The 52,063-nt window shown below is 66.0% G+C and carries 53 protein-coding genes, 1 tRNA gene and 1 riboswitch; of the genes, 34 read left to right on the top strand and 20 right to left on the bottom strand.

Translation table 11 applies throughout. From position 1 onward, the window contains the following. Positions 1-611: Fic family protein (locus NA11_RS35815; protein WP_069166519.1), on the top strand; the 611-nt coding region annotated here is incomplete at its 5' end. 507 nt (positions 612-1,118) lie between these two features. Here NA11_RS35815 and NA11_RS35820 read toward each other — a convergent pair. After that, positions 1,119-1,925: an HAD family hydrolase gene (locus NA11_RS35820; protein WP_069166520.1), complete on the bottom strand. Its 807-nt coding sequence runs from the start codon at positions 1,923-1,925 to the stop codon at positions 1,119-1,121. Between the two features lie 676 nt (positions 1,926-2,601). On the opposite strand from NA11_RS35820, the gene ssd reads away from it, so the two are divergent. From ssd to NA11_RS47375, 7 genes are all read left to right on the top strand, one after another. After that, complete coding sequence (ssd, locus tag NA11_RS35825; protein WP_069166521.1) at positions 2,602-3,711, top strand: septum site-determining protein Ssd; 1,110 nt, start codon at positions 2,602-2,604, stop codon at positions 3,709-3,711. Beyond that, positions 3,708-4,892, top strand: coding sequence for a TadA family conjugal transfer-associated ATPase (locus NA11_RS35830; RefSeq protein WP_069166522.1), 1,185 nt, complete (start codon positions 3,708-3,710; stop codon positions 4,890-4,892). Before ssd ends, NA11_RS35830 begins: the two co-directional genes overlap by 4 nt. 487 nt (positions 4,893-5,379) lie before the next feature. Beyond that, positions 5,380-6,171, top strand: coding sequence for a type II secretion system F family protein (locus NA11_RS35835; protein ID WP_069166558.1), 792 nt, complete (start codon positions 5,380-5,382; stop codon positions 6,169-6,171). Positions 6,172-6,609: 438 nt separating this feature from the next. Further along, on the top strand, positions 6,610-7,233 hold the full coding sequence (locus NA11_RS35840) for a type II secretion system F family protein (protein WP_069166523.1): 624 nt from the start codon (positions 6,610-6,612) through the stop codon (positions 7,231-7,233). Positions 7,234-7,370: 137 nt separating this feature from the next. Further along, positions 7,371-7,538, top strand: coding sequence for a DUF4244 domain-containing protein (locus NA11_RS35845; RefSeq protein WP_141718041.1), 168 nt, complete (start codon positions 7,371-7,373; stop codon positions 7,536-7,538). Positions 7,539-7,600: 62 nt separating this feature from the next. Further along, entirely contained in the window at positions 7,601-7,915 is a 315-nt protein-coding gene (locus NA11_RS35850; protein ID WP_069166525.1) for a TadE family type IV pilus minor pilin, read from the top strand. Between the two features lie 254 nt (positions 7,916-8,169). Beyond that, complete coding sequence (locus tag NA11_RS47375; protein ID WP_069166559.1) at positions 8,170-8,562, top strand: Rv3654c family TadE-like protein; 393 nt, start codon at positions 8,170-8,172, stop codon at positions 8,560-8,562. 314 nt (positions 8,563-8,876) lie between these two features. Here NA11_RS47375 and NA11_RS35860 read toward each other — a convergent pair whose 3' ends face one another. Next, positions 8,877-11,243: a DEAD/DEAH box helicase gene (locus tag NA11_RS35860; protein WP_084655349.1), complete on the bottom strand. Its 2,367-nt coding sequence runs from the start codon at positions 11,241-11,243 to the stop codon at positions 8,877-8,879. A 436-nt stretch (positions 11,244-11,679) separates the two neighbouring features. Between NA11_RS35860 and NA11_RS35865 the strand changes: the two genes are divergently transcribed. From NA11_RS35865 to NA11_RS35875, 3 genes are all read left to right on the top strand, one after another. Next, the gene (locus tag NA11_RS35865; protein ID WP_011206895.1) at positions 11,680-11,886 is read left to right on the top strand and encodes a cold-shock protein; all 207 of its coding nucleotides are present in this window, start codon (positions 11,680-11,682) and stop codon (positions 11,884-11,886) included. A 323-nt stretch (positions 11,887-12,209) separates the two neighbouring features. Continuing rightward, positions 12,210-15,104: a type I DNA topoisomerase gene (gene topA / locus NA11_RS35870; protein ID WP_069166561.1), complete on the top strand. Its 2,895-nt coding sequence runs from the start codon at positions 12,210-12,212 to the stop codon at positions 15,102-15,104. A 67-nt stretch (positions 15,105-15,171) separates the two neighbouring features. Next, on the top strand, positions 15,172-15,675 hold the full coding sequence (locus NA11_RS35875) for a mycothiol transferase (protein WP_069166526.1): 504 nt from the start codon (positions 15,172-15,174) through the stop codon (positions 15,673-15,675). Here NA11_RS35875 and NA11_RS35880 read toward each other — a convergent pair. After that, positions 15,672-16,217 (bottom strand): DJ-1/PfpI family protein, encoded by a 546-nt coding sequence (locus tag NA11_RS35880; RefSeq protein WP_218023444.1) that lies wholly within the window; start codon positions 16,215-16,217, stop codon positions 15,672-15,674. The two genes, NA11_RS35875 and NA11_RS35880, sit on opposite strands and share 4 nt — an antisense overlap. A 201-nt stretch (positions 16,218-16,418) precedes the next feature. Here NA11_RS35880 and NA11_RS35885 point away from each other — a divergent pair, with 201 nt between their 5' ends. Together NA11_RS35885 and NA11_RS35890 are read left to right on the top strand one after the other, a co-directional pair. Continuing rightward, on the top strand, positions 16,419-17,624 hold the full coding sequence (locus NA11_RS35885) for a DNA polymerase III subunit delta' (protein WP_069166563.1): 1,206 nt from the start codon (positions 16,419-16,421) through the stop codon (positions 17,622-17,624). 189 nt (positions 17,625-17,813) lie between these two features. Next, positions 17,814-17,889, top strand: a tRNA-Thr gene (locus NA11_RS35890). Positions 17,890-18,348: 459 nt separating this feature from the next. Here NA11_RS35890 and NA11_RS35895 read toward each other — a convergent pair. The 4 genes from NA11_RS35895 to NA11_RS35910 form a co-directional block, all read right to left on the bottom strand. Further along, positions 18,349-19,752 (bottom strand): tyrosine-type recombinase/integrase, encoded by a 1,404-nt coding sequence (locus NA11_RS35895; protein WP_167837801.1) that lies wholly within the window; start codon positions 19,750-19,752, stop codon positions 18,349-18,351. Positions 19,753-19,791: 39 nt separating this feature from the next. Next, positions 19,792-20,313, bottom strand: a complete 522-nt coding sequence (locus NA11_RS35900) for a hypothetical protein (RefSeq protein WP_069166528.1) — start codon at positions 20,311-20,313, stop codon at positions 19,792-19,794. A 13-nt stretch (positions 20,314-20,326) separates the two neighbouring features. Beyond that, the gene (locus NA11_RS35905; RefSeq protein ID WP_069166529.1) at positions 20,327-20,506 is read right to left on the bottom strand and encodes a hypothetical protein; all 180 of its coding nucleotides are present in this window, start codon (positions 20,504-20,506) and stop codon (positions 20,327-20,329) included. An 87-nt stretch (positions 20,507-20,593) separates the two neighbouring features. After that, complete coding sequence (locus NA11_RS35910) at positions 20,594-21,061, bottom strand: helix-turn-helix transcriptional regulator (protein ID WP_141718036.1); 468 nt, start codon at positions 21,059-21,061, stop codon at positions 20,594-20,596. A gap of 155 nt (positions 21,062-21,216) precedes the next feature. On the opposite strand from NA11_RS35910, the gene NA11_RS35915 reads away from it, so the two are divergent. From NA11_RS35915 to NA11_RS45230, 8 genes are all read left to right on the top strand, one after another. Then, positions 21,217-21,801: a hypothetical protein gene (locus tag NA11_RS35915; protein WP_141718037.1), complete on the top strand. Its 585-nt coding sequence runs from the start codon at positions 21,217-21,219 to the stop codon at positions 21,799-21,801. Between the two features lie 274 nt (positions 21,802-22,075). Continuing rightward, on the top strand, positions 22,076-22,396 hold the full coding sequence (locus NA11_RS35920) for a hypothetical protein (protein WP_069166532.1): 321 nt from the start codon (positions 22,076-22,078) through the stop codon (positions 22,394-22,396). Next, on the top strand, positions 22,393-24,405 hold the full coding sequence (locus tag NA11_RS35925; protein ID WP_084655351.1) for an AAA family ATPase: 2,013 nt from the start codon (positions 22,393-22,395) through the stop codon (positions 24,403-24,405). The genes NA11_RS35920 and NA11_RS35925 overlap by 4 nt, the downstream gene beginning before the upstream one ends. Positions 24,406-25,238: 833 nt before the next feature. Next, a complete protein-coding gene (locus NA11_RS44315; RefSeq protein ID WP_167837802.1) occupies positions 25,239-25,856 on the top strand; it encodes a nucleoside 2-deoxyribosyltransferase in 618 nt (205 codons plus the stop codon). A gap of 446 nt (positions 25,857-26,302) precedes the next feature. Then, positions 26,303-26,434 carry a hypothetical protein gene (locus NA11_RS47110; RefSeq protein ID WP_281197151.1) on the top strand — a complete coding sequence of 44 codons (132 nt, stop codon included), beginning with the start codon at positions 26,303-26,305 and terminating at the stop codon, positions 26,432-26,434. A gap of 154 nt (positions 26,435-26,588) precedes the next feature. Next, complete coding sequence (locus NA11_RS35930) at positions 26,589-27,209, top strand: hypothetical protein (RefSeq protein ID WP_069166534.1); 621 nt, start codon at positions 26,589-26,591, stop codon at positions 27,207-27,209. 70 nt (positions 27,210-27,279) lie between these two features. Next, entirely contained in the window at positions 27,280-27,801 is a 522-nt protein-coding gene (locus NA11_RS35935) for a hypothetical protein (protein WP_069166535.1), read from the top strand. Between the two features lie 110 nt (positions 27,802-27,911). Beyond that, the gene (locus tag NA11_RS45230; protein WP_141718038.1) at positions 27,912-28,319 is read left to right on the top strand and encodes a hypothetical protein; all 408 of its coding nucleotides are present in this window, start codon (positions 27,912-27,914) and stop codon (positions 28,317-28,319) included. A 75-nt stretch (positions 28,320-28,394) separates the two neighbouring features. Here NA11_RS45230 and NA11_RS35945 read toward each other — a convergent pair whose 3' ends face one another. Genes NA11_RS35945 through NA11_RS35955 form a run of 3 tightly spaced genes read right to left on the bottom strand, consistent with a single transcriptional unit; the run spans position 28,395 to position 30,101 of the window. Further along, positions 28,395-29,234: a helix-turn-helix domain-containing protein gene (locus NA11_RS35945; protein ID WP_069166537.1), complete on the bottom strand. Its 840-nt coding sequence runs from the start codon at positions 29,232-29,234 to the stop codon at positions 28,395-28,397. After that, positions 29,231-29,749 (bottom strand): DUF6879 family protein, encoded by a 519-nt coding sequence (locus NA11_RS35950; protein WP_069166538.1) that lies wholly within the window; start codon positions 29,747-29,749, stop codon positions 29,231-29,233. The genes NA11_RS35945 and NA11_RS35950 overlap by 4 nt, the downstream gene beginning before the upstream one ends. Then, positions 29,730-30,101, bottom strand: coding sequence for a hypothetical protein (locus tag NA11_RS35955; RefSeq protein WP_218023445.1), 372 nt, complete (start codon positions 30,099-30,101; stop codon positions 29,730-29,732). The genes NA11_RS35950 and NA11_RS35955 overlap by 20 nt, the downstream gene beginning before the upstream one ends. 181 nt (positions 30,102-30,282) lie before the next feature. Here NA11_RS35955 and NA11_RS35960 point away from each other — a divergent pair, with 181 nt between their 5' ends. From NA11_RS35960 to NA11_RS35970, 3 genes are all read left to right on the top strand, one after another. Next, positions 30,283-30,483, top strand: a complete 201-nt coding sequence (locus NA11_RS35960) for a hypothetical protein (protein WP_069166539.1) — start codon at positions 30,283-30,285, stop codon at positions 30,481-30,483. A 6-nt stretch (positions 30,484-30,489) separates the two neighbouring features. After that, complete coding sequence (locus NA11_RS35965; protein WP_069166540.1) at positions 30,490-30,690, top strand: hypothetical protein; 201 nt, start codon at positions 30,490-30,492, stop codon at positions 30,688-30,690. Positions 30,691-30,827: 137 nt separating this feature from the next. Then, positions 30,828-31,121 carry a hypothetical protein gene (locus NA11_RS35970; RefSeq protein WP_069166541.1) on the top strand — a complete coding sequence of 98 codons (294 nt, stop codon included), beginning with the start codon at positions 30,828-30,830 and terminating at the stop codon, positions 31,119-31,121. Positions 31,122-31,174: 53 nt separating this feature from the next. Here the strand turns inward: NA11_RS35970 and NA11_RS35975 are convergent, their stop codons facing one another. Then, positions 31,175-31,456 carry a hypothetical protein gene (locus NA11_RS35975; protein ID WP_069166565.1) on the bottom strand — a complete coding sequence of 94 codons (282 nt, stop codon included), beginning with the start codon at positions 31,454-31,456 and terminating at the stop codon, positions 31,175-31,177. A 774-nt stretch (positions 31,457-32,230) separates the two neighbouring features. Between NA11_RS35975 and NA11_RS35980 the strand changes: the two genes are divergently transcribed. Continuing rightward, positions 32,231-32,599: a hypothetical protein gene (locus tag NA11_RS35980; protein ID WP_245746439.1), complete on the top strand. Its 369-nt coding sequence runs from the start codon at positions 32,231-32,233 to the stop codon at positions 32,597-32,599. 140 nt (positions 32,600-32,739) lie between these two features. Here the strand turns inward: NA11_RS35980 and NA11_RS35985 are convergent, their stop codons facing one another. Continuing rightward, positions 32,740-33,702, bottom strand: coding sequence for an ATP-binding protein (locus NA11_RS35985; RefSeq protein WP_069166542.1), 963 nt, complete (start codon positions 33,700-33,702; stop codon positions 32,740-32,742). 373 nt (positions 33,703-34,075) lie between these two features. Here NA11_RS35985 and NA11_RS35990 point away from each other — a divergent pair, with 373 nt between their 5' ends. Beyond that, positions 34,076-34,495, top strand: coding sequence for a YciI family protein (locus tag NA11_RS35990; RefSeq protein WP_069166543.1), 420 nt, complete (start codon positions 34,076-34,078; stop codon positions 34,493-34,495). A gap of 15 nt (positions 34,496-34,510) precedes the next feature. Beyond that, positions 34,511-35,800 carry an RNA polymerase sigma factor gene (locus NA11_RS35995; protein WP_069166544.1) on the top strand — a complete coding sequence of 430 codons (1,290 nt, stop codon included), beginning with the start codon at positions 34,511-34,513 and terminating at the stop codon, positions 35,798-35,800. A gap of 87 nt (positions 35,801-35,887) precedes the next feature. On the opposite strand, the gene NA11_RS36000 is transcribed toward NA11_RS35995, so the two are convergent. Together NA11_RS36000 and NA11_RS36005 are read right to left on the bottom strand one after the other, a co-directional pair. Further along, on the bottom strand, positions 35,888-36,940 hold the full coding sequence (locus NA11_RS36000) for an alpha/beta fold hydrolase (RefSeq protein WP_069166545.1): 1,053 nt from the start codon (positions 36,938-36,940) through the stop codon (positions 35,888-35,890). Positions 36,941-37,132: 192 nt separating this feature from the next. Beyond that, complete coding sequence (locus NA11_RS36005; protein WP_069166546.1) at positions 37,133-37,450, bottom strand: hypothetical protein; 318 nt, start codon at positions 37,448-37,450, stop codon at positions 37,133-37,135. 76 nt (positions 37,451-37,526) lie between these two features. Between NA11_RS36005 and NA11_RS36010 the strand changes: the two genes are divergently transcribed. Both NA11_RS36010 and NA11_RS36015 read left to right on the top strand, forming a co-directional pair. Beyond that, positions 37,527-37,907, top strand: a complete 381-nt coding sequence (locus tag NA11_RS36010; RefSeq protein WP_245746442.1) for a glyoxalase superfamily protein — start codon at positions 37,527-37,529, stop codon at positions 37,905-37,907. A gap of 49 nt (positions 37,908-37,956) precedes the next feature. Next, positions 37,957-38,421 (top strand): DUF2752 domain-containing protein, encoded by a 465-nt coding sequence (locus tag NA11_RS36015; RefSeq protein WP_084655353.1) that lies wholly within the window; start codon positions 37,957-37,959, stop codon positions 38,419-38,421. 53 nt (positions 38,422-38,474) lie between these two features. Here the strand turns inward: NA11_RS36015 and NA11_RS36020 are convergent, their stop codons facing one another. The 3 genes from NA11_RS36020 to NA11_RS36030 form a co-directional block, all read right to left on the bottom strand. After that, the gene (locus tag NA11_RS36020) at positions 38,475-39,812 is read right to left on the bottom strand and encodes a M1 family metallopeptidase (RefSeq protein WP_069166549.1); all 1,338 of its coding nucleotides are present in this window, start codon (positions 39,810-39,812) and stop codon (positions 38,475-38,477) included. After that, entirely contained in the window at positions 39,812-43,729 is a 3,918-nt protein-coding gene (locus tag NA11_RS36025; RefSeq protein WP_069166550.1) for a Pls/PosA family non-ribosomal peptide synthetase, read from the bottom strand. Before NA11_RS36025 ends, NA11_RS36020 begins: the two co-directional genes overlap by 1 nt. Positions 43,730-44,077: 348 nt before the next feature. Beyond that, positions 44,078-44,725, bottom strand: a complete 648-nt coding sequence (locus tag NA11_RS36030; protein WP_069166551.1) for a LysE family translocator — start codon at positions 44,723-44,725, stop codon at positions 44,078-44,080. Between the two features lie 101 nt (positions 44,726-44,826). Next, positions 44,827-44,940: riboswitch (SAM riboswitch) on the top strand. 48 nt (positions 44,941-44,988) lie between these two features. Here NA11_RS36030 and NA11_RS36035 point away from each other — a divergent pair. Then, the gene (locus NA11_RS36035; protein ID WP_069166552.1) at positions 44,989-46,305 is read left to right on the top strand and encodes an aminotransferase class V-fold PLP-dependent enzyme; all 1,317 of its coding nucleotides are present in this window, start codon (positions 44,989-44,991) and stop codon (positions 46,303-46,305) included. A gap of 83 nt (positions 46,306-46,388) precedes the next feature. Here the strand turns inward: NA11_RS36035 and NA11_RS36040 are convergent, their stop codons facing one another. The 3 genes from NA11_RS36040 to NA11_RS36050 form a co-directional block, all read right to left on the bottom strand. Then, positions 46,389-46,940: a flavin reductase family protein gene (locus NA11_RS36040; protein ID WP_069166553.1), complete on the bottom strand. Its 552-nt coding sequence runs from the start codon at positions 46,938-46,940 to the stop codon at positions 46,389-46,391. A 182-nt stretch (positions 46,941-47,122) separates the two neighbouring features. After that, the gene (locus tag NA11_RS36045; RefSeq protein WP_069166554.1) at positions 47,123-47,599 is read right to left on the bottom strand and encodes a YbaK/EbsC family protein; all 477 of its coding nucleotides are present in this window, start codon (positions 47,597-47,599) and stop codon (positions 47,123-47,125) included. Between the two features lie 53 nt (positions 47,600-47,652). Continuing rightward, entirely contained in the window at positions 47,653-47,973 is a 321-nt protein-coding gene (locus tag NA11_RS36050; RefSeq protein ID WP_069166567.1) for a 2-oxo-4-hydroxy-4-carboxy-5-ureidoimidazoline decarboxylase, read from the bottom strand. Between the two features lie 190 nt (positions 47,974-48,163). On the opposite strand from NA11_RS36050, the gene NA11_RS36055 reads away from it, so the two are divergent. The 4 genes from NA11_RS36055 to NA11_RS36070 all read left to right on the top strand — a co-directional run. Continuing rightward, positions 48,164-48,985 carry a crotonase/enoyl-CoA hydratase family protein gene (locus NA11_RS36055; protein ID WP_069166555.1) on the top strand — a complete coding sequence of 274 codons (822 nt, stop codon included), beginning with the start codon at positions 48,164-48,166 and terminating at the stop codon, positions 48,983-48,985. An 88-nt stretch (positions 48,986-49,073) separates the two neighbouring features. After that, positions 49,074-49,580 (top strand): MarR family winged helix-turn-helix transcriptional regulator, encoded by a 507-nt coding sequence (locus NA11_RS36060; protein WP_069166556.1) that lies wholly within the window; start codon positions 49,074-49,076, stop codon positions 49,578-49,580. Positions 49,581-49,591: 11 nt separating this feature from the next. Next, the gene (locus NA11_RS36065; RefSeq protein ID WP_069166557.1) at positions 49,592-51,376 is read left to right on the top strand and encodes an MDR family MFS transporter; all 1,785 of its coding nucleotides are present in this window, start codon (positions 49,592-49,594) and stop codon (positions 51,374-51,376) included. A gap of 76 nt (positions 51,377-51,452) precedes the next feature. Next, on the top strand, positions 51,453-52,063 hold a 611-nt coding region (locus NA11_RS36070; protein WP_174567782.1), incomplete at its 3' end, for a sensor domain-containing protein.

The raw sequence follows: 52,063 nt of genomic DNA on the forward strand, positions 1-52,063 counted from the left end.
CGGTGCGCGCGGCGCGATCGTCGGCCGCCATCGACGGCGGCAGCACCGAGCTGCCCGCCGACGGGCGCGTGGCTGATCCGATCCTGGCCGGATCGCTGCGGGTCGGGCAGGCATTGGACGGGGACGCGCTGCGCAATCTGGTCGGCACCTGGCAGCGTGCGCCGCTGCAGGCGCTGGCCAGGCTGCATCTGCTCGCTGCGGCCGATCTGGTCGCTGACGAGGAGTCGCTGGGGCGGCCGCGCAGCGAGGCCGGTGTCGCGGAGCGGCTGGATCTGCTGGTGCAGACCGTGCTCGGCTCGAAAGCGCCTGCGCCCGTGATCGCCGCGGTGGTGCACGGCGAACTGCTCGCGCTGCGGCCCTTCGGCACCGCCGACGGTGTGGTGGCGCGGGCGGCGTCGCGGCTGGTCACGGTGTCCAGCGGGCTGGACCCGCATTGTCTTGGAGTGCCCGAGGTTTTCTGGCTGCGGCGCAGGCAGGCCTACATCGACGCGGCAACCGCGTTCGGGGCGGGCGAGGCCGCTTCGGTCGGTGGCTGGGTGCTGCTCTGCTGTGGCGCACTGGAAGATGGGGCTCGCGAGGCCACCTCGATCGCCGACTCGGCGGCTGGCTGAGCCCCTCTACACGTCAAAGCGGGCGGCGTTGTCGTTGCCGACCTCACCGCCCGCGTAGCACGGGAAACCCGGTTACCAAGCGTGCTGGGTGGGTTGTGTTCTGCGGCCTCGGCGATAATCCGAACTCCGGCGGTTCATCCCCGCAACCTGTGCGAGGCCCTCGCCGACGAAACCCGAATCTCGCAGGCCCACAACGCTTCTGCCCTTGTCGCGGCGCGCTCCGCGTGGGTGCCTGGTGCCCGTGCTGGGAAGGATGGCTGGGAGACTGAAACCTTCTCTTCCGGTCCTGCCTTGGCCTTCCGACCCTTCCGTAGTTACCTTTCTACTCTGTGACGGCCCTCACATCAAGAGCGGCGGGAACATTCGATAATCGGCGTGTCGATCGGCGTTTCGTGGTTAAATGCCTGGTCGCCGCAGCGTGGACATGTTTGCTGGAAGATCTCTTGGCAACCGCGCGGCTCCTGCTGGAGCAGCGCGAGTCGCCCCGCGGCATCCGGTGGCAAAACCTCAGCGGCGTCGGCGCAGCAATCGATAGCTGATCGCGCCGGCCACCAGCGCACTCAAGCCGACCACCGCAGTCGCGGCAAGGGTGGTGGACGACGGTGCTTGAAAGCGTGCCCACAGCGAAACCGGGTTGGAGAACGTAAGAATCGGCCAACCCTTGGCGAGAGCTTCGCGGCGCAGGTTGCGATCCGGATTGACCGCCGTCGGATGTCCGACCGCGCTCAGCAGCGGCACATCGGTGACCGAATCGGAGTAGGCGTAACACTTCGCGAGGTCGTAACCCTCACTGGCGGCGAGCTTTTCGATCGCGGCGACCTTGCCCTCGCCGTAGCAGTAGAAGTCGACCTCGCCGGTGTACTTGCCGTCCGCGACCACCATCCTGGTCGCCGCGGTGTGCGAGGCGCCGAGCACCTCGGCGATCGGACCGACGATCTCCTCGCCCGAGGCCGACACGATCACCACGTCGTGGCCCCGGATCTTGTGGTCGGCAATGAGATCGGCCGCCTCCGCGTAGATCAACGGGTCGACCAGTTCGTGAAGCGTCTCGGCCACAATGGTTTTCACCTGCTCGACATCCCAGCCCGCGCACATGCTCGTCAGATGTGCGCGCATCCGCTCCATTTGGTCGTGATCGGCGCCGGACAGCATGAACAGGAAGTGGGCATAGCTGCTTTCGAGGACATCGCGGCGGTTCAACAGGCCCTGTGCGTAGAACTGCCTGCTGAAAACGAACGTGCTCGATTTCGCGATCACGGTCTTGTCGAGATCGAAGAAGGCGGCGACGCGTCCATCCGCGGTGGGTGAGTCCACTCGACCAGGATAGGCGGCTAGCTCGTCTTCGCTAGATCCGGTGCTCCTGCGGCTAGCTCGACTGGGCTCGATCCGGTGCTCCTGCAGCTATCTTGCCTTCGCGCGGTCCGGTGCTACAGCGGCTGTCGCGCCTGTGCTCGATGCGGCGGTTCAGTGCCTCCGCGGAGTGGACTCGGCTCGTTGTGCCCGCGCGGCGGTCGTGCGGGTGCCGTGGTCACCTCGACGTCAGCGCGCGGTGTGCGTCTGCCCGTCCTCGGCTGTCTCGTCGGGATCGACCCCGGTGTGCGGCGGACGCGGACTGTGTGCTGTCCCCGCCTGTCCTGGTCGGTTGACCACCACCGTCGCGGGGCTGAACCGCGGGTGCGAGCGGGGAGTTTGCCCCGGCCCCTCGAGGCTCGTAATCGCTGCAAAGTTCTCCCGCCACAGACTTGCGTTGTGGGCGGGGCTTGGGTGTAGTATTGCTGACACCTGGACATGGTCCAGGCGCGTTCAGCCCGACCCCCCGGGGCTGAACCCGACGGCCCCAGCCTCCTCCCCCCCCGGCTGGGGCCGTCCTCTATTCTCAGGACGATTCCCGTCCCACCCCGGCGCTCAGAAGTTCTCCACACGCGCGAGTTATCCACAATCGCTACAACGGCTCTTCTGCCGTCGCCTGGATTCGGCAACGCTCAGCCGCATGAATCTTGAAGTGGCGCCGGACAACAGCCCGCCGCCGGCGCTCGTGCTCATCCACGACACCCGGCTGCGCGACGAAATACGCCGTGTCGCAGCCGCTGCCGAGCGCGGCCTCGACGAGCGCTCGCTGCCCATCGGCAGGCACGCGTGGACCGGCGCACCCTTAGTGATCCTCGACACAGTCACGGCGCTGGCGGCCGCTGATGCCGGATATCTGCGCCGCATCGGCGTCGTCGTCGTCACGGACGGCGAGCCGGGATTGCTCGATTGGCAGGCCGCCGCATCGGTCGGCGCCGAACGCGTCATCGCGCTTCCCGGCGCCGCCGAAAGACTTATCGAGATGTTTGCTGAGTACGGCGAGCGGCGCGCGGGAGACGGTGTCGTCGTCGCCGTGGCCGGCGCGGGTGGCGGTGCAGGAGCCTCGACGCTCGCCGCCGCCGTTGCGCTGCGCTCCGCCGCCGAAGGGTTCCGTCGCGACACCGTCCTCGTCGATGGTGCGCCCCTCGGCGGCGGCCTCGACCTGCTACTCGGCATCGAAACAGCCGCAGGGCTGCGCTGGCCGGACCTGGTGGTCGAGGACGGACGAGTGAGCGCGGCGGCGCTGCACTCCGCGCTGCCGACAGCGGCGCCCGGTGTGGCCGTCCTCGCCTGCGGGCGCTGCGGTGCGGGCCGGTTGCCACGCGAGATCGGGCCTGCCGCGGTCCGCGCGGTGATCGAAGCAGGCCGTGCCGCAGGCGATTTGGTTATCTGCGACATTTCCGGCGAACGCGGGCCGCACGCCGACCAGATGCTCGACTCCGCCGACCTCGTCGTGCTTGTCGTTCCTGCGCGATTGCGGGCCGTCGCGGCCGCCGAAGCGGTCTCCGCGCACATCGCACGCCGAAACCCCAACCAGGGCTTGATAGTCCGTGGGCCTGCCCCTGGTGGGCTGCGTGGACCCGACGTCGCCGAGGTGCTCGACCTGCCACTGCTCGCCGCCGTGCGTGCGCAAGCCGGGTTGGCGGCCCGTCTCGAACGTGGCGGGCTCACGGTGCAGCGCCGCGGCCCGTTGCGCGATGCCGCCGACGCGGTGCTCAGCGTGCTCAGTGCACCAGCGGGACAACGACGATGAGCGCACTGGTGACATCGGAGCTGCTCGACCGGGTGCGGGAACGACTGTCCGGCGGATCAGGGGATCCCGACCCCGCTCAGGTCGCCGCCGCCATTCGGGTGGAAGCGGGCGGGGTACTCGGCGACACCGATCTGCTGCGTGCGTTGCGATTGCTGCAGACCGAGATGACCGGTGCCGGAGTGCTGGAGCCATTGCTGCACGATCCCCAGGTCGCCGACGTGCTGGTGACCGGGCCGGATGCGGTGTGGATAGATCGGGGACACGGCCTCGAGCGGACCTCGATCACCTTCCCCGACGAGGCGGCGGTGCGCAGGCTCGCACAGCGGCTCGCCCTCTCCGCAGGCCGCCGACTCGACGACGCGCAGCCGTGGGTCGACGGCAAACTGTCCGGAACCGGAGCGGCGCTGGGCGATTCGTTCGGCGTTCGACTGCACGCCGTGCTCGCGCCGGTCGCCCACGGCGGCACCTGCCTCTCGCTGCGCGTCCTCCGCCCCGCAACCCAGGGCCTCGACGCACTCGCGGCCGCGGGTGCGGTGCCGGCGGACGCGAAGCGCTTGCTGGAACGCATCATTCAGGCTCGACTCGCGTTCCTGGTCGTCGGCGGCACCGGTGCGGGCAAGACCACCCTCCTCAGCGGCCTGCTGGCCACCGTGGCCCCGAGCGAACGCATCGTCTGCGTGGAGGACGCCGCCGAACTGGCCCCACCCCATCCGCACGTGGTGCGGCTCGTCGCGCGCACCGCCAACATCGAAGGCGTCGGCGAGGTGACCGTTCGTGATCTCGTCCGCCAGGCGCTGCGCATGCGTCCGGACCGAATCGTGGTCGGCGAGGTCAGAGGCGCAGAGGTGGTAGACCTCCTCACCGCCCTGAACACGGGCCACGACGGTGGTGCGGGCACAGTTCACGCGAACTCGCCCCAGGAAGTCCCCGCCCGCCTGGAAGCCCTCGCTGCCCTCGGCGGCATGGACCGTGCCGCCCTGCACAGCCAACTGGCGGCCGCCATCCACATCGTCCTGCACGTACACCGTCGACCCGACGGCTCCCGCGGCCTCCGAGAAATCGGCCTCCTACACCGCTCCGAATCCGGCCGCGTCCACATCGTCCCGGCCTGGCACGCCACCACCCCGGCCCCTGCCGCCCCCGAACTGACCCGCCTCCTCGACGAAAGGCTCACCCGATGAACGGAACTGCGTCGTGTGTGCTTCCTGGATCGCCAGGTGAGCGGGTCCAGCACGGGCATTGCCGTCCTAGACCTGAGTCGCCGGTCCGGGGAAGGGATCGCGAGGTGAGCGGAACTGCGTGTGTTCTTTCGGGATCGCGAGGTGAGCGGGTCCGGTACGGGTACTGCCGTCCTAGACCTGAGTCGTCCTTCCGGGGAAGGGATCGCGCGGTGAGCGGAGCGCCGTCGTGCGGGTCTTCAGTACCGCGGGGTGGGCCGGTATTGCCGTTGTGCCGAGGTCTGCACGGCACGCCGAGTCCTGTACGCCGATCGGGCTATTCGGCAATAACGATGTCGGCTTGCGGCCCTGGTCCGGCGGCGCGTGCCACCGGCTCCTCGTTGTACCGGTGGTCGAGCACGATCGGCCTCGCGCCTGCCCGACACGCAGCGTCGGTCTCGTCGTTGCCGCGACCTTCTGCCGAGCTGCGCAGGCCTATTGGGGCCGGCCGGTGATCACGGCGGTGGTTTGTCTCGCGGTTGCGCTGCTGGTGGCGCCGGTTTCGTCAGCACGACGTCGATTCGCCGGACTGTTCGTCGCGCCGACGGAGTCTCGAAAGATGGGACGCGAGAGGGTGATCCGGCTCGGTGTGTCGGCCGGGGTGCTGGCGGTGCTTGTTCTCGGGGTCGGTCCATTTCTGGCGGCGGCGATGGTGGCGGGGACGATCGGATTCCGCGTGCGTCGCGCCGCCCTCGATCGCCGCAGGACCATCGAATGTGCCTGTCTGCTCGACGCTTTGGAGGCGGTGATCGGCGAGTTGCGGGTCGGCGCACACCCGAGCGCGGCCGCGGAGGTAGCGGCAGGCGAAGCGCGAGGCGCCTCCGCCACGGCGTTCGCGGTGAGCGCCGGGCACAGCAGGTTGGGCGGCTCCGCGGCGGACGGGCTGCGGCAACCGGATTCGATTGTCGCGGGCGAACTCGCCCGTATCGCCGACGCATGGCAGGTCGCCGAGCGGCACGGACTAGCACTGGCCGAACTGCTGTCCGCCGCTCGCGCCGACTTGGCAGGCCGCATGCGTTTCCACGGCCGCACCACCGCCGCCCTCGCAGGCCCGCGCGCGACAGCCGCCGTCCTGGCCGGGCTACCGCTGCTCGGCATCGGCCTCGGCCAGCTGATGGGCGCCGCCCCACTCCGCGTCCTGTTCCTCTCGTCAGCCGGCGCGATCCTCCTGCCACTCGGCGCCGCCCTGGCCTGCGCCGGCCTGCTCTGGACCGACGCCATCACCCGAAAGGTCCTCGCGTGAACCAACTCCCAGCGTCAGTGCCCGCTGGCACCGCCATTCGCCCGACGCCTGCGGGCGCCCGATGTGCGACACCGATCGGTCCCGTCGCCACTCGGTGCTGCGCCTGGTCTGCACGGCAGCGATACCACCTGAAAGGTCCTCGCGTGAACCGACTCCCAGCGTCCGTGTCCGCCGGCACCGCCATTCGCCCGATGCCTGCGGGTGCCCGATGTCATCGTGCGGCACCGATCGGTCCTGCCGCTAGTCGGTGCTGCGCTTGGTCTGCCCTGGAGCGATGCCGCTTGAAAGGTTCTCGCGTGAAGGAGACCCCGGAGTTCCGTGTACGCGAGTGCGGTCATTCGCCCCGCGCCTGCGGGCGGCCGATGTCGTTGCTGGACGGGACGAATTGTGTTTTGGGCGAGGAGTATTCGCGGGTTTCGGAGTGCGGAGGGAGCAGAGATGGGAGTGGTCGTTGCGTACCCGTCGATGTCGGTGTTGCTGCTGGCGGCGGCGTTGATTCTGTTGCCTGGCCGGGTCGCGGTGAGTCGGCGGCTGAGGGCGCTCTGGCAGCCGATTTCGGCGCTGGTTGCCACGACCGTGGTGCGGCGACAAGCGGATCCGTTGGCGTCAGCGTCGGTGTTCGACCTGTTGGCGGCGTGCTTGCGGGCGGGGCTGCCGATGGCGAGCGCGGCGCGTGCGGTCGCACCGAGCGCGCCGGAGCTGTTGGCGGCGGCCCTGCGTCGCGCCGCGGATCTACTCGCTCTCGGCGCGGACGCGGCCACCGCCTGGGAGCGCGCGGCAGAAGGCAGTGTCGGCCAGTCGGGTGCGGAGGACATCGAGTCGCTGGCGCGGATGGCGCGCCGGTCGGCGCGATCGGGTGCCTCGCTGGCGATAGCCGTCGGCGAGCTGGCCGAGCAGCGCCGAGCCGCGGTCGAGGATGCGGCCGCTGCCCGAGCCGAACGGGCCGGTGTCCTGATCGGCGGTCCGCTCGGCCTGTGCTTCCTGCCCGCCTTTGTCTGTCTCGGCATCGTGCCGGTGGTAATCGGCTTGGCGGGCCGCGTGCTCGGCGATGGTCTGCTGTGAGCCGGGCTGCGGTGGAACGTGTCTGCGCGGATCGGCCGCGGAGGCGGGAGTGAGAGGGGAATCGAATGTCGATCGAACCGTTGACGAGTCGGGTAGTAGGCGGACTGGCGACCGCTCACCTGCGGCTGCGCGCACGAATGTGGCGGGTGGTGGTCGCGGACGACGGGATGAGCACAGCGGAGTATGCGATCGGAACCATCGCCGCCGCGGCGTTCGGTGCGGTGCTCTACGGGGTGGTGACCGGCGACAGCATCGTGAACGCGCTGACGAAGATCATCGATCGAGCCCTCAACACCGCCGTGTAGGAGGTCGTCCCGACGAAGTAAACCGCTGTGGTGCAACAGTTCTCAGCGATGATCAGGGCTCGGTGACGATCGAGGCGGCGATCGCACTCGCCACCATCGTCGTTGCGGTGGTCCTGTGTCTCGGGGCATTGCTGGCGGCGTCGGCGCAGGTGCGCTGCGTCGACGCCGCCCGCGAAGCGGCCCGCCTGTCCGCCAGAGGCGACGTCGCCAACGCCCTCGAGACCGCGCGCCGCCTCGCACCACCCGGAGCCGAAATCTCGCTCCGAACGGAGGGCAACCACGTCCTCGCCCAAGTGACCACCCGCACACCGCTCTTACCCCTGCTGACCCTCCAGGGCAGCGCAATCGCCGCCTGCGAGCCAGAGGCCACACCATGAGCGTTTCGGCACTGGACGGTCGTCTGGTCGGCACAGCGCGCGTCAGGTTCGGTGAGTGCATCGCCGTCGGCGAGTGCGGCGGGGTCGGCGGGGTCGGCGAGTGCTGTGGGGTTGGCGAGTGCTGTGGGGTTGGCGAGTGCGGCGGGGGCGGCGAGGAGGCCGGGGTTGGCGAGCGTGGCGGGATTGGTGAGGAGGCCGGGGTTGGCGAGCGTGGCGGGACTGGTGAGGAGGCCGGGGTTGGCGAGCGTGGCGGGATTGGTGAAGAGACCGGGGTCGGCAGTCGGAGTGCTCGGAGTTGGTGCGGCGCGGACGAAGGTGGGGCGACGGTGTTTGCGTGTCTGGTGTTGGTGGGACTGATCGGGGTGACGTTGCTGGTCGGGCAGGTTGGGGTGGGAGTGGTTGCGCGGCACCGGGCGCAGGCGGCGGCGGATCTTGCGGCGCTCGCGGCGGCGGGGGAGTTGGTGGCCGGGGTCGATGCGGGATGCGCGGCGGCGAGCATGGTGGCGCGGCGGATGGGCGCGCGGGTTCGCACGTGTGAAGTGGCTGAGTGGGACGCCACTGTGATTGTGGAAAGGAATGTACCAATGGGTCTGTTCGGCATGCGGATGGTGAGTGCGGTTGCGCGAGCAGGACCGGTTGATCAGTGAACGAGACGACCGTCCAGAACTTCCAGCTGGATGGTTGTTGCGAGTAGCGGAAATCGGTAATTCCGCAGGCCGAAAGAATTTCGGACACGCAATTGTCCGCCTCGGCGCGGATAAAGAAAAATGAATGCGCATGTCCGCAGACGTCGCCGTGGCAATAGCGCAGTTAACCTGAATACATTCCTTTTTATTCGGCGTCCTGCCTTGTGCAGCTGCACGAAGCTGACGCTACCGGGGTGACACCGCGATCATGCAGGTCAGATGGATATTCGATCACGAGCCGAGCTCGGCTCGATCACGAACCGAGCTCGGGACCTTCACCTAACGGACAACTCGGCCAGCACCGCGGTCAGCAGCCTGGCCGCACCTGCCTTGTCGAGCGGGTGGTTCCCGTTTCCGCACTTCGGGGACTGGACGCAGGACGGACACCCGGCGGCACAGGCGCAGGACTCGATGACGGCGAGCGTCGCGGAGAGCCATCGGTGCAGTTGGGCGAACCCGCGTTCGGCAAAACCGGCACCGCCGGGCTGACCGTCGTGGACGAAGACCGTCGGCAGCCCTGTGTCCGGGTGTTCGGCGGTGGAGACGCCGCCGATGTCCCACCGATCGCAGGTCGCCACCAGCGGCAACAGCCCGATCGCCGCATGTTCGGCGGCGTGCAGCGCACCAGGTACGTCCGCGGTGTCGATCCCCGCCTGCGCCAACAACTCCTGGCTCACCGTGTAGAGAACTGCCCTGGTTGGCAGCGTGTGCTCGGGCAGATCGAGTTCGACCAGGTCGAGCACCTCGCCGTTGGCGAGTGTCCGCAGATACCCGATCACCTGGCTGGTCACCCGTACCTGCGCCAATCCGGTCGTCACCTGGCCGTGGCGGCGCTGATCGGTCATCTCATCGATGGCGATCGAGGTGACCGACCGTGCGCTCGTGGTCCACCCGGGCTCGTCGGCGTGCACGAACGCCACCCCACCGTCGAGATCGAGCTCGTCGACCACGTACGTCTCGCCTTGATGCAGGTGAACGGCACCCTGATGCAGAGTCGCCGGCGCCCGGCCCGCATCGGCGGTGCCGAGCAGCCTGCCGGTCTCCCCGTCGACGATGGCCACCGGCGACCCGATGCCGCCGCGGACGTCGACGGCATCATGCGGCTGTGTTTCGGCGGTGACGTGCCAGCGCCCGTGCTCTCCGGCCCCGGTCCTGCGCCGGATCAGCCCCTTCTCGGCCAGGTCGGCGAGTAGCTCACCCGCCCCGAACTCGGCCACCTCGGCATCGGTGAGCGGCAGTTCCAGCGCGGCGCACAGTAACTGTGGGCCGAGCACATACGGGTTGCGCGGATCGGTGATGGTGGCCTCGACCGGCTTGTCCAGCAGCGCCGCCGGATGATGCACCAGGTAGGTATCGAGCGGATCGTCCCTGGCCACCAGCACTACCAGCGACCCTTGCGCCCGCCGGCCCGCGCGCCCGGCCTGCTGCCAGAACGAGGCGACGGTGCCGGGAAATCCGGAAAGCACCACCGCGTCGAGCCCGGCGATGTCGACCCCGAGCTCGAGCGCGTTGGTGGTGGCCGCGCCGAGCAGTCTGCCGTCGGAGAGCGCGGCTTCCAGGTCCCGCCGATCTTCGGCGAGATACCCGGCCCGATAGGCGGCGACGCGTTCGGCGAGTTCGGGATCGACCTCGAAGAGCAGCCGCCGCGCCTCCATTGCGGTGAGCTCGGCGCCACGCCGCGACCGCACGAAGGTCAGCGTCCTGGCTCCTTCGAGCACCAGATCCGCCATGATCCGGCCTGCTTCCGAGGTCGCCGCGCGTCGGACCGGTGCGCCGTTTTCCCCGGTCATCGTGGTGAGCAGGGGTGGCTCCCACAGCGCGACGGTGCGCGGGCCCTGCGGCGACCCGTCTTCGGTGACCGCGACACAGGGCGCCCCGATCAGCCGTGACGCGGCGGCCGCGGGCTCCGCGGTGGTCGCCGAGCAGAGGACGAAGACCGGATCGGCCCCGTACCGCGCCGCGATCCGCCGCAGCCTGCGCAGCACCAGCGCGACGTGTGAACCGAAAACGCCCCGGTAGGCGTGGCATTCGTCGACCACGACATAGCGCAGCCTGCGCAGCACCCTTGCCCAGCGCTGATGCGAGCGAAGGATGCCGAGATGCAGCATGTCGGGGTTGGTGAAGACCCAGCGTGCGTTCGCGCGCACCCACTGCCTGATCTCGGCGGGGGTGTCCCCGTCGTAGGTTGCCGGATAGATATCGCGCAGCGGTCCCTCGTGGGTCAGCTCGCCGACGGCACGCAGCTGATCAGCGCCGAGCGCTTTGGTCGGTGCCAAATAAATGGCAGTCGCCCTCGGGTCTTCGCGCAACGCTGTCAATACCGGCAGTTGATATCCCAGCGACTTGCCGGATGCTGTACCGGTGCTGACCACCACGTGCGCACCGCCGAAGGCGAGGTCGGCGGTCCTGGTCTGATGGGTCCACGGCGTGTCGACGCCGGTGTCCTGTAATGCCGCGATCACTTCCGGCGATGCCCAATCAGGCCAGGTGGTGACCGCGGCAGCACGGGCGGGCAGCTCGACGACGTGGGTCAGTCGGGGGTCCTGATCGGGCACTCCGGCCAGGACACGATTCAGCAACGATGTCCCGTAGCTGAGGCCGCTGTCGACCGCTGGTTGGGCCGTCGAGTCCGTCGGATTCATGCGGCGCGCGCCGCGACACGCTGAGAAAGTGTGAAACGTGTGCGGTTGGGAACGCCCACCTGCCATTTCGATACCAAATAGCGACCTGGGTCACAGGCTGTTTGCCATACGCCCACTCGGTTATCGAGAGGCAAACGAACCTCAAGTCTGGATTCTGGCATTCGGTCCCTCACCTGCGCATTCGCAAGATCAACTTTTTTGCAAATTGTCGGTAACTCGACTGTTGAATTGCTCGAAGACATGGTTCACTGGTTCCTGGTCGCAAGCTTCTGTGTTCGAGGGACGGATCCAAAGTCCAAACCGTCAGCAGGATCGATGTTGCGAACGGTGTGCTTGGTGCTTTCCTGCAGGGGGAACCAACAGTACAGCGGTCGGAACGGACCCGGTGGACGAACCCAGTTGTCCGCCGTTCCGGTAAGAAAAGAGAAGGAACAGAATGGCACAGGGAACTGTGAAGTGGTTCAACGCGGAGAAGGGGTTCGGCTTCATCGCGCCCGAGGACGGCTCCGCTGACGTCTTCGTCCACTACTCCGAAATTCAGGGGTCGGGCTTCCGTACCCTCGAAGAGAACCAGAAGGTCGAGTTCGAGGTCGGCCAGGGCACCAAGGGCCCGCAGGCCACTGGAGTTCGCGCGCTCAGCTGAGCGTCGCAATCCACCACTCGTCCCTCACCGCCGGTAACCGGAGGTGGGGGACGAGCTATATCTGGGGCAGGACACAACCCAGCGTGTCATGCTGGAACGCCCTGTCGAACACGCCGTGGCGCAGCCGCGGCGAAAAGACAGGGCATACTGATTCGCAATGACGCGCGTACGCTCTGTGGTTCAAGTCGCAAGCACTCGGCCACACGTAGCGTCAAGGTATAAACGTGTCTGGTGGCGACGCCCAGCCGTCGTCGCCGCTTGCCCCAGCCGCGCTGAGCGCTGAAAAGCGTCCGCGCGGGTCGACAGGAAAGGTGTATTCGCCGGTGGCAACACGAGACCGCGGTGCAGCCGACCAGGGCCGTCCCCTGCGTCGTCTCGTGATCGTCGAGTCCCCTACCAAGGCCCGCAAAATAGCGCCTTACCTCGGCCGTAACTACACGGTCGAGGCCTCGGTCGGGCACATTCGGGACCTACCGCGCGGTGCCGCGGACGTCCCGGCCAAGTACAAAGGCCAGTCATGGGCGCGCCTCGGCGTCGACGTCGACCACGACTTCGAGCCCATCTATGTGGTGAGCCCCGATAAGAAGGCCAAAGTCACCGAGCTCAAGAGCCTGCTCAAGGACGCCGACGAGCTCTACCTCGCCACCGACCCCGACCGCGAGGGCGAGGCCATCGCCTGGCACCTGCTCGAAACGCTCAAGCCGAAGGTCCCGGTCCGGCGCATGGTGTTCCACGAGATCACCGAGCCCGCGATCCAGGCGGCCGCGGCCGACACGCGCGAACTGGACAACGACCTGGTCGACGCGCAGGAGACCCGTCGCATCCTGGACCGGCTGTACGGCTACGAAGTCAGTCCGGTGCTGTGGAAGAAGGTCATGCCTCGGCTCTCGGCCGGCCGCGTGCAGTCGGTCGCCACCAGGGTGATCGTGCAGCGCGAGCGCGAGCGGATGGCGTTCCGCTCCGCCGAGTACTGGGATATCGCCGCCAAGCTCGACGCGGGCCCCGGCGAAGACGGCGACACCAGCAACCCGAGGACCTTCGGGGCGCGCTTGGTGAGCGTCGCGGGCGCACGGGTCGCTACCGGTCGCGACTTCGGCTCGGACGGACAGCTCAAGACCGCCACCGGTGTGGTCGTGCTCGACGAGAGCTATGCCCGCGCGTTGGCGCAGGCGTTGGACGGCGCCGATCTGGTGGTCTCCTCCGCGGAGGCCAAGCCGTACACCCGCAAGCCGTACCCGCCCTTCATGACCTCGACGCTGCAGCAGGAGGCGGGGCGCAAGCTGCGCTTCAACTCCGAGCGCACCATGCGGGTCGCGCAGCGGCTGTACGAAAACGGCTACATCACCTACATGCGTACCGACTCGACCACGCTGTCGGAGTCGGCGATCGCCGCGGCTCGGTCGCAGGCGACCCAGCTGTACGGCGCCGAATACGTGCACCCGTCGCCGCGGCAGTACACCCGCAAGGTGAAGAACGCGCAGGAGGCACACGAGGCGATCCGCCCGGCGGGTGACACCTTCGCGACTCCGGGCCAGCTGCACGCGCGGCTGGACAACGACGAGTTCCGGCTCTACGAGATGATCTGGCAGCGCACGGTCGCTTCGCAGATGGCCGACGCCAGGGGCACCACGCTGACCCTGCGCATCACCGGCACCGCGAGCAGCGGCGAGGAATGCGTCTTCTCGGCCTCGGGTCGCACCATCACCTTCGCAGGCTTCCTGAAGGCCTACGTGGAGAGCGTCGACGAGGAGGCGGGCGGCCAGTCCGACGACGCCGAATCCCGGCTGCCCGCGCTCGACGAGGGCCAGGGCGTCACTGCGGTCGAGCTGAACCCCGATGGGCACAGCACGAATCCGCCTGCCAGATACACCGAAGCCTCGCTCATCAAGACGCTCGAAGATCTCGGCATCGGCCGACCGTCGACGTACGCGTCGATCATCAAGACGATTCTCGACCGTGGCTATGTATACAAGCGTGGCAGCGCGTTGGTGCCGTCCTGGGTCGCGTTCGCCGTGATCGGTTTGCTGGAAGAGCATTTCGGCCGTCTGGTCGACTTCGACTTCACCGCGGGCATGGAGGACGACCTCGACGCCATCGCGGGTGGACGCGAGCAGCGCGGAAACTGGTTGTCCAGCTTCTACTTCGGCGGCGACCACGGCGTCGAAGGTTCGGTCGCGCGCTCCGGTGGTCTGAAGAAGATGGTCGGTGAGCGGCTCGACGACATCGATGCGCGCGAGATCAACTCCATCAAGCTCTTCACCGACGAGGAGGGGCGCGACGTCGTCGTCCGCGTCGGCAGGTACGGGCCGTACCTGGAGCGCATGGTCATCAATCCCGATGACCCAGAAGGGGATTCGATCTCGCAGCGGGCCAACCTGCCCGACGATCTTTCGCCGGACGAGCTGACCCCCGAGGTCGCCGAGAAGCTGTTCTCGACGCCGCAGGAGGGCAGGGTCCTCGGTACGGATCCAGGCAGCGGGCACGAAATCGTCGCCAAGGAAGGACGTTTCGGCCCGTACGTCACCGAGGTGCTGCCCGAACCGCCCGCCGAGGAAACGGCGGCGCCTGCCAAGAAGACCGCGAAGAAGGCAGCCGCGCCCAAGCCGCGCACCGGATCATTGTTCAAATCAATGGATTTGGCGACGATCACGCTCGACGACGCGCTCAAGCTGCTTTCGCTGCCGCGGGTGGTCGGCGCCGATCCTGCCTCCGGTGAGGAGATCACCGCGCAGAACGGGCGTTACGGTCCCTACCTGAAGAAGGGCACCGATTCTCGGTCGCTCACCAGCGAGGACCAGATCTTCGATGTGACGCTCGAGGAGGCGCTGAAGATCTACGCCGAGCCGAAGCGGCGCGGGCGGCAGGCTTCGGCCGCGGCGCCGTTGCGCGAGCTCGGCGACGACTCGGCCTCCGGCAAGCCGATGGTGATCAAGGACGGCCGGTTCGGTCCGTACGTCACCGACGGCGAGACCAATGCCACGCTGCGCAAGGGCGACGAGATCGAGTCGATCACCCCGGAGCGGGCGATGGAGCTGCTCGCGGATCGGCGGGCGCGCGGACCGGTGAAGAAGACGGCCAAGAAGGCGGCGGCCAAGAAGGCGCCCGCGAAGAAGACCGCGGCGAAGAAGACCGCCGCCAAGACGACCACCAAAACGGTCGCCAAGAAGACCGCCGCGAAGAAGACGGCGACCAAGAAGACCGGCGTCGGGAAATCCTGAGTTCGCGGGTCGCGCCTCGGGCCGCTAGTTTACGGTCCGAAGTGCACGACCCGCGAAAGGATTGTCCATGGCCGACCAGGAACGCGAAGACCTGATCAGCATGCTCGCCGCTCAGCGAGCACTGTTCCAGATCACGGTGCGCGGCATCGACGATCAGCAGGCGCGGCAGCGCACGACCGCCAGCGAGCTGACCCTCGGCGGGCTACTGCATCACTTGATCAGCTGCGAAGGGCACTGGGTCACGGTGCTCATCGAGCGCGACGAGAACGCGGTGGTGGAGCTCTCGCAGTTCGAGGGCGAGTACCGGATGGCCGACGGTGAGACCGTCGCAGGGCTGCTTGCCGAGTGGGACAAGGTGGCGGCGGCGACCACCGAGCTGATTCGCACGGTGGACAGCCTGGACACCTCGGTGCCGACGCCGCTCGCGCCGTGGTCGCCGGAGCGGGAATGGTGGACGGTGCGCTACACACTGCTGCACATTCTGCGGGAGATCTCGCACCACTCCGGGCACGCCGACATCATCCGCGAGGAGCTCGACGGGGCGAACACCACCTTGGCGCAGATCTCCTAACTCCTCAGCAGCCTGAGGAATTCGCGCATCCACGCCGGATGATCCGGCCAGGCGCGGCCGGTGACGATGTTCTCGTCGACGTACGCCTCGCTGTCGACGAACTTCGCGCCTGCCGCCTCGATGTCAGGGGCCAGCGCCGGATAGGCGCTGCACGCGCGGCCGACCAAAACGCCTGCGGCAGCGAGGATCAGCGGCCCGTGGCAGAGCGCGGCGATGGGCTTGCCCGCCTCCGCGAAGTGGCGGGCCAGCTGTCGGCAGTCCGGGTTGTTGCGCAGGTATTCCGGTGCGCGGCCGCCCGGCACCACCAGCGCGTCATAGGCGGCCGGGTCGACATCTTCGAACGCGATGTCGGCGGGCCAAGTGTGGCCTGGCTTTTCGGTGTACGTATCGAAGCCGTCGACGAAGTCGTGCACCACGAACTGCAGCTTCTTGACGGCGGGGGCCGCGATGTCCACCTCGTGGCCCTCTTCGAGTAGGCGCTGATACGGGTACATGACCTCGAGGTCTTCCGCCGCGTCGCCGGTGATCAACAGAATCTTCACGGTGATTCCACCTCCTTCTCGAGGATCCGCCCACCGTCCAAGACGGTCAATACCAGCGGGCGCGTCGCGCCGCTGACCAGACCGGTGGGTGTCGTGCGGGCCAGTGCGGACGGGTCGGTGTCGTGCGGATCTGTGGGTGTCGTCCGGGGGTCGCAGGCGACCCGGCGATCGGTGTCGGTGGGGGCGGCTAGGGTGTACGGCGTGGCAGGTGTCTTCGATCGGTTGGTCGGCCAGGATGCGGTCGAGTCCGAGCTGACGGCTGCCGCCATCGCGGCGCGTGCCGATGTGGTTCAGGGGGCGATGACGCACTCGTGGCTGTTCACGGGGCCGCCCGGATCAGGGAGATCCATTGCGGCACTGTGCTTTGCGGCCGCACTGCAGTGCACCGACCCTGGCTCGCCCGGCTGCGGCCGCTGCCATGCCTGCACCACCACCATGGCGGGCACGCACGGTGATGTGCGTCGGGTGATCCCCGAGGGGCTGAGCATCAGCACCAAGGAGATGCGCGAGATCGTGCAGATCGCGTCCCGCAGGCCGAGCACCGGCCGCTGGCAGGTGGTGGTCATCGAGGACGCCGACCGGCTGACCGAAGCCGCGGGCAACGTACTGCTGAAGGTGGTCGAGGAGCCGCCGGACCGGACCGTGTTCCTGCTCTGTGCGCCCTCGGTCGATCCGGAAGACATCTCGGTGACGCTGCGCTCCCGCTGCCGGCATGTGCACCTGGTGACCCCGTCGGTCCCTGCCATCGCGCAGGTGCTCCGCGACCGCGACAAACTCGACGAGAAGACCGCGAACTGGGCCGCTTCGATCAGTGGCGGCCACGTCGGCCGCGCCCGTCGCCTGGCCACCGACGAAGAGGCACGCGCCCGCCGCCAACGCGCATTGGCACTGGTCGCCGCCGCGTCGAAGCCCGGCGCCGCCTACGCCGCAGCCGACGTACTGGTGAAGGCCGCCGACGACGAAGCCAAGCAGATGAGCGCAACCCGCGACGACCGCGAGCGCGAGGAACTGGCCACCGCCATGGGTGCCGGTGGCACCGGCAAGGGCGCGGCAAGCGCCACCCGCGGTTCCGCGGGCGTACTCAAAGACTTGGAGCGACGGCAGAAGTCGCGAGCCACCCGCACCGGCCGCGACGCGCTCGATCGCGCCCTGATCGACGTCGCAGGCGTCTACCGCGACGCCCTCGCTGTCCGTTTCGGCGCCGCCCGCAACGGCTCAGGCGTCGCCCTCACCCACCCCGACATGTCCGACCAGATCCACGACCTGGCCCGCCGCGTCAGCCCCGAAAACCTGCTCCGCTCCATCGACGCCGTCCTCGACTGCCGCGAAGCCCTCGACCTCAACGTCAAACCCCGCTTCGCCTTGGCTGCCCTGGCCGCCGCCCTGATGTCCGCCCAAACCACGTAACCCCGCCGGGTCTACGTAGTAGACCGACTCGCGCGCTGTCCTCGTGCGACCGGACGGGCGCGACCTGCGGCTGAACTTCTTCGATGGCCAACCCGCCGACCACGAGCCTGCCGACCTTCCGGACCGCGATGACCACCCGTTTTCACAATCCACCCCCCGAGGCGATAGACTCGCCAGGCCGAAAGGCACGCCGCCTTAGCTCAGTCGGTAGAGCGCTTCACTCGTAATGAAAAGGTCGGGGGTTCGATTCCCCCAGGCGGCTCCATTAAAAGGGTCTCTGACATGCGCATCGTGTGTCAGGGACCTTTTTGCTGGTCGAACGAAGATTCGATGTGCGTGCAGTATGCGTGTCGGCGTCACTGAACAGGCGTTCGAGGACTGCCCAATGTCTGCATCTGATGGGTTACAGCGACGGCGGCCTTCATTGCTCGGAGCGATTGCCTGTCCCGCTTGGTGGGTGTGGGAAGGCTGTTGAAATCCACACCCGCCAGTATCGCGTCGGCGATGAGCTTGGACGGGCTCTCGATCTTGGCTCGATCTCGGAATGTCAGCATCGGGTTCGCGGCGGTCCACCATGCCTTACGTAGTGAGGTTCGCATGTTCGCATGATATGAATGTGGGTTTGACCGGCGGAGATGCTGCGCTGAGCGCGTCTGTGAACGTCTGGGGATAACTCTCGCGACAGTGTGTGTCGGTACGAACGTGCGGGCGCGTACGGACGAACCTAGACGCTCTTGCGCGTCCTCGGGATGAACGCGGTCACGTTGTCGGCGCTCGTTTGGGCTACGTCCTCGAACATGGACACGTAGACCTCCATCGTCAGCTTCATGTCGGCGTGCCCCAACGTCTCTTGAACGGTCTTCGGATCAGAGCCCGACGCGATCATGAGCGAACCGGCGGTGTGGCGAACATCGTGCAGCCGGATCGGTGGCAGGTCGGCGGCTGCGGCAAGGCGCTTGAACAGCTTGGTGAACTGGTTCGGGTCCAGGTCGCGCCCATCCTCGCGGGTGAAGATGCGGTCGGACTTGGTGTACGCCTCGCCCCATTTCAGCTGTTCGCGTTTCTGCGCGGCGCGGTAGGTCTTCAGGAGTGAGACGTTCTCTGTGCCGAGGGCGACGGTGCGGTCGCCAGCGTCGGACTTGGGCGTGTCCTCGATGACGCCGGATGGGCTGTGCACCAACTGACTTTCGATCGTCACGGCCTTGTTGTCCCAGTCGATATCCGGCCAGTCCAAGCCGAGCGATTCGCCACGCCGCAAGCCACGGGTACCCAGGATGTGCCAGAGGGCGTAGAGGCGGTCACCTTCGACAGCATCGAGGAATGCGCCCAGGTGATCGGCACGCCAGACCATGACCGTGGAGGGTGTGGGCGCTTCACGTCGTGCCTGCCTCGGGGTGCGGCCTTCCTCGATGAGCTTGGCAATGGCATCGCGCCAAGCCTTTTCGCGTGCCTTGGTCCAGACGAGCGCCTTGGGTGGCTTGCCCGATGGGAGCTTGACGAGCTTGGCGACGTTCACCGTGACCAGACCCTCACGCAGGGCATCGCTGAGGCAGCTACGGAGCATCGCGCGCATTCGCTGCATGGCAGACGGTCCGGTGACGCGAGCTTTGATCTTGCCGCGCCGGATCTCTTCGTTGCGTTCCTCGATGTGCTCGAAAGCCGCGGTGAGGTGATGGACGCGAAGGTCGTCCAGCTTCACGCGACCGATGTACAGCCCCCATCGCACGGAGTACCGGGTGTAGTGGTCGTGGGTGTTGCCCTTCAGTTCGTGCGCCTTGCCCTTGAGCCAGGTCTCCATGTACTCGGCGACGGTCTGACGCTCGGTGACGACCACGCCCCGATTCGCCTTGGCGCGCAGTTCATCAAGGGCGGCCTGTGCTTCGTCCTTGGTCGAGAATCCCGAGCGCGTGACGTTCTTCCGCTTGCCAGCCACGGTGACGCCGAGCGAGAACGCCCAGGTGCCATGATTCGCCCAATTGCCGTTGGGACGCTTGAGCTTCGGGCACTTCTGCCCCAGCTGACGCCGCTTACCGTCCGGGCCCACTTCCGTGCAGCCACACCGACGGTGGACGTATCCGGTTCCTGCCATTGTCTTGCCTTCTTTCTGGAGAAATGCGACGAGCCCCACGCATCGCGCAGGGCCCATCGGGGGTAGGTGGGTGTGGAGTCAGGCGGCGGATTGGTAACCCGGTCGGAGGCTGACGAGGGGGATTCCGTGAGTGTTCCGCAACCAGTCCTCGAAGTACGTCCAGGTGAGGTCGGCGGGCAAGCGAAAACAGCTCTCGACATCGTTCGGGATGACTGCGTAGGCGTAGTCGGGGAGCGAGCGGAGGTCGAGACTGAGCCCACATGTGGGTCCGAAGTCAACGATCTGGCAGGACCACCGCGTCGGCGTGTATCCGCGGTCTTCGTCTTTCCAGACGATCCGCTTTCCCTCGGCGAGACTGAGCCATTCGACAACGTAGGTCTCAAGGGTCGATCCGTGTTGGAAGTGCGTCAGGCGATCCCCTGCGCAGTTCCTGCAGAAGTCGCCAATCTCGATGACCTGATGGCCATTTGGGTCACAAATGATTCGGTCCGGGTGGCCCACGTCGCAGCACCCCTCGTCGTCGCAGTGGCTGAAACCCCCTTCGCCTGGACGACTGGGTATGTCGAGAAAGCTTCCATCGAGATATGCGTCGAGTGTCATTGCCGTTCTCCTCTCAGGCGGCTTGGGATCGGGACTGCTTGAGTTCGCACGGCCTGCACACCTCGTTGTGCAGTAGCGCCGTGTCGAAGAGCTGAGCGCAGGCGGTGCAGTACATCGCCCAGTAGTCGGGCTGGCCGGGGTTGCTGACGATCCACTTCTTGCGATCGGTCTTGGATTTGCGGTATGTCGGCATTGTCGTTGTCCTTCAGTCGATTTCAGGTGTCTAGGAGGCGCGTAGGGCGCCTGTCGGGATGCAGTGCGTGTGGTTGCTTGGTCGGCGTCACTCACCGCCCTCTGGGAGCGCGTTCTGTAGCTCGATGAGCTGGCTGTGGAGGGTGGTCAGCGTGCGGCGTTCTCGGGCGATCTCATCAGCCCGGCGCGAATTAGCTTCTGTCAGTTCATCAACCACACGCCCGATGTCGTACGCGACCTCCTTTGCTGGGTTACCGGGGATGTGCAAGTCGTCTAGGCCGCTCGCTGGATACTTTGTGCCGGAAGAGATTTCGATCTCGTCCACACCACTCGGTGGAGTGAAGAACGAGCCGACTGGCACGCGCAGGATCTGAGCAAATACGAACAGCTCGCTTGCGGTGAAGGCACGTTCGCCCCGCTCTGCTGCGGATATGGCTTGTCGTGGGTATGCCTTGTCGAGCGCTTCGCCGACACGTCGCCCCAACTCGGGCTGTGAGTAGCCCATGGCTTCACGGGCGATGCGGATTCGCTCACCCACTATGCGTTCGATCTTCAATCCGTCCTCCTTGTGGCTTCCGTCGCGTCTTAGGGGGAACTGTACACCGTTCGTGTAACCGGACACAAACGCTACATATTGACTTTCGATCGCGCCGTGTGCATTGTTGATGGCGACACGACATCAAAACAGCAGGTAGAAAGGTGTTTTTGAAGATGATCACGTACCCCAGGGAAGGGCTGAAACAGCTCACACAAGAGGAAGTCAACGAGCAGCCGTTGCTGCTGGGCGTCCCGATGATGACCAAGCTGTTGGGTCTGACGAAGCAGCGGATTCACATCTTGCTCAGGAAAGAAGGGATTGGCTTCAAAATCTATCGGATCAACCACACCACGCGGTTCTCGACGTTCGAGGTACTGCGAGGGCTGGGGTACGACACGACCGAGCTTGAGCGACGGCTTAGGACGAAGCCGATGTACAGCGCCGCCGAACTGGCCCGGATGTTCAGCCTGACGTACGGCCTCGTTAAGCCGCTCCTTGAGACGTCGGACATCACGCCTGTTCAGTTGGGCATGCATTCGCGTTACCCCACACCGGGCCTCGCGTCATGGCTGGGTGTGGAGCCTGATCATGCCCCACGCACACAGACGTCTACGTCGAGTGGAGAACCGGGCATCTCATCGTGTGTGAAGACCAAGCGAGGCACAGTGATTCGGCCCGGCAAGCCGTATCGCTTCTCCGGCAAGGTCTACGACGGCTCGGACGTGATCGTCATCGCTCGTGCGCTCGGTGTGGCCTGACATGCGCGCCGACAACGAATCACGCGCGAACGACGGTGCCAGGCGCTCACGGCGTCTGCTGGGCGGTGATACCGATGCTGGGTAACGGCGTGCTCGATTATGTGCTCGCGATCGTTGCTGTACCAGGTGACCAGGCGAACGAATGGCCTTATGCCGCAGCGCTTCCCATCGGTCTGGCGTTGTACCTGATCTATCCACACCGGCCCGGAGCGGGGCGAGGATGAGACGCCGCCGGTACGAACCGCCTCCGCTGCAAGGAGCGACCGAAGCGCCAGTGTCGGCGCTGGAATTCGTCGCGCTGTTCGTGTGTCCAGCGTGTGGAGGTAAGGCCGATCTGCTTGAGAGTCCGCGTAGCTGGGCCGTCGAGATCGACCACGCCGAGGACTGCGCGAATCCGATAGCTGCGCCTGAGTTCGATGAGCCGGACGTGGAGGACCCACGGGACCGGATCAGGTACCCGGAGCTGTTCGCCCCTCCACCTGTGGACCTCGATCACATCGACTGCCGTCACGGGCCGTTGGGACGGCTCTACTGCGAACGCAAGCGGCGATTGGCGGAGCGCGTCCGACGCGCAGAACAGGAAGCACAGAAATGATTGGGGAACTGGAAGTGGTTGCACGCGACATCGCTGGGCCCACACCGAGCTTCGCGGAATCGCGTAGTCATCTAACGGCCATGTGGGGCAAGCGGGCAAAGGGTACGGCGTATGCCTGCTTGGCGTTCAAGCACGCTGAGACTGAGAAGTGGATCGAAGAAGCGTACGAATGGCCGAGGCAGGCGAGCCAGGTCTGGCAGGCGATCGAGCGTCACGCAGCTGATCACCACTGCTTCTATTCGCCCAACCTCATGCGGACCGAGAGTCGCAGCAAGGGCAACTCCGTACAACGTCGCTGGGTGTGGCTTGACCAAGACCGTGCCGTAGTTGATGCCGGGTTCTTCAAGGAGTACCCAGCTACGCGCACTGTCGCGTCCGGTTCGGATGGCCACACCCAACGTTTCTGGCGCATGGATGCGCTCCTGACGACGGAGCAGCACCAGCAAGCATGCTGGGGCGTCGGTCGTACTTTGCGGTGTGGAAATGACAAGGTCACGGACAACGACCTGTTCCGCATTCCGGGCACGCTGAACCTCAAGCACAACCCACCGGTGCCGGTGCGTCTGGTCGAGGTGTTGGTGGACGCAACCTACGACGGGCGAGCCTTCAGAGACGCCGTGCGGGCTGATGACTACGCCGTGACCGACGATGAACCCGCGAACGTGCCAGACGCCGTACGTCCCTCCCAGATGCCGGCCAAGGGGTCTTCGCTATTCAATGCGCTCAGTGACGACACGACGGGTAAAGACTCGGGACGGTACAAGCTGACGTGGAACGCCGTCGCTCTGTGCCGGGAAGCTGGGTACACCGTGGCCGAAACGCTTTGGCTGATGCGAGATTACGAACCGGGCCGCGACAAGTACGAGGTGGAAAAGCACTACGTCGGCGGGCTGCCTCTGAAGATTGCTCAGTTCTACGCCGACAAGATCGCGAAGGATGAGAAGGGCATCGAACCGGAGGACGCAAGCTTGATGCCCTGGCTTGGGCGCACGGAATCGGGCGACTGGCAAAGCGGGAACGGCGAACTAGTGAACATCGCCGACCTGCTCGCGACAAGTCCACCAGTCGCCAATTTCCTCGAGCATGAGTTCATCCTCAAGGGTCACGTAGTCAAGCTGACTGCGCGTTCAGGTGCGGGCAAGTCGATCACCACTGCGGTGATGGGCTTCCACTGGGCACGAGGGTTGTCGGCAACGGACCTTGAAGAGGAAGGAACGCGCCAGCTAGAGCGACCGCTACGGGTTCTGTACCTGGACGGCGAACTCGGCGTGCACTGGTGGCACCGATACCTCGGCCTGATGGGCGCGACGGGTGAGGACATGAGCAACTTCCTCCTGAAGTGCTTCCCGACCTGGCCGTCACTCGCGAAAGATGAAGGTGCAAAACGGTTCTGGCATCTGTTTAATGCCACCACACCGGACGTGGTGATCATGGATACGCTGTCGGCATTCACCAAAGGCGAGAAGGAGAACGACGCCGATACGTGGGCGCGGTTCGATGAGCGAATTACCCTGCCCCTCAAGGTCCGTGGGATCACCTTCATCATCAATGACCACGCGGGCTATGCCGACGAAGCGCGACGTGGACGCGGCAACTCTTCGAAGCAGTCCAACATCGACATCGAGTGGGGCATCTCCGCAGACGCCAACAACCGCGACAAGCTGTACCTGACCAGAGAGAAGGACCGTACCGGGCTTATCCCGCACAAGCTGGAGCTGAGGCGGTACGACGACCCGCTACGTATCGAACGCATCGTCCATCCCACACCCACCGATGGTGTCGTCACGGTCGACCTCGGGAGAAGCGGGAGCCGAAAGGCTGGCCGCCCAGCACGTGACTTTGAGCGAGACGTCGAATCGGTGCGGGCGTACCTCGGGGCGAACCCAGGTGCATCTGCGAACCAGGTGTTCAAGAACCTGCACATCCGCAAGCAGCGCGTCTATGAGGCTTACAACTTGATCATGGGCGAGGCGTCAGAGGTCGATGATGCGCTCAGCGAGGACATCTGAGGGTTGTTCCCGAATGGTGTTCCGGAATGGTGTTCCGGAATTGTTCTGAGACTGTTCCGGCGCAGGACCGGAATCTGTTCCGGAATACTATAAAAGCGAAGCGATATAGTAATTGGAACAAATAATGAAGCGGAACGGGACCCCGACTGCGGGCCGAGGCAATCGCTCACAAGCTCAGAAGGGTTTCTTCTGTGCGCGAGAAAGGAGAAAGACAATGACGCTCGTTCTATTGGACCCGACGCCCATCTACAAACGGCACAGGTGCGAAAGGCAACACCGCACAGCCCGGACGTTCATGAAGTGCGCAATTCCACGGGCGGTGTGGATACAGGGCGAGGGAGAGTATGCGCTCATCGCATGGTGCCGGGTACCTAGCGTGATGCTTTACCCGACCCGTGGACCTGCGGAAGCTGCGAAAGGCCAAATCGACCAATCAGCCTGCGGGCACGGCTGCACCGGAAAGCACGAGATTGTCAGGGTGCCGTTGGTGGGCTGGTGACGAGGATGCCGTCTAACTAATCATTAGATGAGTGGGATTCATGCGCAGGAAGGGCGCTGTGTGATGAGACTGTGCGTGGGTCCGATTCATCTGGTGTAGCGGGCGATATGACGTCTGCGAACGGTGCGACCGTGTGATTTATCGTGCCACGGTATTGCAGACGCTGTATGGGCCTGCTGGCGCTCCCTTTGTGTGCCTGCTCGGTGCGTGATGTCGGCAACGATGCGCCGCGGGAGATAAAACCGGGACCAATGTCTGAAGAAATACAGTTGTTGAACGCTGCCCGATTGCGGGCGGTGTGGGATGAAGGGAAAAGGAAATGGTCAAAGTTACTATGAATCTGTCCGAGGGCGGGAAAAGGAAGTTTCCGCATGTCTACCTGGCTGGCAGTATCTATCAAAATGACTGGAGGCATAGCCTTGTGTCTGATCTGAGAAGTGCCAACGCCACGGACAACGGTCTGTTGAGGAAGTGGCCCGCGATGCTCGTTGAAACCAAGATCGGCGGGGAAGCCTTTAGTTGGAACTACTGCGGGCCGTATGTCGCCTCGTGCGACCATGGTTGCGCCCACGGCCCAGGCACCCATGGAACCAATCGAACCATGTGCCATCCTGACGACTACGAACAAAAGACTCGCGGATGGGTCCACGCTCATTGCTTGGAGGCGATTCGTGACTGCGACATCTTCTTCGCTTGGCTCGGGAATAGCAAGACTCCGTGCACGGCATATGGGACTCTGGTGGAGATTGGGTATGCCGCAGCTCAAGGCAAGCAATTGGTTATTGCAGGTGAATGTGTAGCTCGGCATTGCACCTGTGAATCGGACGAGTTGTGGTTCTCCCGACAGTTCCCCGACGCCTTGGTTGTGGGTGCCCCCGATCCCATCCATGCATTTCACCAGGCTATCCACCGATTGCGGCAGGATCATGGCGGAATAAACTTCTTCTTCTGATTGTGGGTTCTGTCTGAGGCTATGGCTTAGTCACGCCTGCCCGCGACGGAGAAAACTTAGGGATACGGACTCGCGGCGATTTCGTGCAATCATCCTGTCAATGGCGCGTGCCGCCGCGCATCATTCCGGAGGAAACCAGAAAGGGAAGCCAATGGGCTACCGAGCTTTTCGAGATAACCGGACCAACACCAGCGACTTTGCAGCACTTGAGGAATTCGTATTCTACCGCATTCCTGGGGTGGATCAGGTATTCCGCGTCACTGCGAAGGAACTGGCTAGGCGGACATGTCAGGACTGCTCTGTTCCCGTCCTCACGATGGCTAACAAGACCATGGGAAAGGTGTTGTGGTGGTGGCACGATGATTCATGCCCAACTGCGCCAGAGGGGTCTAAAGCCAATGCGCGGGTGCTTGCGCGTCCGAAGCGATAGGAAAGGAGGAATGGAAATGGAAAAGAAGCAATTGACACGGGCTGATCTCGCGAAGATGACGCCCGAGGAAATCGTCAAGGCTCAGAAGGAAGGTCTCTTGAGGGACATTCTGAGCGGCAAGAACAAGCATCCTGCCAGTGCGACGTAAGGCTCACGCACCGCGATAGCGGGAGTGGGTAAGGATCGACCGAAACCAGCTGATAGTGCTATCGCCGCAACGGCAAGGCGCGCAAGCGATTCGGTGAATCCGTGAACTATTAACTCAGCGGGTCTACCCGCTGTCACCGAAAGGGGAAGATCAAATGTCCGTTCTCGAAGAACTGAAGGCCCGCGTGATCGCGGGAGGTAAGGCGACGCCGAAGGAATACGCCGAGGCGCGGGCCACTGACGAGCTGGCCGAACTCAAGGCTCAGTCTGAGGCGCGCGAAGCCAAAGAGAAGGCCGACGCTGAACACCAGGCCGCCGTGGCTGAATTCCTGACCGACTACGAGGAGTTCATGACTACGGACCTCGATCCGCTGCGCGATGCGTACGCGAGGGTTGTGCTGGAGGTTGCCGACCTCCACACCCAGCTCGAGGAACACCGCAAGAAGCAGTCCGGGATCAAGGTGAGGGCTTCGCGGCTGGGCCTGCACAACCATCCCCGTACAGGAAACTCGATTCCCCAGCATGCGCCTGTTCCTGAAGATGCGGAGCGGTGGAGGACTCAGCTCGTGACCGGCGATTACCTCGAACATGCGGTGGAGGAAGGCAAGTGCGGGTTCGTGCAGAGCCGGGGCAAGGCCGTCTCCCACGTGCTCCACACGCCCGAGCGCCGGGAAGAGATTCGTTCGCTGAATGAGCCCGGAGTCAACAAGAAGCAGGTCGGTGCTGAGATGCGCGATCGGATTCTGACCGAGGCCGAGGCGCTGCCCAGCGAGTAAGACTGTGGTCCCGTGACGCCGCCCACGGGGCCAGCAAGGTATGCCGAGAACCAGAGAAAGGGGAAATATCATGCGCAGCAAGCACGATGGGGCCGACGCTCGCACGAACGTGGTCCGGGCTAAGGCACGTCGCGCCAAGGCCGTACGAATGAAGATCGAGGGCGCGAGCTACGCCGAAATCAAGGTGGCGTGTGGATACAACTCGCTCAAGTACACCCGTGAGGAAGTGCGCGACGGGCTCAAGGCGTATTGGGCTCAGGACTTCGAGGAGAAGCAACAGCTATTGGCTCTGGCGATGGGTCGTCTCGACCGCGCGCAGCGAGTGGCTATGAAGCTGATCCTGAACCCCGACGTAGACGCACGCGATCGGGCGAAGGCGATGGATTCGCTCACGGCGCTGCTGAACCGCCAGGCGCGATTCCAGGCTCTCGACGCCAAGCCCACGGCTGACGATGACGGCAACGCTGTCGATCTGTGGCTTATCGAGATTGGCGGACAGGCCGAGCGACCCACTGAGTTGTCCGACGCTGACGAAGACGAGCCGGAGTATGAGGACGGCGACGAAGACTTGGACGACGAGGACGACGAATAGACCCGGAGTGCACAACTGCCCCCGTGCACTCCGCCCAGCCCCGCGACGGGCTTCTCCCCTTCCACCGTCGCGGGGCTTTCTCGTAGCTACCCGATGATGAGGAGGAACAGATGGCCGAGCGGGCCGATGTCAGGAAGCGCCGTGCGAAAGCTCTTGCCATGCGCGAACGTGGGTCGGGTGTGGACGAGATACGCGAAGCGCTGGGTTACAGCACGAATCGTCTTGTCCGACATGACATCCGTAAGGCGCGTCAGGATATCGCGCATCCGAAGCCTGCCCAACGCACTCGCAAGCCGCGCGAGGATGACGGGTTGCCAGTAGACATCCTGACGTCTCGGGATCGTCGCGTGCATAGATTCATCGCGCAACGTACGAAAGAGCGTGAGCGTCGTCTTGAGGGCCTGCTACGCGCGTCCGGGTTGACCGTCGCGCAAATGTCGCCGGAGCGACTGGGTAAACGTGTCTGGCATCTCGAACAGTACGACGCTTTGAACTTCCGGGCAGCGCAACGAATGTGATGGAGCGAGACCGACACGACGCCTGATCACAGTCCACGCATACCGTTGCCGACGTGCGGTGTGGAACCACTCATCTCACATGTCATCAGAACGCAGTTCGTCCATGGCTGCGGCGATCATGGCGCGCGCGTCTTGTCCGTGGATGGCTTGGTCCTTGAGACGGTGGAATGCCTTGTCGTACAACGCTATCTCGCTGGGCTGGGTGATCGTCAGCTCAGCCGAGATGGTCTCGACCTGGACCATGCGGGTGTCGAACATGATGAAGTTGTTGGTGGGCGCGGTGTAGGTATGCGCCGACGGGACGATGCCCAGCACGACGCGAGGCAGAGACATCGCCGTGAGCAATCGGTCCATCTGTTCGAGCATCGTGTCTGCGGTGCCGACGCGGGTGTGGAGAACCTGTTCCGCGAGCATGAAGTAGAACCGGTGATTACCTCGGTACAGGACTTGCTGACGTTCGAGGCGCGCGGAAAGGCTCGCGTCTATCTCGGTCGCTGGCTCGTCGCAGAAGTCGAGCACGGCCCGCAACAGAGCCTCAGCGTAGGGCGGCGTCTGCAACAAGCCTGGCACAAGGACGGGCTCATACCAGCGCATGAGGCTCGTTTTGGCCTCGGATGCGATCGACTGTTTCTGCCTGTGTGGCAAGCGCATCCGTCGCCATTCGAGATAGGCGGTTTCGACGTTGCGCAGGTTGGCGATGAGGTCGGGCACTTGATCCGCGGTGCGGGTGTGGATGCACCAGACGCGCACGTCATCGTCTGTCGGCACCTGCTTGCCGTACTCGATCTTCGAGACCTTGGAAGGGGGCCAACCGGCAAGCTCGGACAGTTGCCTACCGGTCAGCCCTGCATCCTTGCGGAGGTTGCGCAGGCGCTCACCGAACGCCTCGCGGGCCTCTTTCGCGGTAGTGGTCACGCCTTGACGTATTCAGCGTGGGGGACTGCCTTGTCCCACACTCGATTCCACACCGCCCGTGCGTGTTCGACTATCACCGGGTCGTGGCTGATGCCCCACCCGACGTAGCGGCCCGATGGCTCGAAGACTGTGAACGCGAGCGCTCGGTCATCGAGGAGCCAGAAGTCATCCGTAGTCAGCTCGGAAGGGTCGATCAGGTGTCGGGGCAGGTACCGGATTTCCTCGCCTACAGCGATGTTCTGTTCTGAGACAACGAGACCCCACCGGGTGTAGTCGGTGTGTGGCTCGGTGACGACGCGGGCACGGCGAATCTCTCGGCCTGTGCTCGTGACCTCACGAATCAGGTTCCACCAGTCCGTGCCCCATGCGTAGTCGTCGGGCTCGCCGGCCAAAAACTTGCCGAACGGCTCGGCTTCCTCTGGCGTCTCGTACGTGTCGAGCACTTCAAGGTGGTAGGCGCTGTGCTCGCAGGACCGGAGAAGGTCGTCGATTTCCTCACCTTGGAGTAGCTGCATGAATCCAAATCTCCTGTCCTACGGGAACCTCGATGCTGGTCTCGTGGTCCGGGGTGTTCATCTGTGCCAACGCCTCAACGTCCGTCACCGGAGTACCCGTCAGGATGAACGTGCCACGTCCGGTGTCCTCCAACGGTGCGCCGACGCTGGTTCCTGGGCGGGTGTGGGCAAGCAGCCGGTGCGGGATCTCCACGCGGTCATCGTGCCCCTTCACCCTCCAGCTCTGAACGACGTACGTACCTCGGTTCGTGGCGAAGAGCGTTGGGCTTCCACCGTTCTGGGTGTTCTTACCGAGGAACGTTAGGCGCAAGGGTTGATCTTCTGTTGTGGCGTTTCGTGTGATTTCTTCCATGCATCAATCGTCAGACACCGGGAGAAACTGGTCAACAGAAATCGTATCAGCGAGAAATCTAGAGAAATATCGTTCAGGTTTTCGCGCTCAGGTTCTTAGGTTCATCTGCAACGGGTCGGGTGAGGTGTCCACTCCTTCACCCGGCTCGGAGCCAATCTGCGCGACATGAGGAGTCCTGACCATGAAGGACGAACTGACGAGACGGGCTGAACGCCGGTCGATGCGCATTGGTCGCTCGGCTGACGGATACGTGCTGGCAAGCCCGTTTCGGGTGCTGGTCATCGGCTCGTTGGCTGACATCGACGCATGGCTCACTGCGGCAGAAAGCCACGATCGCAACCGCAAACTCATAGTGCCGCAAGGCCGTAACGCTGACCTCTGAGTCGCCATGGTCGTAGCCGCCTTCAGTCTCGCCGTAGTCGCGGCATTCGTGCTCGGCTTCATGCTGGGCCGCCATCGCTCCACACCCCGCCAACCGGGGCGGCACAGCTTCGAGTACTACGCGATGGCCTCTGAGACGACGATGGAGCTGCCCGTCATCACCGACGACGCATCGCACGACGCGACGCATACGGTAGATGGCGTCTGAGATCGTCTGTGAGCGACTGCGATACGTGCGCTCGAGTGATCGTATGGTGGCGATTCGTCAGCGCCGCACGGGCACGCTCGGGGGAGAGTGTCAGTAGCTGTCGGTACGCTCGGATCAACACGAGCCGAGGAGGCAGCATGGCCGTCAGGCCGGGCAGTCACGTATGGGAGCGGATCGACAACGACGGGGTGGTCGAGTTCGCTTGGGGGACATCTACCGCAGGCATCTACGAGGACCTGAAGCGCGGAGACGAGACCCTGAGCATCATGCAGTCCGACCACGAACGAGGCACCGAGGGATGGTGGCTCGATGAGAACGGCTTCAAGTTCCGCGTAGAGAAAGTCATCTTCGACGCTGAGCAGCCCGATCTAGCCATTCGCGTTGTCTCGCACGAACGCCCGCCATTCGGCGAGTGGCAGATAGTCGAGTAGGGCATCCACCACAAAGCCCCGGCCGTAGCCAGGGCTGAGAGGTCGAGCGATCGTTACTCGGCGTTGGGTGTGGATTCCTCGGTTGCCTGCTTCGCGGCTTCTGCCTTGGCGACCTTCGCGGCCTCGCGGTCCTTGGCCCACTTGGTGAAACGAGTCTTCATCGGGCCGACGTCCTTCGTGGTGAACGAGTAGCGCGACCCGGCGCCCACGGCTTCGTAGTCGGTCGATGCGCGGAGGAACACGCGCAGCGTCTTCGGGTCGGTGCCCAGCGCTTCGGCGACCTGCTTCGTGGTCAGCTTGTCGGCGGTGGTCTTCTTCGCGGCGGGGGTGGTCATCGTGGGCTCCTTCGTCGGTGTCGCCTTGGTGGCGTGCGACAGCAACGTAAGAGAGGTCAGGCGCTGGTCCGAACAGATGACGGTGGACTCCGTGGGAAGTTGTGACCTTCGCGCCTGTCGTCATGAGCAGGCGAAGGTGTGTGTCGTGTGCGTGCACTGTGTCGTCTGCGATGCGTGCCGACGTCACGGTGCGAACGTTGACGCCAGGGTGCGAAAAGGTGCGCTCACCTGCGCAGGAGCGATACAGCATCGCGTACCGCGTTGACACGAACGGGCGCTACTTGGATTTCTCGTAATGAAAAGGTCGCGAGTTCGATTCTCGCAGGCGGCTCCACAAAAACCCCTGACGTGTTGTTCACGCCGGGGGCTTGTTGGTTTCGGCCGCCCATTTGCTCGGTGGCCAGGTGTGTCATCCCGTCCTATGGCTCACGAGGGGTCAACACCGCTGCGCTTTGGACTTCGGGTCCAACTAAGCTCCGACGAATTCTTCCCAGCCCTTCGGCGGCTGTCGCCGTCGCGCCGCGGGGGTGGTGTGGACGTGATCGCGGAACATCTTGCGCTGCTGGGTCATCCGATGGTCGACTGTGGCGGCGGATAGGCCGGAACTGACGCGATCAACGGCGTCGACGGCATAGGGTCATCGGGTCGGTGGGCGGTTTGGGACGCGTCTGTCGGCGGTAGATGGGCGGTGCCAGCTGGCACCGCCGTTGCTTTGGTTGTCACAGCTCGGTATCCGCAAACGATGGTCTGTTGAACCTTTCGGGAGGATTTCGAATGAGAAAAACGATGGTCGCCGCTGCACGCGTCGGCGCCGCTGTTGTGTCGGTGCTCGGCTTTGCCGCGGTGGTCGGCGCGGGCACTGCGCACGCCGCGCCGGAGGATTGTGTCGTCACGCGGGACCTGGTCAGCGCGACGGCGACCTGCCATGACGCCGATGCGCCTGCGGGCAGGGAATATGCCCTGGTTGTCGAGTGCTTCGGACTGGCGGGCGTGCCGAATGCCTTTCCGCTCATGGCTATTGGCCCTTATCGGGGCGGGTGGAGCGGTTCGTTCAGTCCGACCGGTCAAGGAACGGCATCGTGTCTGGGGCCGACCAGCATCGGCACCGCGACCAATGCCTACGTGAGGATTTACCGCGACTGATCGAATCGCGGTTCCGTTCAGCGCGACGTGCTGCACGTCGCGCTGAACGGACCGAGTCGCCGCGGCATCGCGGGCCGAGGGGCGCGGCTCAGTTCTGTTGCCGGGCCGCGGCATCGAGATCGTTGGCGCCGATGACGCGTTCAGGAACGAGTCAACGCACCGGACACCAGGTCGGGTGAAAGGACGAAGTCGGGATCGATCTGCGCGACCATCTCCGCACCAGCCCATGCGTTGGCGTTGCGCAGGTGGAATTCGACGGCTTGCCGCTGGTAGGCGACCCAGTCGCGGGTTTCGGCGTCGAGTGCCGACTTGATCTGCGCCAGCGCTTCCCGGTTCTCGGTTTCGAGGTCGGTGATCGGCCGGATGTCGCCGCGTTCGGCCGCGCGCACGTGCCCGGAGCGGCCGATCCAGCACAGCAGGTTTTCGCCGACGTGTTCGCGCAGGAAGGCCAGGTCGTCCGCGTCGCAGATCTTGTTGCCGACGACGACGATGCGGATGCCGAAGTCCTTGGCGTAGTTGAGATATTGGCGATAGACGCCGACGCTGCGCAGGGTCGGTTCGCAGACCAGGGCGGTCAGGTCGAAGCGGGTGAACAGTCCGGAAGCGAACGAGTCGGCTCCGGCTGTCATGTCGACCACCACGTACTCGCCTGCACCGTCGACCATGTGGTTGAGCAACAGTTCGGCCGCGCCGACTTTGGAGTGGTAGCAGGCCACCCCGAGATCCTCGTCGGTGAACGGTCCGGTCACCATCAGGCGGGCGCCGCCGACGTTGCGCACACAGGCGGAGTAGATGGGGTTGTCTTCGGTGACCCGCAGCAGCCGCGAGCCCGATCCCGGCGGGGTGGTCTTGATCATCGCCTCGGCCGACGGGATCCGTGGGTTGTCCCCGCGCAGGAATTCCTTGATCAGCGGCAGGTGCGCGCCCAGGGTGGGCAGCGTCAGCGACTCCTCTTCACCGGCCCCCAATGCCGCGGCCAGATGCTGATTGATGTCGGCATCGATCGCCAGGGTTGGCGCCCCGCGCTCGACCAGATGCCGGATGAACAGCGAGGACAGCGTCGTCTTGCCACTGCCGCCCTTGCCGACGAAGGCGATCTTCACAGCACACACCTCTCACATCGGTAACGATATTCATGTTCGTGATAGCGACAACAACCTACTCGACGCCTTGCCCCGATCGAGCCCATGTGGTCCTGTGGTCTGCGGGTTCCCTTCTACCGCAACATATTCCAGGCGACACGCGCACGAGGCGGCCCCGGCACGTGAAGCGAGTGTCATCGCTACGTGCCTGAGGCCCGTGCCAATTCGAATCCTGTGGTCCGATCCCGAGTGCGGGGTTGAAGACGCAGGTCAGCGTGCAGGCGGACAAATTTTCAAAAAAGTTCTCGGCCCGTGTCGATCTATCGTGCCCCCCGTTCGACCTAGGGATGAAAGGGTCCAAACGGGACCCCGGCTGAACCTAGGAGAGGGAATCATGAAGTACATGCTGGTGATGCGTGCGACCGACGAGGGCTACGCGAGCATGGGCGAGGTCGACTTCGACAAGATGTTGGAGACGATCGGGCGGTTCAACGACGAGATGATCCGGGCGGGCGTGCTGCTCGCTGCGGAAGGGCTCGAGGATCCCGCCGACGGTGTGGTGGTGGACTTTTCGTCCGAGCCGCCGATCGTCACCGACGGGCCGTACGGGGAGACCAAGGAGTTGTTCGGCGGGTTCTACATCTTGAATGTGGCGTCCAAGGAGGAGGCGATCGAGTGGGCCAAGCGCGCGCCGCTGGCCGGTCCCGGCTTCAAGACCGAGATCAGGCGGGTCTCGACGATCGACGAATTCCCGCAGGACAACGAGTGGATCCAGAAAGAGCGGGCGTGGCGCGAAGCCACCGGCCAGCTCTGAGCGGGACAGCGGGCGATGGCCGAACACTCCGGTCGTGAGGCCGTCGCCGCGGTCTGGCGGATCGAATCCGCGCGCATCGTCGGTGCGCTGGCCCGCTACACCGGCGACTTCGCGCTTGCCGAGGACCTCGCACAGGAGGCGCTGGCCGAGGCGCTGGTGACCTGGCCGCGCGACGGCGTGCCGCGCAATCCGGCGGGCTGGCTGCTCACCGTCGGCAAGCGCCGGGCCATCGACGGGTTCCGGCGTCGCTCCGCGCTCGACGATCGGTACGCGGCGCTCGCCCACCATCTGGGCGAGGGCGGCACCGTTGCGGGCGGCGATCCGGCCGATCCCGCGGCGGCCGACGAGGTGCTGTGGGATCCGGACCAGATCGACGACGACGTGCTCGCGCTGATGTTCATCTCCTGTCACCCGACGCTGTCGAGGGATGCGCGGATTGCGCTCACGCTGCGCGTCATCGGCGGTCTGACCAGCGACGAGATCGCCAAGGCGTGCCTGGTGCCGACGGCGACGGTGCAGGCTCGGATCACCAGGGCGAAGAAAACCCTTGCCGCGGCGCGGGTTCGGTTCGAGGTGCCGTCGGCGCAGGAGCGGGGCGCGCGGCTCGGCTCGGTGCTGAACGTGGTGTATCTGATCTTCACCGAGGGCTCGTCGGCGAGTTCGGGCAGCGACCTGATCCGGTTCGAATTGGCAGGCGAGGCACAGCGATTGGCGCGGGTGCTGGCCAGGCTGGTGCCGACCGAGCCGGAGGTGTACGGGCTGCTGGCACTGCTGGAACTTACAGCGGCACGGTTTCCCGCACGCACCGGACCTGACGGACAGCCGGTGCTGCTCGAGCAGCAGGACCGCAGGCGGTGGGACCGGGCCGCGATCCGCCGTGGGCGCGCGGCGTTGCAGCGCGCGACAGAGGTCGGTCGTGGTCTCGGCGCTTACGGTCTGCAGGCCGCGATCGCCGAATGTCATGCTGTCGCACCGTCGGTCGAGGAGACGGCATGGGACCGCATCGTCGTGCTGTACGAGGCGCTCGGCAGGCTCGCGCCGTCGCCGGTGGTCGATCTGAATCGTGCGGTCGCGGTGTCCATGGCGCAAGGGCCAGCGGCCGCGTTGCCGATCGTGGACGAGTTGATGGCCGCCGAAACACTCTCGGGGACACATCTTTTGCCGAGTGTCCGCGGCGAACTGATGATCCGGTTGGGCCGGACCGCGGAGGCGCGGATCGAGCTGGAACGCGCAATTGCCTTGTGCGGCAACGACCGTGAACGAACCGTGCTGTTAGGGAAGCTCGCTGCGCTGAAGGACGGCTAAAAGCGTTGTGGCGGAGCCGAATCCAGCGCTGCGGGGTGTTGCTCCTGGGCCGGGCGCCGTTGATCGGCCCAGGAGAACAGTTGTGGGTCAGCCGGCGGCGGCGGTGCGGCGGCCCGCCTGCGCGGCGACGAGTTCGAGCTCGGCGTTGAAGCGGTCGGCGGCCTCGATGTTGCCGAGGTGGCCGGTGGGCCAGCTGTGGTACGCGGCGAGGTGGCCGGTGCGGGCCAGGACGTCGGCGATCCGGCGGGACATCCGCTCGGGCAGCAGATGGTCGTGGCTGCCCGCGATGACGGTGGTCGGCACGGTGAGATGCTGGGCGCCGTCGCTCAGGTCGATGTCGGCGAGGGCGGCGGCATGCCTGCCCCTGGTGAGCGGGCGACACGAGCGGACGATGCCGAGGGCGAAGTTCACCTCGTCGGCGGTCGCCTTCTTGCACATCACCCTGGCCTTGAACAGCGCGCCGACCGGCCAGCCGCCGGGCAGCGGGACCGGGGTGGTGAGCACGGTCTCGGAAATGAACGTCGGCAGCCGTACCGGGGTGCCGAGCAGCGTGACCGGCTTGTTCTGCACGGTCAGCGGCTTGTTGAGCAGCGGGAGCAGATCGGTGTCGTACCGGATGTTGCCCGAGGTGGTGTTCAGCAGGATGGCGGCGGCGGCCCGGCGCCGGACCTGGTCGGGGTAGTGGGCGGCCCACGCCTGAATCGTCATTCCGCCCATGCTGTGCCCGGCGAGCACGGCCCGCTGGCCGGGGCGCAAGGTCGCGTCGAGCACGGCGGACAGGTCGTCGGCGAGGGTTTCCCGGCTCGGCATGCGGGAGCCGAGCTGGCTCGCGCCGTGGCCGCGCTGGTCGTAGCAGACCACCCGGTAGCGATCCGCGAAGGCGTTGATCTGCGGGTTCCAGTACTCGATGCTGCAGCTCCAGCCGTGGATCAGCACGATAACGTCGCCGTCGGCGGGCCCGTAGGCGTGCACCCGGAGTCGGGCGCCATCGATGGTGGTGACCGGGATGACCTCGTGCGGGGCGGTGGGGGCGTTCAACGACGCGGTCCGGAAGGTACGCGAACGTAGTCCGGCACGATATGCGGCGGTCAGCGCGCCATTTCGCGCGTCCGCCAGCGTCTTCATCGACTTCACCAGCATCGGGCACTCCTTTGTGTCTGCCGCCACAGTACAGTGCAAGCAAAGTGCTTGCTAGTGCTAGCGCACGGTGGCGAAACTTCTGGCTCGTCAGGGGGAATACCCGGAATCGAGCTCAATGACACTGTCTCTCTTCACAAAAACGCCGCCGGTGTGGCGGTTCTTCCGGGTCATCGCGACACGCCCATGCGATTGTTAGCCCGCGGCACGGCGATTCGATAACGGTTCGCCTGGCGGATCGGACAGCGCCGCGATTTCCTCGGGGATCACCAGGCACACCTGATCGTCCGGATGAAAGTCGCTCGGCACATCGCTGCGATTGGGTGCATGGACGAAAACGACCACCGATGAGCCGTCGCCAGGATCGATCTCGACCGCGACCATGTGCTCGCGATTGTCGTCGGCGAGGTCGCCTTCCCTCGGTGTGCGCCAGTGCCCCACATGCCCGAATTCGAGCTTGCGAGTCGCGCTGACCCCGAATCCGTCGAGCCGGGTAGAACCAGCGGCATCCACCCTGGAAATTGTACTCTACCTGCGAAAAGAGGAAACCCCATCGATCTTGTCCGACCCAGGTGCGATGATCGGCGGCGTGGCTTCCGATGAGATCGGCTTCGCGGCACCGATACCCGTGCTCCGCATGTTCGACGTCGCGCGGGCATACGAGTTCTATCGCGACTATCTAGGCTTCACCGTCGACTGGGAACACCGGTTCGGCGATGACTTTCCGTTGTACGCACAGGTTTCCCGGTCCTCGATGAAGCTGCATCTCAGCGAGCACCACGGTGACGGCACCCCGGGCACGGTGGTGTGGATCGAGGTCGCCGATGTGTACGCCTGGCAGGCCGAGTTGGCGGGCAAGCAGTACCGCTACGCCAAACCGGGCTGCCCCGAAGAGGGTCCGGCCGGGCCGGGATTCGAGCTGGCCGATCCGTCCGGCAACATCCTGCGCTTCGCGCAACCGGAGGATTAGCTGCGCAGCCGGTAGCGGCGCCCGGTGGCGCGCAGTTACCGTGGGTGCTGTGGAAAGTACGCACGTCGCACCGGAACCGGCGGCACCTTCGGACTCCGCCAACCCGTCCCGGTCCGGCCTGCGGGGGATGGGGATACCGCTGCTGGTCGCTGGCGTCGGCATCGGCGTCGGTGTGCTGCTGCACCTGCGCGACCCGCACGTCGAGGGTTCCTACGGCATCTGCCCGGTGTACGCGCTCACCGGTTGGTGGTGCCCAGGCTGCGGTGGCATGCGGGCGATCAACAACCTGACCAACGGCAACCTGCTCGATTCGGTGCAGAGCAACGTGCTTGCCGTGCCCCTCGTGCTCGCCTTCGTGCTGTGGGTCGGCGACTGGACATTGCGGGCCTGGCGCGGCGAACGCATGCGCCTGCCGTCCATCAACGCCGTCACGATGTGGACGTTCTTCGCGCTGCTCGCGGTATACACGGTGCTGCGCAACACCCCGTGGGGAACCTGGCTCGCACCGGTCTGAGCGCGCCGCACTCGACGGCGTCGCCCCGTGTTCTGAGGCGAAAGGCGTTGTGCCTATACCGCGTTGGCGGGCGGCAACTGCGGAAGCGGCTGCTCGGTCAACCACTGGTCCCAGAGCGGGCGCAGCGGAACCCGGCTGTAGTGCCCGGCCAGATCGGTGAACTCCTCGGTGGTGACCGACCCGTGCCGGTAGCGAATTGTCCACTCCCGCAACAGATCGAAGAACGCGGTGTCGCCGAGCTCCAGGCGTAACGCGTGCAGGGTGAGCGCACCGCGCTTGTACACCCGATCATCGAACATGCGCAGCGGGCCCGGATCGCCGACGACGATGTCCTGCGACTGCCTCGACAGGTTGTGCCTGGCCGCTCTGGCCAGTTGGTCGGCGGTCGGCCCGCCCGCCTCCTCGGACCAGATCCATTCGGCGTAACAGGCGAAGCCTTCGTGTAGCCAGATATCGCGCCACTTCGCGATGGTGAGGCTGTTGCCGAACCACTGGTGCGCCAACTCGTGTGCGACCAGTCGTTCGGCGCCGCGTCTACCGTCGCAGTGGTTGGCGCCGAAGATCGAAATGCCTTGCGCCTCGATCGGGATCTCCAGGTCGTCGTCGGTGACGACCACGGTGTAGCCCTCGAAAGGGTAGGGCCCGAACCGTTCGGCGAAGACCTCCATCATCCGCGGCTGCCTGGCGAAGTCGTGCTCGAAATTGGCGCGCAGCCGCGGCGGCACGACGGCCTGCATCGGCACCGCGCCGTGTGCGGTCGGGATGCGGTGCTTTTGATAGGCGCCGATCTGGATGGTCGCCAGATAACTCGACATGGGTTCGGCCTGCTCGTACACCCAGGTGGTCTGGCTCGCCTTGGTCTGCTTGCGCAGCAGCGTGCCGTTGGCCAGCGCGTAGTACGGAGTGTCCGTGGTGATCGAAATCCGGTAGCTCGCTTTGGAACTCGGATGATCGTCGCAGGGAAACCAGGACGCGGCGCCGTTGGGCTGGCTGGCCACCAGCGCGCCTTCGGTGAGTTCCTCCCAGCCGACCTCACCCCACGGGCCGCGCACCGGCTTCGGCGTGCCGCCGTACTGGATGACCAGCGAAAGCACGCCACCGGCCGGGATCCGCTGCTGCGGAGTGATCGTCAATTTGCCGCGCTGGTGCAGGTATTTCGCGGCCTTGGCGCCGTTGACGAACACCTTGGACACGGTGAGCGCTTGCGAGAGGTCCACCGCGAACCGCGGCCGGACCGCGGTGGTCACCGCGGTGATCTCGGCGCGGCCGGTCAGCCGATTGCTGGCGACCTTGTAGATGAGTTCGAGCTCGTAGCGGGATACCCGATATCCCCGGTTTCCGTTTTGCGGCAGATACTCGTCGATGGGCTCTTCATAGAACTTGTCCGGCATCAGTGAGGCGCTCCGGGGTCGCCGCGGAACCAAGGCGCGATCGGGTTGCCCCACCAGCGAGTGGACGGTGGCACGGTGTCGCCGCGCATGACCAGCGAGGCGGGGCCGATGGTCGCACCCTCGCCGATGGTCGACGCGGGCAGCGCGACGCAGTGCGGGCCGAGGGTGGCGCCGGGGCCGAGGATGACGGTGTCCATGGACATGATGCGGTCGTGGAAGAGATGGGTCTGCACGACGCAGCCGCGTTCCACGGTCGCGCCGTCACCGAGTGTCACCAGGTCAGCCTCCGGTAGCCAATAAGATTCGCACCATACCCCGCGGCCGATCTTGGCGCCGAGGCCGCGCAGCCACAGGTTGAGTACCGGAGTACCCGTGGCGGCGCGGGCAAACCATGGTGCGGCAACGGCTTCCACGAAAGTGTCGGAGACCTCGTTGCGCCACACGAACGAACTCCACAGCGGATGCTCCTCGGCGCGAATCCGCCCGATCAGCAACCACTTCGCGGCCACCGAGCTGGCGCCGGCGAGCGCTCCCGCCGCCAGCAGCACCAGCCCGCTGAGCAGTGCGGTGGCGAGATGGCCGAGGTTCTCGGCGAGCCAGGCGAGGGTGAACAGCACGCCGAGTCCGATGGCGAAGGTCACCAGAACCGGGATCAGGCGGCAGGTTTCGACGATGCCGCGGGCGAGCCGAAGCCGCGGCGGCGGATCGAAGGTGCGCGCGGTGTCGGAGTGATCGGAGGCGCGGCGCAGCCGCACCGGCGGGCTGCCCAGCCAGGACGAGCCTGCCTTCGCCTTGGACGGCGCGGCCGAAAGCACCGCGACCAGACCGTTTTTCGGTACCCGCCGACCGGGCGCGGTCATGCCGGAGTTGCCGAGGAAGGCCCGCTTGCCGACCTTCGCCTCGCCGATCCGCAGCCAGCCGCCGCCGAGCTCGTAGCTGGCGATCATGGTGTCGTCGGCGAGGAAGGCGCCGTCGGCGACCGTGGTGAACTTGGGCAGCAGCAGCACCGTCGACGCCTCGACGCCCTTGCCGATCTTCGCGCCGAGCAGGCGGAGCCAGATCGGGGTGAGCAGGCTTGCGTAGAGCGGGAAGAGGAAGGTACGGGCCGAGTCCAGCAGTCGCTCGGTCGACCACACCTGCCAGCCGACCCGGCTGCGCACCGGGTGGTAGCCCTCTTTCAGGCCGATGCTGAGCAGTCGCACCGCGACGATGGTGACCGCCGCGTACACCGCGAGGCTGAGCAGCGTCGCGACCGGCAGGATCGCGAAGGCGCGGCCCAAACCGCCTGCGAGCGTGCGGGTATCGCGGATGAACCAGGCGATGAACAGCCCGCCCGCGCCGAGCCCGAGGATGGGCACCGCGGCGAGCGCCATCGAGGTGATGCCGAAGATCGCCACCCAGTGCGCTGCCCGCTTGGGCGTGTGCGCGGGCCAGCGGTGGTGTGCCTTACCGATTTTCGCGGCGGGCGAGCCTGCCCATTCCTGCTCGGCCTTGACCTTGCCCGAGACGGCGGAGCCCGCCGCGACCTCGGCGTTCTTGCCGATCTTGGTGCCGGGCAACAGGATCGATCTGGCGCCGACCACCGCGCCTGCCCCGACGGTGACCGGGCCGAGGTGCACGACGTCGCCGTCGAGCCAGTAGCCGGACAGGTCGACCTCGGGCTCGACGCTGCAGCCGTCGCCCAATTCGAGCATGCCGGTCACCGGCGGCAGGGTGTGCAGGTCGACACCCTTGCCGATCTTCGCGCCGAGCGCTCGCGCGAACGGCACCATCCACGGTGCGCCCGAGAGGTTTTCGGCGCCGCTGGCCTCGGACAGCCGCACCGCGGCCCACAGGCGCAGATGGACCGAGCCGCCGCGCGGGTACTGACCGGGTCGCACCCCGCGCAGCAGCAGGCGGGCGCCGACCACGCAGATGGCCATCCGGCCGAGCGGGGAGATGAAGAGCAGGAACGCGGCAAGCGTCCACCACCAGGACAACTGCGGCAGCCACGGCAGCGATCCGGACCATGCCGCGATATTGCCGACGATCGCGAGCCAGGTGAGCCACTGCAGGCCGGTGAGCGTGGTGAGCGGGATGGTGGCGAGCACTTGGGCGGCCTGAGCGGACAGCGGCGTCGGGCGGACGACGCGCTCCTCGACGGCGACGGCCGGTGTGCTCTGCTCCAGCAGTTCGGCGAGCGCGCCGAGCCTGGGATGGTCGTAGAGGTCGGCGACGGTGATCTGTGGATAACGCTCGCGCAGCGCGGTGACGAGTTGCGCCGCCGCCAGCGAGCCGCCGCCAAGGTCGAAGAAGTCGGCGTCCAGGTCGGTGACCTCGCCGCCGAGCACCGAATCCCACAGCCCGGCCACCCACTGTGCGACGCCGGTGAGATCGTTGTCGGCATCGTCGTCGGTGCTGTTGGGCAGCGGCCACGGCAGTGCGTTGCGGTCGACCTTGCCCGAGGTGCGGGTCGGCAGTTCGTCGACGAGCGCCAGCCTCGGCACCAGCGGGGCCGGAAGCTGTTCGGCCAGTTGGGCTCTGGCGCCCTTGAGGTCGAAGTCGGCGCCGGGGCCGGTGAGGTAGCCGACCAGGATCTTGTTGCCTGCCTTGGTGGTCCGGATCGCCGCCGCGGCGCCGGTGACGCCGGATAGGTGCTGCAGCGCGTTGTCGATCTCGCCGAGCTCGATGCGGCGTCCGCCGAGCTTGATCTGGTCGTCGGCGCGGCCGAGGAAGACCAGGCCCGTGCTGTCGTTGCGGACCAGATCGCCACTGCGGTAGGCGCGATCCCAGCCGACCGAAGGCAGCGGCGCGTACTTCTCCGCGTCCTTCGCGGGATCGAGATAGCGGGCCAGGCCGACGCCACCGATCACCAGCTCACCGGATTCGCCCTCGCCCACCGGGTTTCCGGCGGAGTCGACCACAACGAGGTCCCAGCCGTCGAGCGGGAGTCCGATCCGGATCGGCCACTCGCCGTCGAGCAGTGCGGCGCAGGCGACCACCGTTGCCTCGGTGGGGCCGTAGGTATTCCAGACCTCACGTTCCGAATCACCGTTTCCGGCAAGGCGTTCCGCGAGCTCGGGTGGTACCGCCTCACCGCCGAAGATCAAAAGCCGGACCGCGTCGAGCGCCTCGGCAGGCCAGGTCGCGGCCAGCGTCGGCACCGTCGAGACGACGCTGATCTCCCTGCGCACCAGCCACGGGCCGAGATCGGCGCCGGTGCGGACCAGGTCACGCGGCGCGGGCACCAGGCAGGCGCCGTTGCGCCAGGCCAGCCACATCTCCTCGCAGGAGGCGTCGAACGCCACCGAGAGGCCGGCCAGGACACGGTCGCCGGGGCCGATCGGGGCGTCCGGCAGGAACAGCCTGGCCTCGGCGTCGACGAAGGCGGCGGCGTTGCGGTGGGTCACCGCAACGCCTTTCGGGGTTCCGGTGGAACCGGAGGTGAAGATGATCCACGCGTCGTCGGCGGGGGTCGGCAGCGCACTGACGCCCTCGTCGAGCGAGCGCTCGGCCGCGGCACGGATGCCCGCCGGTGTCGTTTCGATGCCTGCGGCGGTGACGATGGCGGTGACTTGAGCCTCGCCGAAGACCAGTTGGGCGCGCTCGTCCGGATCGTCGGCGTCGACCGGGACGTAGGCGGCGCCCGCATACAGCACGGCGAGGATGGTGAGGTAGAGGTCGCTGGCGCCCGACGGCATCCGCACGCCGACCCGGTCGCCTGGCCGCACGCCCGCGGTGGCGAGCCTGGCCATGATCTTCTCGATCTCGACGACCATTTCGAGATAGCTGAGGACCGTGTCGCCGTCGTCGATGGCGGGCGCATCGGGATGCGTGAGCGCCGTCGCGGTCAGGATGTCGACGAGGGTCCGGGCCGGTGGTGTGTTCGGGGTGCCGAGTAGCGGGTCAACCGTCGCATCAACCTGTGGCTGGAGCATGACGCCCTGCCCACCTCCCATTCGCCCGCCTCGCACTTCCTGGTGTTGTTTCTGTCATAGCTGGGTTACCAGTTGGCAAACGCCATGGTGACCAGTTGTCCAGGCTACTCGGGGTTGTCGACGTTTGTTGTTCACCGGCGCGGATGCCCGGCTCGGCACCGTCGCTGGAGTTGTTGCAGGTCGTGGCGATTTCTGTCAGGCGCGCCGAAGCAATGCCTGGTTGGCGGGTTGCGGAGGGGGTTCGCCAGACGGTCGCTGCGCGGTGCGGTCCGCAGCGATGTGATTCCGCTCATCGGGCTGGTGATCTTGCAGCTCAGAGCGTTTCGCGCCCGGCGTGGCGCGGTGCGGTCAGGCCGCGGAGGCGGCGGTGCCGATGCCGAGGGTGACCAGAATGGCGGCGCTGGCCTGTTCGAGCCGATCCCGGATCTTCGGGCGGCGCAGCAGCGTGACCGCTCGGGAGGCGGCCAGGGCCAGGAGCACCATCGCTACCGCGGCGATGGCCGATTCGACGGCGCCGAGCGCGAGGGTGTTGGCGAAGGTGACCTCGGTCAGGAACTGCGGTAGCACGGCGAGGTAGAACAGGCCGACTTTCGGGTTGAACATGCACGAGACGATGCCCGCGGTGAACGCCGAGCGAACCGAGGTGCGCGCGCCGGACCCGATGTCGACCTGATCCTCGGCGGCAGCGGCGGCCCGTGCCGCCCTGCGTTGCCGTCGCTGATCGAGCAACGCGCGAATACCCAAGTACAGCAAGTAGATTCCGCCGACGATCTTGAGCGCGCGATAGGCGGTCGCTGACTGCTCCAGCAGCGCGGCGACGCCGGCCGCGACCACCACCGCCCACAACAGGCCGCCGAGTGCCGACCCGATGGCCGCCGCGATCCCCGGTCGCGCGTCCACGATCGAGAACCTCAGCACCAGAAACGAATCCGGGCCAGGAGTGATCGACAGCAGGACGCACAGGCCGATGAAGCTCAGCAGCAGGGAAAGTGACACTCAACGATGGGAACTCACGGTGACGCGATAAGCAACGGGTTTATGCCCGCCAGTGGGTGTCCTGTTGACAGGGCGGGTGATCTTCTGTCAATCTCGGGACAGGTCATGAGTACCAGCGTTCAGCCCCGGCTTGCTGGTCGGCAACCCTCCTCCGCGGTGGGGTGCTCCGGGTGACGACCGGGCCGACGCCCAACCGGGTGCGGCAAGCGCGGACTCGCTGAATCTTGCTGATTACGGGTCCCAGAGCCGACGGGATTTTCGTGATGACTGCTGTTGTGGACCAGAACTGTGCGCTGGCCCGAGTCTCGGGTGACGACCTGCGGGTGCCGCTCGTCCAAGGCGGAACCACCACCTATGCCAATTTCGACTACGCCGCGAGCGCACCCGCATTGGCGCAGGTGACCGACCGGGTGCAGCAGCTGCTGCCGTTCTACGCGAGCGTGCATCGCGGCGCGGGCTACGCCTCGCGCATCTCCACCGAGTGCTACGAGGCCGCGCGCGGTTCGGTGACCCGGTTCCTCGACGCCACCGACGATCAGGTAGTCGTCTTCACCCGCAACACCACCGACTCGCTGAACCTGCTCGCGTCCTGCGTGCCGGGCGACACCGTGGTGCTCGACATCGAACATCACGCCAACTTTCTGCCGTGGACCAAGCACGGCCGCCGCGTCGTGCACGCCGCGGCCACCGTCGAGGAGACGGTCGGCAGGCTGGTCGCGGAGCTGTGCAGCAAGCCTGCCGCGCTGCTCGCGGTGACCGGCGCCTCGAACGTCACCGGCGAGGTGCTTCCGCTGGAGCGCCTGGCCACCGTCGCGCACCAGTGCGGTGCCCGCATCCTCGTCGATGCCGCTCAACTGGCGCCGCATCGGCGAATCAGCCTGCGTGAGACGGGCATCGATTACGTGGTGTTTTCCGGTCACAAGCTGTACGCGCCGTTCGGCGCCGGTGTGCTCGTCGGCCGCAGGGACTGGCTGGATGCGGCCGAGCCGTACCTCGCCGGCGGTGGTGCGGTCCGTGAGGTCACCACCGGCGGCGCCGAATGGGCGGCCGCGCCGCAGCGGCACGAGGGTGGTTCGCCGAACGTGCTCGGCGCCGCCGCGCTCGCCGCTGCCTGCGACGCGCTCTGTGAGATCGACGCGGAAACTCTCGCCGCACACGAACATCGGCTCGCCGATCGGCTGCGCGCAGGCCTCGCCGCGATCCCCGGCGTGCAGCTGCTGAGCATCTGGACCGACAGCCCCGACACCGTCGGCATCGTCGCCTTCACTCTCGACGGTTTCGTCCCCGGCCACGTCGCCGCCTACCTCTCCGCCGAGCACGGGATCGGCGTCCGCGACGGCCGCTTCTGCGCCCACCCCCTGCTGGCCCGCCTCGGCCTGGACGGCGCCCTGCGCGCCAGCATCGGCCTCGGCACCACCCCCGCCGACGTCGACCGCCTCATCGAAGCCGTCGCCACCCTGGTCAACACCGGCCCGGCCTGGAACTACGCCGCCACCAACAACGTATGGAACCCCACCCCCGAAACCCGCCCCTTCACCTCAACCGCCCCCGTCGGCGCCGCCCCCTGCCTCGTCGACTAGCCGCAGCACCCTCGATCAGCTTGATCCGCACCTGTTCTCGGGATCCACACGTCCCGCGACAGGTGCGGTTTCAGTCCGGATGCTCAGTCGCCGAGTTTGGTGGGGCGGTGGTAGCGGCCGTTGTAGTAGAGGAGGGGGACGGCGGCGGGGGAGTCGTTGGTGTTGTCGTGGACTCGGGTGACGAGGCCGACGACGAGGGTGTGGTCGCCGAGGGGAATGAGTTGGTGGACGGTGGCGCGGAGCCAGATGGGGGTGCCGTGCAGGACCGGTTCGCCGGTGTCGAGGGTGGTCCACAGGGATCGGTCCGAGAAGCGTTCTTCGGCGGTGCGGGCGAAGCGCTGGGCCAGGTGGTGCTGGTGTTCGCCGAGGAAGTGGATGACGACGGAGTCGGCGTCTAGCAGGGCGGCCAGGCTCGACGAGGTGTGCGCGATGTTGAACGAGACCAGCGGCGGCGCCAGCGACAGGGACGCGAAAGAGGTCGCGGTGAAGCCGATCGGGCCGTTCGGTGAGTTCAGCGTGACGACGGTGACGCCGGCCGGGTAGTGGCGCATGGAGGCGCGGAACTGCTCGGCGGTGATCCCGCTCAGGTCGTCGGGGACCTGGAAATCCGTGGCGGGCCGTTCTGCTTCGGTCACCCGTCCAAACCTACGCTCCCCCGCCTCTCCGGGAATTCATGCCAGACGTGGGTGCCTCGACAGCGGTGTTGGCGACCGGCGGAGATATTGGTGCAGAGTTAGCCAGTGCCCGACGAGTTACCCATGTTTTTGCGAGATCAGTGGGATAGCGGGCAAAAGACAGAGCGAGGGCGACCGCAGTTTCAGTCGACGTCGATCGGCAGGCCTGCGGTGATGCGTACCAGCTCGTGAAAAGAGGTGCGGAACACTGTGTTCGGGTGCCCGCCCGCGGCCCAGACCTCGCGATGTTGCGAGAGCGCGGTGTCCACCCAGGTCGGCAGGTTGGTGGGATGCCCGACCGGCGCGATCCCGCCGATCGGCTGCCCGGTCACCTCGCGGACCATGTCGGCAGGCGCGTGCGTGAGCGTGCCTTCCAGGCGTTTCCCGGTCGATTCCAGGTCGACCTCGTGCTTGCCGGAGACCAGGAGCAGCACCGGATCGTCGTCGAGCAGGAACAATCCCGCGGTGATGATCGCGCCGACGTCGACGCCGAGTGCTCGCGCCGCGTCCGCGACCGTTGGTGTCGGTACCGGCTGGGTCACGATGACACCGTGATGGCCTCGAGCGATGAGGGTGTCCGCGACTCGGCAGGCGATCGGTGGCAATGTCGACCTGCGCATGACACCAGAGTAGAGCGATCCAGGGTCGTACGTCTGGCTACTTCTGGAATGCCTCAGTAATCGGGATAGCCCTCGCTCGGTCCGAGCATGGTGCTGAGGCGCGCGCGGGTGATCTGCGCAAGCACGGTGCCGCTGCCGCCCGAGACATGTTCGTGCACAACTACTTCGAGTGCCCGATCCAAGTCGTCCTGAGACAGCGCGAGCAGCTCGATATCGGCTTCGGCCAGCAGCGCGTCCTGATCGGCGTAGGGTCGGGAGTCGGCGAGCTTGGCGGCCCAGGTGACATTGCCGCAGCATTCGAACAGTGCGTGTATCGCACGGGCACGGGTGATTTCGTTGAATCGGTCGAGACCGATTCCCTGATGCATCAGCATGATGGCCTCCGAGGCGATGAAGTGCGGGTGCTGATGCACTCATGATCCGGCAGCCGACCCGGTGGGACCTAGTGCGCCGCAGTGATTTTGCGCAGGGTTTACATAGCGGGTGGTTGCGGTGAAATTCCTGGCCAGCGCGGTGCCCTGGCCTTTCGGCGCACGCCGAGGCAGGCTCCTCTACGCTGTACGAATGACAGAATGGCAGGCTTTCACCGTAGAAACGAAGGACCACGTCGCGCAGGTGACGCTGACCGGTCCCGGCAAGGGCAACGCGATGGGCCCGGATTTCTGGCGGGAGCTGCCGGAGATCTTCCAGGCGCTCGACGCCGACCCCGAGGTGCGCGCGATCGTGCTGACCGGCTCGGGCAAGCACTTCTCCTACGGCCTGGACCTGCCCGCGATGAGCGGCACGTTCGGCCCGCTGATGGGTGAGCGGGCGCTGGCCGCGCCGCGTACCGAATTCCTCGTCGAGGTGCGCAAGATGCAGGCCGCGGTGACCGCGGTGGCCGACAGCCGCAAGCCGGTGATCGCCGCGATCTCCGGCTGGTGCATCGGTGGCGGGCTCGATCTGATCGCCGCCGCCGACATCCGCTACGCGAGCGCGGACGCCAAGTTCAGCCTGCGCGAGGCGAAGGTCGCGATCGTCGCCGATATCGGGTCGCTGCACCGGCTGCCCGGCATCATCGGCGAGGGGCACCTGCGCGAACTCGCGTACACGGCCAAGGACATCGACGCCGCGCGCGCCGAGAAGATCGGCCTGGTCAACGATGTGTTCGCCGATCAGGAGGCAGCGCTGGACGCGGCGCACGCGACGGCACGCGAGATCGCCGCGAACCCGCCGCTGGTGGTGCAGGGCGTGAAGGACGTGCTCGATCAGCGCACCAAGGACGAGGTGGCCGCAGGCCTGCGCTACGTGTCCGCGTGGAACGCCGCGTTCCTTCCGTCGGAGGATCTGACCGAGGCGCTGAAGGCCGTCTTCGAGAAGCGCGCGCCCGAGTTCAAGGGTAAGTAAAGCCCGGTTTACCGCTTGCCCCAGTGGCAAGTCTGCGGACATACTTGCATCGCACAACTAATTGATTGATGCAAGCAAAGGTAAGTGTGTGGATCCCGAATCGCTCGACACGATCGCCGCGCAGCTCAGCCGATTGCAGCGGATTCGAGATCGCACGGCAGCCCAGCTGGGCACGTGGACCAAGGACGGTATCGATCCGGCAGCCTTCGGAGCGCTGATGCGGCTCTGCTGTGACGGACCGATGCGATCGGGCGAGCTCGCCGCGGTGCTGCATTCGGATGCGTCGACGGTCAGTCGCCAGGTGGCCCAGTTGGTCGCCCAGCATCTGGTCGAGCGGCAGGCCGACCCGGATGACGGCAGGGCAACTGTGCTCGTCGTCACCGAGCGGGGGCGCACGGTCGCCGAACGGATTCGCAAACGCCGCAACGAGAACCTGACCAGGGTCATGTCCGATTGGACGCCACAATCCGTGGCCGACTTCGCCGCATTGCTGCGGCAGTTCGTCGACGACTTCGAGCGCGCAAGACCAGAGATGGTCGCCGCTATGCGCCGCAACTGGGACCAGGCCTTTAGTGAAACGGAGAACGACACGTGACATCGGAGACCATGGAGGCGCCACCGGCTTTCACCCATCGGCAGATCTTGGTGATCCTGAGCGGGTTGATGCTCGGAATGTTGCTGGCGGCGCTCGACCAGACGATCGTGTCCACCGCGATCCGCACCATCGCCGACGACCTCAACGGCTACTCGTTGCAGGCGTGGGCGACTACCGCGTACCTGATCACCGCGACCCTGGCGACGCCGTTGTACGGCAAGTTGTCCGACATGTTCGGCCGCAAGCAGTTCTTCATGCTTGCCATCGCGATCTTCATCGTCGGCTCGCTGCTGTGCACGCTGGCCCAGTCGATGTATCAGCTCGCGGCGTTCCGCGCCGTGCAGGGCATCGGCGCAGGCGGCCTGATGTCGTTGGCGCTCACCATTCTCGGCGATATCGTCGGGCCGCGGGAACGCGCCAAGTATCAGGGCTACTTCCTTGCCGTGTTCGGTACCTCCAGCGTGATCGGCCCCGTCCTCGGCGGCGTGCTCGCTGGGCAGGACACCATTCTCGGGGTGAGCGGCTGGCGCTGGGTCTTCCTGGTGAACGTGCCCGTCGGCCTGATCGCGCTCGCCGTGGTGTACCGGGTGCTGAAACTGCCGAAGCGGCCGCATTCCACCGACCGGGTGGACTGGTGGGGCGTGCTCGTCCTGGCGATCGGCCTGGTCCCGTTGCTCATCGTCGCCGAGCAGGGACGTGAATGGGGCTGGGGCAGTGGGCGTTCGGTGACCTGCTACGTGATCGGCGTGGTCGGCATCATCGGGTTCGTGCTGGTGGAGAAGCGGCTGCGGGACGCGGCGCTGATTCCGCTGCGGATGTTCACCAACACCACGTTCGCGCTCGGCGTGGTGATCTCGTTCGTTGTCGGCGCCGCGATGTTCGGCGGCATCTCGCTGCTGCCGCAGTACCTGCAGGTGGTGCGCGGGGCGAGCCCGACGCTGGCAGGCCTGCAGATGCTGCCGATGGTGCTCGGCCTGATGACCGGTTCGGTGATTTCCGGCCAGTTGATCGCGCGGACCGGCCGCTATCGCGCCTTCACGCTGATCGGTGCGACCATGCTGACGCTCGGCCTGTTCCTGCTGCACTACCTGAACGCCGACAGCCCGCTGTGGCTGGTGATGGTCTTCATGGCATGCACCGGTTTCGGGCTCGGCAACCTGATGCAGCCGCTCACGCTGGCGCTGCAGAACGCGTTGCCGCCCAAGGACATGGGCGTGTCCACCGCGGCCGCGACGTTCTTCCGCCAGATCGGCGGCACGCTCGGTGTCGCGGTGTTCCTGTCCATCCTGTTCGCGCAGCTCTCGCCGAACATCTCCGACGAGATGCGCAGTGCCGCTGCCGATCCGCAGTTCCAGCACGCGGTGGTCGAGGGCGTGAACAGCACCAACCCTGTTGACGCCGCGCTGTCGAAAGGCCTGCTTGCGCAGGACACCTCGGCCGCAGGCAAGGTGCTGCAGGACAGTTCGATCATCCAGCAGCTGAACCCGGAGCTGGCCCGCCCGTTCAAGGTCGGCTTCGCGGAGTCCATGTCGACGGTGTTCCTGTCCGTGACCGGCGTCGCGCTGCTCGCGCTGATCCTGGTGGTGTTCTGGAAGGAAGTGCCGTTGCGCACGATGGGCGGCATTCAGGCGGCCAGAGCCGAAGCGGCCGAGAAGAACTCGGTGAACGATGTCGAGGTGCGGGTGATGGATCAGGCCGGGCTCATGCTCGGCGGCGGTGAGGCGGTGAGCCCGCCGAACGGTGGCGGTCTCGACCGGGCCGCCGGTAGATCGGCGGACGGATCCGGTACTACGTGAGCCAATTCGCTTGGGCCTGCACCGCGCCCGGGACTGTGACGGTCCCGGGCGCGGTGTGCGCTGTCATGAGGACCGCATGAACGGGGTGATCCGCGCGCTGGGCGACAAGTTCCGGCGGTTGCCCGGTGCGATCTGGTACCTGGCGGTCGGCGGCGTGACCTCGTTCGTGTCCCTGTTCGCGCTGATCGGATTGCTGCTCGTCGCCGCCTTCTGCCTGATCGGTGTGGGGATTCCGGCACTGCCCGAAGCGTTTCGGGTCGTCCGGCCGCTGCTCTCGTTCGAACGCCGCAGGGCCGCACAGTATCTCGGAGCCCCGATCGTCGAGTCGTATGAGCCCTTCACCGGCGGCCTGCGGCAGCGGGTGACCACGGTGTTCACCGATCCCGCCAATCGCAGGGATTTCGCCTGGCTGGCCGCGCACGGGACGACCGGACTGTTCATCGGGACCTTCGCGATCGGCATACCGCTCGGCGCGCTCAATCAGCTGCTGATCCCGGCCTACTGGCAGGCGGCGCCCGAAGGCGACGTCATCACGTTCGGCTTCCTGGTCGACTCCTGGCCGCTGGCGGCGTTGAGCTTTCTCCTCGCATTTCCGTTGATCGCCGTGACGCTGCGCCTCCCGGCCGTGGCCCGCTGGCAGGCGTCGGCGGCGCGCTACCTGCTCGGACCGGCCGAGGGCGCCGTGCT

It is taken from the genome of Nocardia altamirensis NBRC 108246 (assembly GCF_001612685.1).
Classification (GTDB): Bacteria; Actinomycetota; Actinomycetes; order Mycobacteriales; family Mycobacteriaceae; genus Nocardia; species Nocardia altamirensis.

Coding starts and splice junctions, on each gene's coding strand:
- NA11_RS36035 (WP_069166552.1), top strand. CDS start 44,989: ATGACTGCTGTTGTGGACCAGAACTGTGCGCTGGCCCGAGTCTCGGGT.
- NA11_RS35950 (WP_069166538.1), bottom strand. CDS start 29,749: ATGCAGCTACTCCAAGGTGAGGAAATCGACGACCTTCTCCGGTCCTGC.
- NA11_RS35965 (WP_069166540.1), top strand. CDS start 30,490: ATGGTCGTAGCCGCCTTCAGTCTCGCCGTAGTCGCGGCATTCGTGCTC.
- NA11_RS36025 (WP_069166550.1), bottom strand. CDS start 43,729: ATGCTCCAGCCACAGGTTGATGCGACGGTTGACCCGCTACTCGGCACC.
- NA11_RS35830 (WP_069166522.1), top strand. CDS start 3,708: ATGAGCGCACTGGTGACATCGGAGCTGCTCGACCGGGTGCGGGAACGA.
- NA11_RS35860 (WP_084655349.1), bottom strand. CDS start 11,243: ATGAATCCGACGGACTCGACGGCCCAACCAGCGGTCGACAGCGGCCTC.
- NA11_RS36050 (WP_069166567.1), bottom strand. CDS start 47,973: ATGCTGATGCATCAGGGAATCGGTCTCGACCGATTCAACGAAATCACC.
- NA11_RS35900 (WP_069166528.1), bottom strand. CDS start 20,313: ATGACACTCGACGCATATCTCGATGGAAGCTTTCTCGACATACCCAGT.
- NA11_RS36045 (WP_069166554.1), bottom strand. CDS start 47,599: ATGCGCAGGTCGACATTGCCACCGATCGCCTGCCGAGTCGCGGACACC.
- NA11_RS35935 (WP_069166535.1), top strand. CDS start 27,280: ATGCGCAGCAAGCACGATGGGGCCGACGCTCGCACGAACGTGGTCCGG.
- NA11_RS44315 (WP_167837802.1), top strand. CDS start 25,239: ATGAATCTGTCCGAGGGCGGGAAAAGGAAGTTTCCGCATGTCTACCTG.
- NA11_RS35990 (WP_069166543.1), top strand. CDS start 34,076: ATGAAGTACATGCTGGTGATGCGTGCGACCGACGAGGGCTACGCGAGC.
- NA11_RS35865 (WP_011206895.1), top strand. CDS start 11,680: ATGGCACAGGGAACTGTGAAGTGGTTCAACGCGGAGAAGGGGTTCGGC.
- NA11_RS36055 (WP_069166555.1), top strand. CDS start 48,164: ATGACAGAATGGCAGGCTTTCACCGTAGAAACGAAGGACCACGTCGCG.
- NA11_RS35915 (WP_141718037.1), top strand. CDS start 21,217: ATGATCACGTACCCCAGGGAAGGGCTGAAACAGCTCACACAAGAGGAA.
- NA11_RS36065 (WP_069166557.1), top strand. CDS start 49,592: ATGGAGGCGCCACCGGCTTTCACCCATCGGCAGATCTTGGTGATCCTG.
- NA11_RS35955 (WP_218023445.1), bottom strand. CDS start 30,101: ATGGAAGAAATCACACGAAACGCCACAACAGAAGATCAACCCTTGCGC.
- NA11_RS36020 (WP_069166549.1), bottom strand. CDS start 39,812: ATGCCGGACAAGTTCTATGAAGAGCCCATCGACGAGTATCTGCCGCAA.
- NA11_RS35975 (WP_069166565.1), bottom strand. CDS start 31,456: ATGACCACCCCCGCCGCGAAGAAGACCACCGCCGACAAGCTGACCACG.
- NA11_RS47110 (WP_281197151.1), top strand. CDS start 26,303: ATGGAAAAGAAGCAATTGACACGGGCTGATCTCGCGAAGATGACGCCC.
- NA11_RS35875 (WP_069166526.1), top strand. CDS start 15,172: ATGGCCGACCAGGAACGCGAAGACCTGATCAGCATGCTCGCCGCTCAG.
- NA11_RS35840 (WP_069166523.1), top strand. CDS start 6,610: ATGGGAGTGGTCGTTGCGTACCCGTCGATGTCGGTGTTGCTGCTGGCG.
- NA11_RS35845 (WP_141718041.1), top strand. CDS start 7,371: ATGTGGCGGGTGGTGGTCGCGGACGACGGGATGAGCACAGCGGAGTAT.
- NA11_RS35960 (WP_069166539.1), top strand. CDS start 30,283: ATGAAGGACGAACTGACGAGACGGGCTGAACGCCGGTCGATGCGCATT.
- NA11_RS35970 (WP_069166541.1), top strand. CDS start 30,828: ATGGCCGTCAGGCCGGGCAGTCACGTATGGGAGCGGATCGACAACGAC.
- NA11_RS35930 (WP_069166534.1), top strand. CDS start 26,589: ATGTCCGTTCTCGAAGAACTGAAGGCCCGCGTGATCGCGGGAGGTAAG.
- NA11_RS35980 (WP_245746439.1), top strand. CDS start 32,231: ATGAGAAAAACGATGGTCGCCGCTGCACGCGTCGGCGCCGCTGTTGTG.
- NA11_RS35905 (WP_069166529.1), bottom strand. CDS start 20,506: ATGCCGACATACCGCAAATCCAAGACCGATCGCAAGAAGTGGATCGTC.
- NA11_RS45230 (WP_141718038.1), top strand. CDS start 27,912: ATGGCCGAGCGGGCCGATGTCAGGAAGCGCCGTGCGAAAGCTCTTGCC.
- NA11_RS35925 (WP_084655351.1), top strand. CDS start 22,393: ATGATTGGGGAACTGGAAGTGGTTGCACGCGACATCGCTGGGCCCACA.
- ssd (WP_069166521.1), top strand. CDS start 2,602: ATGAATCTTGAAGTGGCGCCGGACAACAGCCCGCCGCCGGCGCTCGTG.
- NA11_RS36000 (WP_069166545.1), bottom strand. CDS start 36,940: ATGCTGGTGAAGTCGATGAAGACGCTGGCGGACGCGCGAAATGGCGCG.
- NA11_RS35995 (WP_069166544.1), top strand. CDS start 34,511: ATGGCCGAACACTCCGGTCGTGAGGCCGTCGCCGCGGTCTGGCGGATC.